Source organism: Priestia sp. TSO9, assembly GCF_021029645.1.
Classification (GTDB): Bacteria; Bacillota; Bacilli; order Bacillales; family Bacillaceae_H; genus Priestia; species Priestia megaterium_E.
Genome location: NZ_JAJEKD010000013.1, coordinates 403,481 through 461,151, shown reverse-complemented (window position 1 = coordinate 461,151; position 57,671 = coordinate 403,481). Strand labels below are relative to the sequence as shown.

Below are 57,671 nucleotides of genomic sequence, written 5' to 3'. Positions count from 1 at the left end.
CGATTGCTTGCTGTACCGCAGGCAAAATCTTTTGCATATCAAGAGATTCGTCAATTTTATGATTTTGAGGTGTTTTAAAGGTACGTACACCTTCAGCTTGATATAAAAGAGTTGTTAAGTCTAAGTGCTGAGCCTTCCAGTGATTTTTTGCACGTTCGCTAACGCTTAATACGTCTGTACGTCCAACCATTTCATCCACTGTTTTAAATCCAAGTTCAGCCATAATTTCGCGCACTTCTTGTGCAACAAATTTCATATAGTTAACGATGTGGTCCGCTTCTCCCAGGAACTTTTTACGAAGCTCTGGATTTTGCGTCGCCACTCCAACTGGGCATGTATCTAAGTGACACGCACGCATCATGATACATCCTAAAACAATTAAAGGTGCCGTAGCAAAACCAAACTCTTCTGCTCCTAGAAGTGCTGCCATGACTACATCTTTACCCGTCATTAATTTCCCGTCTGTTTCAAGCACTACTTTTTCACGAAGACCGTTTAACATAAGCGTTTGATGAGCTTCTGCTAAGCCAAGTTCCCACGGTAGTCCAGTATGTTTAATACTTGTTTTTGGAGATGCTCCCGTACCTCCGTCGTAACCGCTAATGACAATAACATCCGCTACTCCTTTTGCTACTCCGGCAGCAATCGTTCCTACACCTGCTTTTGAAACGAGCTTGACGCTGATTCGTGCATCACGGTTTATATTTTTCAAGTCATGAATAAGCTGCGCTAAATCTTCAATCGAATAAATATCGTGGTGTGGAGGAGGTGAAATTAAGCCTACTCCTGGCGTTGATCCACGTACATCTGCCACCCATGGATATACTTTGTTTCCTGGAAGCTGACCGCCTTCTCCAGGTTTTGCACCTTGTGCCATTTTAATTTGAAGCTCATCGGCATTCACAAGGTAGTGACTTTTCACCCCAAAACGCCCAGAAGCGATTTGTTTAATCGCACTGCGGCGATTATCTCCATTCTCATCCAGAGTGTAGCGGCTAGGATGCTCGCCACCTTCTCCACTGTTGCTGCGTGCCCCTAAACGGTTCATCGCAACCGCTAATGTTTCATGAGCTTCTTGACTTAAAGATCCAAACGACATAGCACCTGATTTAAAACGTTTTACAATCGAATCAACTGATTCCACTTCATCAATGGAGATAGATGAACGCGATCCATTAAACGAGAACAGGTTGCGCAAGAAACCGATGCGTTCTTCATTAGCCGATTCAGAGAATTTTTTAAATAAGCTGTAATCTCCCTTACGGCAAGCCCACTGCAGCGTGTGAATTGTTTTTGGATTAAACGCATGATGCTCGCCCGTGTGTCTCCACTGGAAGTCACTTCCTGATTCTAACGTTTGCTCAATTGTTTCAACATAAGCATTGTCATGACGCGTTTTTGCTTCTTTTGCAATAACATCTAAACCGATACCGCCAAGCTGCGAGGCAGTGCCTGTAAAATAGTGCTCGATAACCTCTGCACTGATTCCAACTGCTTCAAAAATTTGTGCGCCCCGATAACTTTGCACCGTTGAAATACCCATTTTAGACATTACTTTTACGACACCTTCAGTAACGGCTTTTACATATTTCTCAACAGCATAATCATACGATACGTTCAACGTACCTGCGTTAATTTCATTTTGATATGTTGCAAAAGTAAGATATGGATTAATTGCGTCTGCGCCGTAACCAATCAGCGCTGCAAAATGGTGCACTTCACGCGCTTCTCCCGTTTCCACTACAATGCTCGCCTTTGTACGGTTTCCTTTTCGCACTAGGTGCTGGTGCAGCCCGCTGACCGCTAATAAAGCTGGAATAGCTACAGATTGAGCTCCCGCTTCACGGTCTGTCAGAACAAGAATGCTAGCACCCGCGTTAATTGCCGCTTCAGCTTCAGCAAATACGCGATCAAGATCTGCTTTTAAATCATTTGTAAATACAGCAGATATAACAGCACTTTTGAAATCCGGATGAATGGCAGACTTCAGCTGATCAGTTTGATCGTTTGTTAAAACCGGCGTCTCAAGCTGAATTCGATGAATGTTTTTTTTGGTTGGATGCAGTAAATTCCCTTCTGCACCAAGCAATGTCATTGTCGATGTAACCAACTGTTCACGAATAGCATCGATCGGTGGATTCGTTACTTGAGCAAATAGCTGCTTAAAGTAATTGAACAGCGATTGAGGACGATCAGACAACACGGCTAATGGAGTATCGTTACCCATTGAACCAAGCGGATCTTTTCCTTCTGTAATAACTGGAACTAAGTATTTATGAATATCTTCATACGTGTAGCCAAATGACTTCTGGCGAATGACCAAATCATCGAAGTATTCAGATTTTTCTCCCTGTACTTCTGGCAACGTTACCAGCTGTTCATCTAACCACTCTTGATAAGGCTCAGCCTGTGCCATTTCAGATTTAATTTCTTCGTCTGAAATAATTCGGCCCTCCTCTAAATCGATTAGAAGCATTTTACCTGGGCTTAAACGATCTTTATATAATACATTTTCATCTTCAACATCAATGACGCCTACTTCTGATGAAAGTATGATGTAATCATCTTTTGTAACATAATAGCGAGCTGGACGTAAACCGTTACGGTCTAAAATAGCACCGATTTGTTTTCCATCCGTAAACGAAATAGCAGTCGGACCATCCCATGGCTCCATTAATGCGCTATGATACTCATAGAAAGCACGTTTTTCTTTTGACATGTGCGGATTCTCAGACCAAGGTTCTGGAATAAGCATCATCGCTGCATGCGCTGGCTTACGGCCGGCCAATACAAAGAACTCTAGCGCATTATCTAACATGGATGAGTCGCTTCCTTCAGCATCTAAAATTGGAAGAACCTTCGGCAAATCCTTACCAAATGCGTCCGAAACAAACTGCTGTTCACGTGCTCTCATCCAGTTTTGATTGCCGCGAAGCGTATTGATTTCACCGTTATGAATTAAATAACGGTTTGGATGTGCTCTTTCCCAGCTTGGGAACGTGTTTGTGCTAAAGCGAGAATGCACTAAAGCAAACGCTGAAGTAAAGTCTTCATCTTGTAGGTCAAGATAAAAAGCATCAACTTGCTCAGGCGTTAATAACCCTTTGTACACAATTGTTCTACTTGAAAGACTCGTAAAATAAAAACGATTTTGACGCGCCTGCGCCCAATTTTCCGCTTGCTTACGAATAACATATAGCTTGCGTTCAAACGCTAAGTCATCTTGAATACCGTCATTTGCCCCAATAAATACTTGTCGTACGTACGGACAGCTTTCTTTTGCAACTTTTCCGATTTTTCCGACATTTACAGGTACAGTTCTCCAACCTAGTAACGTTTGTCCCTCTTCTTCAATTAATTTATTAATATAAACTTCGATTTCTCGACGCTCGTCTTCGTTATTTGAGAAAAAGATCATTCCAACTCCATAACGACCTTTTTCAGGCAAGTTCAATTCAACGCATGTCTTTTTAAAGAACGCGTGTGGAATTTGTACCATTAATCCAGCTCCATCTCCTGTTAGCGGATCGCTTCCCTGTCCGCCTCGATGGTCAAGCTGGCAAAGCATATTTAGTCCTTTTTTAACGATATCATGTGACGCTACGCCTTTCAATTGAGCGTATAGTCCGATTCCACATGCATCGTGCTCAAATTCAGGACGGTAGAGACCTTGAGCTTTTGGCATTTGATTGTATGTCATCTTCTTCTCCCCCGTTCGTTTTCTTTATCTTTTTAAGATCACCTGTTTACATTGTAAGTTTTCAAATCAATATAAACAATATATAATTTAGATAAAACTAATCTAAATTTGATATATATAGATGGAGGATGCCTATGGAACTGCGTCAATTACGCTATTTTATGGAAGTTGCAAAAAGAGAACACGTATCTGAGGCGGCAGAGTATCTGCATGTAGCTCAATCAGCGATCAGCCGTCAAATCGCGAACCTGGAGTCTGAGCTAGGTGTTAGTTTATTCAAACGCGAAGGAAGAAATGTCAAGTTAACAGCAATAGGAAAAGTCTTTCTTGAGCATACGGAGACGGCTATGAAAGCTATTGACTATGCGAAAGAACAAATTGATGAATACCTGGATCCCGAAAGAGGAACGATTAAAATCGGATTTCCCACAAGCCTTGCCAGTCACCTTCTTCCTACTATTATATCAGCCTTTAAAGAAGAACACCCAAATGTTGCTTTTCATCTTAGACAAGGTTCGTATAAATTTTTAATTGAATCGGTTAAAAAAAGAGATATTAATATCGCTTTTTTAGGCCCTGTACCTGTAGAGGACCAGAGTATAGAAGGGCATATTCTATTCACTGAAAATCTTTTAGCCCTTGTTCCTTCTCATCATCCGCTCGCTGAACGGGATAACATTCGGCTGCGGGATTTAAGAAATGAAGATTTTGTGCTATTTCCAAAAGGATTCATTTTACATAAAATGGCCTTTGACGCTTGCAAACAAGCAGGATTCATGCCTAATATTTCATCTGAAGGAGAAGATTTAGATGCGATTAAAGGTCTTGTATCCGCAGGAATTGGCGTCACGCTTCTTCCCGAAAGCACAGTGTCTGAAACGACTCCTCGTTTTACAACTAAACTTCCTATTCATACGCCGCAGCTTCAGCGTACAGTCGGGATGATTATTCCTCGAAATCGTGATTTAGCACCTTCTGATAAAATTTTTTATAAGTTTGTCAAAACCTTTTTTGAACGGTTGGAGCAGTATAAATAAGAGAGGCTCCTGCCTCTCTTATTCTTTACTTTATACACTATTCCTCAGCTGATCAATTGTATAAATAGATCTTCTTCCCCTAAAGCTAACAGGCATTGACGCTTACCGGACTCTTTCTTATACTGGAGTAACTGACTAAAAAGAAACAAGGTGACTGCTATGGATTTTAAAATTAATTTTTTATCATTTTACGTAATACAAGTAGAAGGAAAAGAAGAACAGGCTTCTAAACAATATAAGCATTTTCAAACGCTTGATACAGAAGAATATGAAGAAAGTCCCATTAAAGATTTTTTAGACGGTGAATTTAAAAAAATTGTAAAGCGCAAAGTAGAGCGACACCCCAAAGCAGAACAAGTGCCTACAAAGCTCGGATATTTTATAGTTGAACCAGGACACGCTCTCGACTCAAACCCTAATTATAATTTATTTCACCGCACTCGTTTTGCCACAACCAAAGAAGAATTTGAAGAAAATAGCGAACAGTTTATCAATGCATACCTTGATACTGCAGCCGTTCGAGGAGGAGCATTTTTAGTTGTATCTGCTGTTCCAAGAAAATATTTTGATCATGCTTTTGTGTTTATTTTAAAATGTGACTTCGAACCAAAAGTGGCTTCAATTTCAGACGAATCAACCCTTATTCGTCACGTAGAAATGGCGATTACTACTAAAAACATGAAATCCATTCAATACCCATACATGCCTGAAGAAGGCATGGTCGAAGAAAGTGAACTTGTCATCCACCAAGCGTCTCACGCTCGTTACTTTGAAGACTTCTTGAAATTTATTGACTACAACGAGCCGATGCCTGAGATTATGAAAACACAAGTAATGGATATGGTGCGTGAACACGTCAGCGAAACGTTTGAAGCAGAAAGCGTAGAACTCGAACAGTTTGAATCGGACATGGAACTGTGGGCAACAAGTGAAAAGCGTGAGCTTCAAGAACGTTTAGATACCCATCAAGTCATGGAAGCTGCTGCTCATATCGTCGAGCATACGCCTGATGCTGAGCTTAAAATGAAGCTTGGCGAAACAGAGATTAAAGGACTGTTAGCTGATTTCGGGGAAAATATTCACTTAGCGAAAGTGAACGGACGCTACGTGGCTATAATTGAAGCGGAATCGATTCTGTTTGAAAAAGGCGCGTCTCCCATTGAGTTTCATAAGCCTGGTGATTTGCACGGAATTATTGAGAAAATCAGCAGTAAGAAATGGGAAGAATAAATAAAAGCCAGAGAGCTATGTTGTACTCTCTGGCTTTTATTTAACTGAAAAACCAGCTCTATTTATCCACCTTAATTCTCTACTAATTGGCTCACGGAAACATTTTGTTCATTTTCTGGCTGACCTAGCGGATAAATTCTTACCGTATCATTTTCTTCGCTTACATGTTGAATATAAACGGCCGTATCGTTATACGTAACGTTAGCCATAACGGGTGAATCAGCAATTTGTTTTGCTCGCTGCTTGTCCACGTTTCTTCCCCCCTCTATGTTGATATACATATAAGGTTTGCTCAAAGAATAGATGCTATTCGCCCCCTAGAGCAGTTCTACCGTTTTTTAGCGGTGCGGTAACCAAGGTAAAAAACGAAAGAAGTATAGGTAATGAATGCAGCTCCAGCCAGCAAGAGCATTTTGTGATGATGCCAAAGGGCCGCATATGTTTTGATGAAGATTCCCTTTGTAAGTAAAATATATTGATACACAATAAAAGCAACCACTAAAGCAAGAAACAGCACTCGAAACAAACGAATGAAATCAATGTTAGATACAATGGAAGCAGCTTTTACCCAGGGCGATGTAGGAGGCTGCGCTTTTTTAGCGCTGCGGCTCTTCGACTTTTGTTTCTTTGCAGGCGAAGCTTTTGATTCTTCTATTTTAGGTGCTGGTTTTTGTTTTCCTTGAGCCATTAGTCACTTTCCCTCTTTCTTAAATAAAGTGTCTAAAAAAGAAGCTTTTCTATTTTGCATATTCAAGACAAGACCGGCTATCTCCTTTTGACTTTTAAAAATACTTTCTTTTTTAAATACAGAATGTCTTTAGGTATGTGCCTATAGCATTTTTCTTATCTTCGCATACGTTATATCGTGTTTGATTTGAAATTACTATGTAAAAGGAGCGGTGCCCTAATGAACCCTTATTATTTCAACCCTGGATACATTCCTCAACAAGTTGATTACTCAGTTCAACAATACTATCCCCCTTACGTACCACAGCATGAAGAATACGATGAAAGACAGCAGCTTCAAAACCTTGGAGGATTTGAACGAAGAATTCGTGCCCTTGAGAGACAAAATGAGGAGCAAGTCAGAGAAATTACTCGTTTAAATCGCGTTGTGGAGCGACATACTGATCGTATAAACAGATTAAATCAGCGCTTACGCAATGTAGAAAGAAGACTTAACATTCCATTTACAGCAAGCCAGGACGGATTTTAAACTCACCTTAAGCATTCCCGTTTCTTTTGAGCGAGAATGCTTTTTTACATGTCTTCCGTCGTTTTTGATAGCACAAAGGATATTTGATTAAACTTTACATAAAATAAAATTTGACTATGAAAAAGAAAAGGAGAAAATCACATGAAATCCCCTGTTGTTATTTGTCCTAACTGTCATTCTCAAAAAGAGCTTGCTACCGTTTTAACTGCTCAGTCCAATCAAAACGTTATCTATACATGCTCAGCTTGCGGCTATAAGCTGACAAACATTAAAACAAGCAAAGGATAATCAGTATCTCTCACCTCACTTAGTACCTATACTCAATACGTTCTTCTGTCCATATACAAAAATTAACGTTTACGTAAATGTTATTAATTTTGTATACTGATAGTATTATGGGAAAGGGAGTTGAAGAAGTTGAAGTTTAAAATGAAGGAACGCGGGCAGCTGCATTTGAGTCCCGAAGGAAAACAATTAATTTTAGACTTGTACGAATCAAATATGATGGAATCTGTAAATGAAGCTTTGGATGCTGAAACAAGAAGCTTTCACAGTGGAAAAGCCGATGGGATACAGGCTATTTTACTTCTTTTAGGGGTACAGCTAGAAGAAAACACTTCACAATCGTAAATCAATGCCCTATAAAAAACGTAAAAGCAGACGCACTCTTCTGGTGAATGCGCCTGCTTTTTATGATTCTTCCTGCTCAAATTTTACAATTGCAGTCTTAGCACGATCTCTCAATGACAGAAGGTCAGACTCTACTTTTAAGATGTTTTTCTTTTTCTGTTCAATCAGCTTGAGCTGCTCTTCTACCGTATGTAATACTTGCTCTAACTTTTCTTTTTGTTGACTTGTTCCTTTCACTTGCCTATAATCCATCTTTTGTATTTCAAGAGTATCACTTAAAGCAAGAAATTCCTGTAATTCTTGAAGTGAAAAACCCATGACTTCTTTGGCATTCGTAATTTTCTTTAAAAATTCTACATGTTCTTCGGTGTACAGACGAAATCCACCTTCACTTCTTGGTGGTGCTGGCATCAGTCCGATTTGTTCATAATAACGAATTGTACGTTTTGTTAAACCGCTTTGCTTCGCTACATCATCTATTTTTAGTTCACTCATTTTTAAATCCCCTTTAATCAATTCACAATGTCAACTTTTCATACTTGTTACTATTATACACTAACGCTAGATATCTCAAAACAAATCTGAACAGCTGTACACTTATTTAAAAATAAATAAGCAATTTCTTTACCCTTTTTTAGAGTAAAAAAATTGCTTATACAGTATATGCTGGGTTCTTTTCTCTAAAACCTTATCATAAATGCCGTTTTTGTTAATTTACGATTTAGCATACAAATTAATAAATTTGTGTTTGAGAGTTCTTATTTCTATCCATTAAATGTTTATTAACTTGTATGTAGCCTTCCCTTTCTGTACTAGCCCCGCCTGCGCTGAGTACACCGATAGCCACGCATGCTATCCAACCTAATTTCATTATAACAGAAAGCGCTTACATAATAAAGTGTTATGCTTTAATTTCTAAAAAGTTATAAATAAAATCAGCAGGTCTTTTTCCACCTCCTGCTGATTTGTTAAATAGAACCGGCACGATACAGCTTTATCAAACAGTGAATAGTTCGTCTTAATAAGCTACTTTATAAATCAAAAACCGTTCATATGGGTTTTTACGATCCAACTCTGGCAGCATTACCTCTTCTTTTAAAATGAAAGAAGGATGTTTTTCGAGGTGATGAAGATAATCCTCCGAACTATAATATAAAATCAAATCAATCTCCCGTTTATTCTTTTCCCACGAAAGCAAAATATTGTTCACTACTTGGATAAAAATTTGAACTGAAAAAGGATTAAAAAAATAAAAGCAGTTGTCTAGCGGATGAATCTTATATTCTTGGGCTAAACAACACTGAAATTGAATATGATGTTTGCGACCCTTGGCTTTTTTTAAATAGCGCCTCTGATTATCTATGGCCTGCTCATAAAAGTGCTCGTTCATTTCTACCCCTACAGCGGTGGCATTGCACAGGTAGTTCACATAAAAATTTAGCCTTCCTTTTCCACACCCAAAGTCGACAATTCTATCACTGCTTGTTAGCTCATACTGAGTGAAAAGTGTTTCTAATGCACTATAAGGCGTGGGTTCATAACGATGGTAATGAAATGAATCATTGAATCCCTTTTGTTCTCCCGTTGTTTTTATATTTAATAAAGCGTCATAATATTGCTCATTCATGGCCAATCTCCTGTTTATAGTTGTTGAAAAAGAGAAGGACAGATGTCCTTCTCTTTTTTTCTCACTCTACTTTCACACGCATTTCTGATATTTTAAGACCAATCTCTTCAATTAACTGCACAGCTTCCGCTCGTTTTTGATCATCTAATGTGCTGATTCCCTGTACATCTACGCTTTTTAAATATCGATAAGAGGCTTTAAGACGTTCTAGGGTATCTTCTTGGTCAAATGTTTTCATCATTATCTCCTCCAATATATGTAGTTACTATATGTATACCACAAACATGTCCGTAATAAATCTAACCTGTTTAATAAATACTAAACGTATCTGATTTATCTAAGAGGAAATGCACTTCTAATAGCTGATATATACTCAAAAAATTCCTGGGTTTTCGAATTTTTACGTTCATTTCTCGTGTTAGTGGCAAAAAAAGCTTCTCTTTGCGCTTTACTTATCTCAATTTGCACACCCATCCGTCTAGCTGTTTTATTGGTTATATTTCTAGGGCTTGTACCGGAAAACGGGTCTTGATCTGATAAAATTTCTGTACTAAAACCTTTGGAAATAAGCGCTTCATACACTTTGGATCTTAATGCCTTGTCAGCACCGCCGATTTTAGTGTGTTTTTCACTTTTATCATTGTATCCATGAAAAGATACGGCATAGTCTTCTTTCGATATAATAGTTAGCGCATGAGGTTCATCAAAATGAGTGGAGGTGATATGAAGATCGGCATTTCCTGATTTCTTTAACCCTTCAAATATATAGTACGAGTATTCGTTTCCTGCTAGCCCAACAGCAAGTTCGGATGTTCCAGTTTCGATACCTCCGCCGTGTATCGCGAGCATAATAATGTTAGAAGGTCTGATTTCAAATTGAATTTTGTAGTCTTGGTTGTATACTTCATGAGAGGCAAGTTCAGAGAAGCTAGCATATTTATCTGGCATCATATATCCTCCTTGTGAATAAGACATAGTAAATAAACTTATTAGTTCTTTCTTTAATGTACCACATCTTTTCTTTCATCACATACTATGTGATTGCAATTACCAATAAATATGGTACGATTAAGTTCGAGTTTCTTGCTCGTTAAAAGTTCACCAGATAGTCAAAATTTTTATTTTTAAGCATTCCATTTTTATCTTATAATAAAGGATGTACTTATTTTTAATTGGTAATTCGACATTATTCATTGTTTTTTTAAAAAGTTCAAGGAATGTTAACAAATTTTACGAGCAACCTTGATGTAATTACGATATTTTTTTGTTAAAATAGTTTAGTTGATTAATAAAGATTAGGTTTATTCATGTAGGAATAAGCTCAAAAAGGAGAATTGCTGTGAAAAATACCGAAGTTATCACAAAGGAATCACTTCCTATCAATCAGTATTTTTCCCGGGAAGTAATCAGTGCTATTATAAAAACTGGGATTATTAAATCGAACTCACTAGGAATGGTTGCTGGGCTTTGTCTCGCAATTGCTGTTAATGACTTAAGCTTTGTGACACAAATTCCTATCATTATTTTGGCTTTAATTGGGACATCCTTTGTCGTAGGAGGAGCTGGGGCAGTTAATAACTTCTATGACCGTGATATTGATGCGATCATGAAACGTACGAAAGACAGACCGACGGTAACAGGAGCGGTCAACCCTAAATTTGCTCTATGGTTAGGACTGGCTTTATTTGTTATCGGTGTAGGCATTTTATTTTTAGTTTCTAACATGGCCGCCATTATGGGTATTTTAGGATTTTTCTTTTATGTAGTGCCTTATACTATGCTTACAAAACGTACAACTATTTATAATACCGAAGTCGGAAGTATTTCTGGAGCTATGCCTCCAATCATTGGCTGGGCCGCTATTTCACCAGACTTATTTCATCCGGTAGCCGTTGGATTGTTTGTATTTATGTTTTTATGGCAGCCTCCTCACTTCTACGCTATTGCGATTAGAAGACTTGAGGAATATAAAGCCGCAGGTGTACCAATGCTTCCTGTAGTAAAAGGGATCCGTCGTTCCAAAGTCCAAACGCTTGTATATCTAGTTATTTTACTAGCGGCATCTTTCTTATTTTTATCGTTTAGTAAAATTATCGCATTTACAATGTTCGGTTTAACACTAGTGTGGATGCTTCTTGGGATTGTTGGATTTAAAAAATTAGAAGATACAAAATGGGCTACTTTAATGTTTGTGTTCTCATTGAACCATCTTACGATTATTTTTGCCCTTATGATTATACTGTCATTTTTCAAATAATAAACTTTCAAAAGCAGGTAGCTATCAGCTACCTGCTTTTATACTAGATACATCTTTTGCTTTAAGCGAAATCATTCCTCCGTACCTTGCCGAAACTGCTCCACCTAACGCGTTAGCAAACATTGTGTACTGCTTCTGTGACTCCTCACTTTCAGGTAATCCTTTTTCGTGAACACACCATAAAATTCCTGCCATAAATGCATCACCCGCTCCCGTCGTGTCTATCACCTGCACTTCATTTGCACTCACATGAAGCGTTTGATTTGCAGTAACGGCTACTGCGCCATTTTCTCCCTGAGTGACCCATACGTACGGAATATGATACGCTCTCAGTTTTTCTAGGCTTTCTGCCAGGTCTGCTGAATTCATCAAAAATAGGAGCTCATCTTGAGAGATTTTCAAAATGTCTGTCTCGTACAAAAACGGTGTCACGATATTTCTACATGCTGCTTCACTTTCCCATCTTTTCATTCGAATATTTGGATCAAACGCTACAAGCATACGATGTTTTTTTGCGAGCTTCACAGCTTCTTTTGTAGTTTCCTGGGAAATCGAATGAAACAACGTACCTGATCCAAAATAAAAAATCGCTGCCTGCTCAAATAAAGCTTCCTGCAGCTCATGTTTATACACTTGCTCATGAGGTGTAGAATCTATGTAGGAATGGAAGTAACGATCTCCTTCTTTACTTTTATGTACATACACTTCACAAACTTTTTTAATCTCCGATATTACACAGCCGCTTTGATTCACTCCTTCAATTAAAAGATTCTTTCTTACAAAGTCACTTGTTTCATCACTGCCTAACTTGCAGATATAATATGCTTTTGCTCCTAACTTCTGAACTCCGACTGCTACATTAACCGTTGTGCCTCCTAAAAAAGGGTCAAAGCTGGTGTTAAATTCGTTTTTAGCAATATAATCAATAAATGCCTCACCGTATGAAATAATTCCTTTTTTCAAGTTAATCCTCACCTTCTTTCTTCTGTCTCCCAACGCATTTGACGCATACACACGCTTTTCCTCTGCTTTCTAAAGGAATTTGTTTAAACAAATCAGGGGTAAAAACTTTCTGCATACACCAACATTTTTCTATTTCTCTATCTTGTACAGAAGCACAGTTATTTTTTTCTCCGCAGATAGGACATCTGCTATCATCGCCTGAAAATGTCATGAATTCCTCTCCTTTTTTCTATGCAGTTGTATAGATTATCTTTATTAGTATACAAGAGGTGGTTAAAATGCGCTTTCTGCTTTTTGATATTTTCGTTTTCAACTTCTTCTATTCTTGATACTATACATATAAAGGAAATAACATATTGCGAAAGGAGCCTTTATGACGACACATTTATTTCACCAAAAACCCCTTGCTACATGGATGCATGAATATCCTTTATTAACACCTTTAATCAATAAACAGGAAATACATTGGATAAATCCTTATATAAAACCTGCTCAAGAAGCACTTTCTTCTCTTTCTTTACATACCAAAGATATAAAAGATGCAAAAGAACGACTTTCTCGCTTTTCTTCTTTTCTTCAAATTGCTTTTTCTGAGCTGAAAGCATCAAAAGGAATCATTGAATCACCTCTTCAAGAAATTGCATACATGAAAGACTATTTAAATCAACAAATGAATAATAAGCTGCAAGGAAAATTATTGATGAAATGCGATCACGATCTTCCCATATCAGGTTCTATTAAAGCAAGAGGCGGCATTTATGAAGTATTAAAATTTGCTGAAAGTCTTGCTATCAAAGAAGGACTGCTTACCGAGGAAAACAGCTACGCTCTTCTAGCTGAAGACCGATGTAAAAAGTTATTTTCTTCTTATTCTATTGCAGTAGGATCTACCGGTAATTTAGGTTTAAGCATTGGTATTATGAGCGCTACTCTCGGCTTTAACGTCACCGTGCATATGTCAGCGGACGCTAAAAAATGGAAAAAAGATCTGCTTCGTTCTAAAGGTGTAACCGTTATTGAATATCAGTCTGACTACGGAAAAGCCGTGGAAGAAGGACGAAAGCAAGCCGAAGCAGACCCCGCCTGTCATTTTATTGACGATGAGCAGTCTAGAGATTTATTTCTTGGTTATTCCGTTGCGGCTTTACGTTTAAAAAAGCAGCTAGCAGAGCAGCAGATTCAAGTAGACGCCGAACACCCTTTATTTGTCTATTTACCTTGCGGAGTAGGCGGAGGTCCTGGCGGTATTACGTTTGGATTAAAAGCAATATACGGTGATCACGTTCACTGCTTTTTTGCTGAACCTACTCACTCCCCTTGCATGCTGCTTGGATTAATGACCGAGCTGCATGATGGCATTTCCGTTACGGATATTGGACTTGATAACATAACAGCTGCCGATGGACTAGCTGTAGGAAGGCCATCTAGCTTTGTAGGCGAAACGGTAAAATCGCTTATTAGCGGAATTTATACCGTAGAAGATGATCAGCTTTTCCGATTTATTTATGAGCTAGCCAATCGTGAAAATATGTATATAGAACCTTCAGCAGCGGCTGGTTTACAAGGGCCTCTTCACCTAATGAAAAACGGGCCTTCCTATATACAAGCGCAAGGATTAGAAAACGATATGTCAAAAGCTACTCATCTTGTATGGTCAACTGGAGGCAGTATGGTGCCAGTTGAGGTGATGAACAGCTATTACGAGCAAGGGAAAAATTTAATGAATAGATAACGTCAAAAGGCATGGAGAACAATGATGTTCTTCATGCTTTTTTAGCCGAAGTAGCTTGCAAAAAGATAGGATGCCAAATCTCAAATGGAAAATATCCGGACTTATAGCTGCCGCTTGTACCCATAGTTGCAATTTTTATTTTCCTGTATCCTTTTTTCCATAAAAAGGTGCCTGCAAACACCTCAATTTCTTCTATTTTCTTCCTTCTAATAATCGTTGTTTTTCGTGTTAAAAACTGCGATCGAATACTGACAAATACATCGTTCATCATCAAGCCGCCTTGGCGATAGCCCAACCAGTGAATGAGTACGTATACAAGGCATAGCACAGCAATAATCCACACAAACATTGATTTCCAAAAACTGATGCCAATCCCTGCTGCCGCAAATAACAAGACCGGTAATAGTAATGGATACCACGCATATTGAATCGCTGTATTTCTTGGACACTTTACATATTCATAGTGCGGGACATATACGTTCATTAACGCTGCAATCTTTTTTTGCTGAATAAACGGGTGCAAATAGACCTTTTCTTTTAAATCAGAGGTTACGACGTTTAACGAAACGGAAGACCATCCAAATAAGCGCCGAACCAACCCTTCCTCTATCGTAACAGCCTGTATTTTATGAAAAGGAATCGTAAGGGATTTCTTATTTAACAATCCGTATTCAATATGTAGATAATGATCGTAGCGTTCTACTGTAAAACCGCCAAATCGTATTACATATAAAACGATAGACAGCAAATAAGCAATCACCACAATTACAGCCACTAATACAAATAAACCAAGCATCGATTGATGAATGACTTCTTCGTAAGCTGTCTTCACCCAGCGGTTGATATAGGTATCAATATACTGATAGAGAAAACCAAGAGCAGCAAATATGTAGCCAAAATTCCCGGAAAACGCAGCAGCTAACGCAAGCTGTTTCACCGACACTTTCATCGTACATTCAGGACTTTTTTCCCTTATTTCCGGCTGACTCCCTGACAGCTTTAACGTATCTTTAAGATGGTGCGCTTCTTTTAGTGAAATACCAGATAAATCAATTTCAGCATCCGTACCGCTGCTGGCCGTGTCAATACGAAGCCGGGCTAAGCGAAGAATTCTAAAAACAAACGGCTGATCTAACTGAATTGATTGAATGCGATTTCGTTGAATAAATCGTTTTTCTTTTTTTAAAATCCCTTTATACAGACGCACTTCCGTTTCCGTTACTTCATAACGAAATTCCTTCCAAGTAAAAAAAGCAAATAAAGCGACTACGCCTCCCGCTAATAGCGTTGCCCACCAATATGTAAACAATAGGTGCCGATTGACGATAAATACAAACACAAAAGGCAGGATATTATTTTTTATATGTTCAATAAATGCTATTGCAATATATAGAGGATGCAGCCGCTTACTCATCTTCATCATCTACCTCTGCTAGTCTAGCAATATACTCTCGCAGTGCCTCAGCATCTCTTTGTACAAGTGCAGGAATTTCGACGCTTCCAGCTGCTGTAATGATTTTAACAGATGCCAAGTCAAATTTTCTAAAAATCGGCCCTGTCAACGTTTCAACGTGCTGTACTTTCACAAGCGGAATTTTCGTATGATACCAGATGAATAGCCCTCTTTGTACATCAATTTGAGTATCTGTGACTTCATATGAATATACATTCATATATACATTTGGAGCTATAATTGTATATATGATAAAGCTCACGACTAATAATCCAGCTGATATCCATCCAATAATTGACCACCAATCAAAAAAATGAACGAGTAGAAAATAACCCGCTGTTGCAAGAAGCCACAGGCTATGCGTATAAATTGATTGCCAGCGCATCGCTTTTTTAGCTTCGAGAGGCAATTTGCCCTTTAAATGTTCAAACTCCATAAAAACTCCTTTCTCTACCTTTTTTACTATTTCTATTACTATATTACGCTAAAAAAGGAAAAAAGTTTCATAGTTTGCTATTTTCTTATTATTTTTTGATAAAAAACAAACAAAGCTGCCTATTTCGAGGCAGCCTTGTTTGTTATCGATAAACGCCGTCTTTCTCTCCGTGTACAACAGCCGCTCTTTCAACTGCTTCAGATACTGCTTCATGTACAGCTAGATTAAGAGGATGAGGAACCAAATCGCCTGGACGCGTTGAATTTGCAATGGCTTCAGCTGCAGCTACCAGCATCGTATGCGTAATATCGCGCACCCCCGCATTTAACACTCCTCTGAAAATACCTGGGAAGCCAAGTACATTATTCACTGACCTTCCGTCAGTAGCGTAAATAGCTCCTGCTTCAAGAGCATCTTCAGGTTCAATTTCTGGCTTTGGATTAGAAAGTGCTAGAATGATTTGGCCTTTTCGGATCCATTCTTTTTGTATTAAGCCAGGTACACCTGTTGTCGCAATAACAATATCGCAGTTCTCCATAAGCTCTTCTAATGAATCCGCTACTTTTCCACCGTAGCTGACTAAGCGCTCATTCGCTTCAGGAGACTTATCAGCTCCTATCACCTGTTTGACACCGTAAGCCATGAACATTCTGCAAGTAGCGATGCCGGCAGCTCCTAAGCCAATCTGCCCTACTTTAGCTTCTTTCAAATTCACACCTGTGCTGCGGCAAGCTGAAATAGCTGCTGCTAGTGTCACCACCGCTGTTCCGTGCTGATCATCATGCATAACTGGAATATCGAGCTCTTCTTTTAAACGTTCTTCAATTTCAAAGCAGTGAGGCGACCCTATATCTTCTAGTAAAATACCGCCAAATCCCGGTGAAATATTTTTAACCGTTTGAATGATTTCTTCCGGCTCATTTACATTCAATAAAATAGGGATAGCGTTCACATTGGCAAGTTGATCAAATAACGCAGCTTTTCCTTCCATAACGGGCATCCCTGCAACAGGACCAATATTTCCTAATCCTAGTATAGCGGTACCATCTGTTACAATCGCAACCGTGTTTCCAATGCTCGTGTAAATTTTAGCTTTATCAGGCTGTTCTTGAATAGCACGGCAAACGTTTGCTACACCTGGTGTATATACTCTTCTTAAGTCAGCGATCGACTCAATTTTCATTTTGCTTTTCATTTGAATTTTACCGCCTTCATGCGCATGAAGAACTTCATCTGATACTGTATGTAAAGTAATGCCTTCTAAACTACGAACCGCTTCAAGCAATTCCTCAAGCTGGTCTTCACTTTCTACTTGAACCGTAATGCTTCTCATGGTGTAGTTATGTCCTACTTTAACGGTTTCAACCTCGCCAATATCTCCTCCAACATTTCCAATAGCTGTTGCTACTCTTCCTAAGTTTCCCGGTACGGTCGGTGTTTGTACCATTAATGTGCGTATTAGATTGTTCATCATATCCCCATATCCCCCTTGTCCTAATCCTGCAAGTACGTATGCTTACTAAATGAAACGTTTAAAACAGTCAAATTCCCTATAAGTTCATGTTATCTACTTATCTTACAAGTAGATCTATACGTACTGTCTTCACCATTAAAAGAAAAAGCAAAAGCAAAAGATAACGCTTTCAAACAGACGTTTCGCTTTGATTATAAGCAAAGTTTTTAGAATAATCAAGCGATGACATTGTGAAAATTCATAAATTATTAAGAAGGAATTTGTTCTTCACAAACAGAAAAGACTTATATAGAGAAGAAACAAAGGAGTGAATCAATTGAAATCAATTTGTGTGTTTGCAGGATCAAGCGCTGGAATGAAAACAGAATATAAAGAGGCCGCCGTCTCGCTAGGACGCTGTATGGCCCAAAAAAACTACCGGCTGATTTACGGAGGCTCACGAATGGGCCTGATGGGAGAAGTCGCAAATGAAATGCTTCAGCATGGAGGCGAAGTCATCGGCATTATGCCCCGCGGTTTGTTTAGCGGTGAAATTGTTCATACTGCGCTGACAGAACTCATCGAAGTAGAGAGCATGCATGAGCGAAAGGCAACTATGCACGAGTTAGCTGATGGTTATATTGCGCTTCCTGGAGGTTTCGGGACATTTGAAGAGTTGTTTGAGGCTCTTTGCTGGGCTCAAATTGGTATACATAAAAAACCAGTAGGGTTATTAAATGTGAACGGCTACTACAACCCGCTTATGCAAATGGTTCAGCATGCCGTAGATGAAGGGTTTTCTACGGATTCTGCTATTCGTCTCATCAACATTTCTGATACTCCTGAACAGCTTATCTCTTCAATGGACACGTACACGTCCCCTTCAGAAGACCAAAAATGGAACACTGAACGCTAAAAAGCAAGCGCATAATTTGCGCTCGCTTTTTAAGCTTTATTAAAAGTAATCTCATATTTTTTTACACCAAAAACAAAAGGACTGCCTATTGGCTTTAAAGACTGATTTTGAACTTTCGAAAATTCTCCTTTTTCTAGTAACTTAGTAAAAGCAATTTTCCCTTCCATTCTTGCTAGCGGTGCTCCTAAGCAAAAATGGATGCCGAATCCAAAGCTCACGTGAGGATTTGTTTTACGATGCACGACAAAAGTTTCAGGCCGTTCAAACTTAGCCGAATCTCTATTTGCACTTGCTGCCCAGCTAATTACCTGCTGCCCTTTTTTAATCTTACACTCTCCAAGTTCTACATCTTCAGCAGCTATGCGTCCAATCGCTTGAATAGGAGGATAATAGCGAAGCGTTTCTTCCACCAGGTTCGGCACTAGCGATATGTCTTGACGAACTTCATTCTGTACGTCTACGTCTTCTGTCATATACCGGACTCCGTTCGTAATTAAGTTTGTGGTTGTTTCATTGCCTGCTACTAGCAATAAAATACAAAACCCCAGCACTTCCTCTTCTGTTAAATGCTCGCCGTCAATTTCTGCTTCTAAAAGCAGCGAAATGAGATCTTCTTGTTTATTTTGCTGACGCTCAGCGATAATTTCTTGAAAATACCCTTGTAAAAAAATCACGCCTTTATTACGATTTTGCATCATTTTTGCAAAAGCTTCGTCTGAATTATTTTCGGCACCGCTCACTAAATCATCAGAGTACTTTTTAAACAGTGCTCGATCTTGTATAGGTACTCCTAGCAGCTCTGCTATTACAATAATTGGGAGTGGTCCAGCAAAGTCTTCTACTATATCAAACTTTTTTTTGTTGCTTACTTGATCTAATAAATAATCGGCAATCTCTTCAATATGACCCTCCAAGTGCTGAATAGCTCTTGGCGTAAAAGCTTTGTTTACTAAGTTTCGTAACTTTGTATGTTTTGGAGGGTCCATCATTAAAATACTTTCTTGGCGCTCTTCCATTGCTCGTTTGGATGAAAAAAGCGACGGGTTTTTTAAAATATACTTTACTGTTTCATAATCAAATACATCCCAGCAGTTTCGGCTTTCATCGTACCGAATAGGTGCCTCTTGACGCAGGCTGTTATAAATATCAAATGGGTAAAGCTGCTGTTCAACTGATTTGATTTCTTGCATAGGAATCAAGTTAGCATAGCGATTTTCTCTTTTTACTGCTTTTGAATTCATCTCGTATTCCTTCTTTCGTTTAGAAGTGACCTCGTTAAGTTTTTAAATTTTCTACAGATCAAAGAATTTTTTTCCATCTTTGTATCTTTTGATCAGACTATCACAAGGTTTTTTCACTTTCAACGGACATATTCAGAAAATTTTGTCAATTATACAGAAGACTTATTTTATTTAAGGTCTAAATCAGTGATTCTTTTCCATTTTTTTAGTTCATTTATCTTGTTTCATAATAATCATAGAGATGGTTACACTACAAGTAAGTACGTAAGAAAGTAGGGATCTCATGTGATAGATGCCCTTATGTGGGGTGGTGTCTCAGGCTCAGCTGTATTAATTGGAGCTATTATAGCTATTTTTGTACCTTTAAAAAAACAGTTGACTGCTTATATTATGGCTTTTGGCACGGGCGTTTTGTTAGGAGCTGCTGCTTACGAGCTCATTCAAGATTCGGTAAAAGAAGCGGGAATCATTTCTTCTTCTTTAGGCTTTTTAACAGGCGCAGCACTTTTTACTCTTCTTGACATCTCCTTAGCTAAAAAAGGCGCTCACAAAAGAAAACGTTCGGACCACCTTGTCCCCGCTAGCTCGGGACTGGCCATTTTTATTGGTACCATTATGGATGCTATACCTGAGTCACTGATGATTGGCGCAAGTTTGATTGAACAGCACCACGTTAGCTGGCTGCTTGTTGTTTCTATTTTTATCAGCAATATACCCGAAGGAATCTCCGGGACAAGCGGACTACTAAAAAGCCAATATAAGCAAAAGAAAATTTTTTCATTATGGCTTTCTGTCTTCTTTATATCGGCTCTTAGTTCTTGGATTGGTTATCTATTTCTTCAAAATGCTACCCCAAACATGATGGGTTTTATTGCCTCATTCGCCGGTGGTGGAATTGTGGCAATGGTTGCTTCGACGATGTTGCCGGAAGCTTTTGAAGAAGGTGGTCCTGTTATTGGTTTTATTGCCTCATTAGGGTTATTAACTTCTATTATTTTGGATTATCTGTCTTTTTAATGAATAAACTTATATTTTGTATGAAACAAAATATATAGGTCTTTCGTCTTTACAAGTAGATATAAACAAAAGGAGTTACCATTATGAAAAAAATATATGCTTCTCTTACACTTTGCACAGTGCTCACTTGCCTATCAGGGTGTGCTTATGCACCTCATAATAACCTGTCTGCCGAAAGAGTCTCTGCTTCTTCTATTCAATATACTTCTTCAAAACATGAGGCTTCAGTAGAGGAAATTACAAATAAGCTTCCGGGACACGTTTATTTAAAAGGTATAGCCTTTCAAGATACGCAAAAACCTTATTACTTAGCAATTAATTACGCTGCAATAGATAATCAGCATACGTTTGAAAAAAGCTGGACGTCTGTTAAAACCAAACGCATACTTTTACATAACGCAACCATCTTACTTTCTGCCGTACAAAATATTGACAGCGTTCACTTTACTATTAATACGACTGTTCCTCAGACAATCACGATTACTCGAAAAGAGTTAACCGACTTCTATGGAATAGATCTTCGGAATTATAATGACGTGAAACAAGTATGGAAAGAAAAATTCGAAGGGCAGCAAGAAAAAATCGAGGAATTTTATGATGCACATCCAATTACGGAAATGCAGTAAAAGCGGCCCATGGCCGCTTTTTAAAGTTGTTTTTTCATAAACACCTGCTCAAGTTTGATTCCTTCATCTGTATATAAATCTTGAAAACCAAATGATTTTAACATTTTCACGAGTAAGCTATTTCCTTTTTCAGGTACATTATATGTATTATAAGCAATTGGTCCATACATATTAAAAATGGTTGCTAATAAAAAGCCCAGAACGTCCTCTGAATTTGAGATATGTTCCTTAACGCTTCCTTGATAAAAAGTAACGGAATTCACGATGCCTATGGAAGAAAAATTCTTTTGAAATAATAGATAGCCAACTTCTTCGTTTCTTTCATTCAACGCAATAAACGATTCTCCATTACGAATACAGTCAAATTGATTTTTCCACGGAACGTCGTATGTATAAAAAGATAGGTTCTGAATATCTTTTGCAAGCCTTAGCTTTAACGAATACGTGAGCTGATTCTTCTTTTTAAGTAAAGCATCGGGAAAACTGCCTCTATGCTTTAGAAAGAAAAGCGTATCTACAATCTCATATCCGTATTTCTGATAAAGGTGAATGGCTTTTTCATTCACTTTAAATGCTTCCAGGCTGGCTTCCACTACTCCTTGCTGCTCGTATCTCTCAAGTGTAGCTTTTAGTAAGGCTTCTCCAATTCCCATTTTTCGGTAAGGTAAGGCTACGCTTGTACCTCCATTCCAAGCATATTTTTTTCCCTTGACCTTTTTTATTCCATGTAACATAATTCCAGCTGGTGTATTATTATAAAAAGCCATAAATGAATGGTCGACAGATAGCTGATCGAAACCAAATCTACAAGTGAATTGATCTAGTGACAGCTCAATCGGAATGTAATAATCTTCAAAACCCTTATTGAATGCTTGTAGTGCATCAGAAAAAGAACACTGGCTTAGAGGCTTAATTATAATCATGGGACATTCCTTCCTTTTGTAAAAAGATAATAAGCTAGAAAATCATTATAAGAAAACATCATCAATAACCTTCTGAATTTTTGTGGTTTTTAAAAGAAAAGAAAGAGACGTATCCTTTAAGCATCCTGTCTCTTCCTTTTCTTTTAACACTCTATTCTATTGTCTTTTAACCTCTACATCCGACCCTTTCACAAACGCATAGCGGTGATTAAAATAAATTTGATAATATTCGTCTTTTCCAACAATCATTTTGTGATCGTTTGGGTTTGTTGTAAAAGTTGGGGCATAGTAATAGTCACTCCTTACTTTTTCTACCCCCACGTACACCTGCTCTGGAGAAATTTTATACTGAAGTGGCACCATAGCTTTAACTGGTATATCAGAAGGATAGGCTGAAGCTTCCGGGAAAGCTCCTCCGTACACTTGAATGCTTTCTTTTCCTGGTTTTGGCGTCAATAAGATGCCTGTACCTTTACTTGTATTTTTATTATGAGGATTATAAAACCACGCTTTTTGTCCTCCGTACCAAATCGCTGTCCATTCTCCTTTTGTCTCAGCTACTGCATACGTTTGGCCAGTTACAGCTTTGCTTCCCCAGTCTAACGTTTGTTTCGTTCCAGGCCCTGAAGCTGCAGGCTCATTCAGTAGCGGTGAATCATTGCTGGGAGCTTGATGCAAATACACAAAGTTGGCCGGCTGCTTTGGTGCATCTGATACCTCCGGCTGATTGTTTTGAAAGACTGGATTAACCGTAACGGCTAGTTTGTTTGTGTGCTGGCGCTCGACCGGGCTTCCTACCAAATCCATGTAGTGCCCCCAATCCCAAAACGGCCCGGGATCTGAATGCATACCTGATTGAGCCTTAGGAGACAAACCTGGCACCTCGTCATGACCAATAATGTGAGCTCGGTCTAACGGAATATTATATTCTTTGGCAAGGTGGCGTACGAGTCTTGCCGAAGAACGGTACATTTCTTCTGTAAACCACGTAGATCCTTCAAGGGCGAAGCCTTCATGTTCAATTCCAATACTGTGCGTATTAAAATACCAGTTTCCTGCATGCCATGCTACGTCTTTGTTATTGATCATCTGTGCGATGTGACCATCACTTGAACGGATTACATAGTTTGCAGCGGCTCTATTAGGGTTAGCAAACAAATCAATCGTTCCATCATAACTTACTTCTGTATCATGAATAACAATATAGCGAACATCTGATTTTTGGCGATTTGCAATATCATAGTTTCCGTAATCTGAAGGACTTTCGCTGAATTTCCCGTAAAAAGCAGGGATGTATTCACATTTTAAAGATGCCGGACAGTCCGCTTTATTCGTATTAGAATTTTCAGCACGAGGAATCGACATATCTATATTTTGAGGGGAAATTTTAAGATGCTGTCCGTCTGACGTTGTATGCTCTGCTCCTTTTTCCAACGTTTCATATACATCATCGGCAAATACTTGAGCGTTTTGTTTATCCTGAGAAGAACTGTAAGCTGCGACTGCATCGTACCATTTTTGATCAGTGGACGGTACATTTCCGTTTTTGTCTTTTGCGATAAAAGCCAGCACAGCAGCGCCACCGCGAATATTTTGCACGGGGTCTTTTTTTAATCTTTCTTTATCGGACTTAAGCAGCTTAGCAGCTAAGGAGAGAGTTTGGTGTTTGTCATATGCTGGTTTTGAAGGCGAAGCTCCGTTTCCTTTTCCATCTTCTAAAGAAGGGATGTCTGTTAAATGCATAAGACCGTATCCCCCGGCTGCACTAGGTTTTCCGTTATGACTTTCCCAGCGCGACTTGTTGTAGGAAATTGCTTTTAAAAGCGAAGCTGGCACACCAAATTCTTTAGATGCTTGTGCAAATGCTCGCTCCAAAGAATCTGACTGATTCTCTGCAGCCAAAGCGACTACAGGCTTTTGCAGCGTATGAAGGGGCATATAAGCTGTACATATGACACCAGCCGTAAGCATGGCTACCCCTATCTTATTTAGTTTTAATCTTTTTTTTAGTTTCAAACGTATTCCTCCCCCGTAAAGTATGTAAATGAGGTCAATAAAGACATAATATGACTTTATCTCGTTCTCAACCATTTCGTCTTCTTTCTTTCTATTCCCTTGAGACAATAGTCTAGAAGATTCGACAGAGTTACTAGGAGGAAAGATGTGGTACGAGGAAAAAATCATAAAAATCATCCCTCTTCTTTAAAGCTGCGCTCTCAAAAATGGTTAAGTACAACAGCGGTCCATTCATCCCTTTTGCTGCCTTTTTAATAAAGCAGCAATATTGTAGATAATGACATTCCTTCTATAATTCAACTATTACTAAACCAAATTTCTTAATTTACCAGTTTTTTAACAGACTGTTCGTTCGACATTTTAGTAACTTTTCACCATAGTTAACCATGGAAAAGGTTGCTATTATTAAAGACAAGAGAATGTTTACATATGATTGAACGCAGCAAGAACTGCTCTTGAAAGGAGATACCTTATGAGAGGACACAGCATTCCAGCAATTAAGTTGAATGAAGAAGAAAAAGAAAAATTAGAGGAACTTATTGAACACTATAATTTAAAACGAACGTCTCTCATTCGAAAATTTATTATGGATGGAAAAGTTAAGCCTCCTTTAATCGGCAAAGAAGCAGGTGTGGAACTATTGGTTAACCTGCGAAAAATTGAGTCTGAACTAAGCCGGCTAAGCAATAATATGCATCAAATTGCAAAGTACTTACATAAACCAAAAGATAAGCAAAACCATTCACAGAACCTTGAAGACATCCTATTAGAAATGATGAAAAAACAAAAACATGTACAAGAAGATGTAGAGACTATTTCAGAGCAGCTTAGCGATCATTTATACGTTAAATAGAGAAAAAACGCTCTTTTCATTTCAGAAAAGAGCGTTTTTTATAAAGAAGTAGGGATTTAAATGCTTTTTTTCATGCCGCACTTTGCGCATGTACGGATAAAAATAAAGTCTTTTACTAAGCTTTTAAATTTCACATGTCCACAGTTATCGCATCTGCCTGCAACTTTATCCGGAAACTCCTCATATACATATACTTTTGTTAAATCAATCGCTTCTTGTTGCTCTTCCATTTCCATCACACCTTTATGCATCTTTACGATTCAGCTCTTTATATTCTATCAAAAATAAGTAAAATTACTAGGGTGAAAGCTTCAAAAAACAAGAAGGTTTTTTCACTATTTTGTTATCCGTTCAGCTTTGTACCACCAATTTTCTCTATCTAAAAATGCTTTTACATTCAGTATTTTTTTATCGCGAAGGGTAATGATGGCTACCGCAGCTCCTTCTTTGGAAAAGGTTACGGCTGTTTCTAATTTCTCTTTTGTCACAAACACTTTTAATGTTTCCATATTCTCTTTTGTTAATTCCGCAGTTGTGATGGTTTCTCCTTCAATGATTGTATCTTTTTTTCCAATAAAATGTTGTCCATCCATCATCCAGGCTGCACGCGTTTCACCATAAACTTGAAAGAAGGTATTCTTTTTTAAATAACCTGTTCTCTCCGACATATTTGCATCCTTATACGTCTCCGTATCCTCGGTTGTTTTTATCCATAAAGGTTTATATAAAAAAGTAGGCTTTGGAAAACCTTCCTCGTCAGAATCTCCCACAGGATTTGTAGATTTAGACTCCAAGTTTAAAAACTGCGCAACCCCTTTTGCATATGCCACCCCCATATCTTTTAGAAATTGAGGATTTTTTAAGAGCTTTGCATCATGTTCTGTATCAATAAACCCTATTTCAGTTAGTACAGACGGCATATAGGAACGTCTTAACACACTATGATTAGCCAATTTCCTGCCTCGGTTAAAGTGATTGTATTTAGTAAGAACAAATTTCACATGATCGTGAATATCGTTTCGTAACACAATGGTTTGGTTATTTATATTTTTGCTATAAATAAAATCTTCATATCCCGTTTCGCCACCCGAATTTATATGAATAGATAAGTATACATCAGCACCCCACGCATTGGCTTTGTTGACCCGTTCATTTAATGACAAAAACACATCGGTTGTACGTGTTGTACAAAGAGAAAATCCTTGATAGTGAGTAGAAAGAAAAGAGATGATGTACTGTTGAACAGCTAACACTAAGTCTTTTTCATATAACCCGCTGGCGACAGCCCCTAGATCTGCCCCTCCGTGACCTGCATCTAAATAAATTTTTTTCATATAACCTGTCTCCTCCTTATCCGTAGCATATGCATGAATAAGCGAAGACGTTTGTTATACAAAACTACTTTTATGTATAAAGCTTTTTGCTATAGCTCATTTAGAAGTCTTTACAACTGATTTACCATAGCTAGTAACATCAAAATATGTATTTGATCCATCGTCTTCATTGATCACAACATCTAAGTCATGAAAATAACGATGAAGTTCTTTTAACAGTGCTTGATCTTTCGTCTGCTCTAGCTGTACAGCGAGCTTCTCCATATGCTGAAAGTCTTTCTTTAAAACAGAATCTTTTACTTCAATCGTGCCAATCGTATTGTTAATGGCTGGGGCTTCTTCTTGTACGGCAGACCAGTCTGGATGCTCAATGGCACTCCACCCCGTCAAATCATTTAGTACGTCATGATGTTCAGCAATAAAGTCTTTTGCCTGCTGATCGCTGCTTTCCAGTTTATCAACTTTTTGTTGATCCACTTTAATGGCGCTTGCCTGTATACTTTGCTGTGATAAAAAAGGAATTTTTCCGTTTTGGTACAATATCCACCCTGTCGCTCCTCCCCCGACTAAAAAAACGGATAAAGATATCGAAATGATCATACGCTTCTTCTTACTTTTATGTCTTTTTTCCATTTGACTCCTTTCCGGGTATTCAAAACCCTTTAGGCCTTATGAACTGAAACGAATAACCTACAAAAAGAATTTTATCATATTTTTAATATTAAAAATATTAAAAAAGAGACTCCTTCGAGTCTCTTTGAATCCACTTCAATTAACTTTCACCTGTGTGTAGCGATTTTTAGGAACATTCAACTGCAAGTTACTTCTTAACGTATTCCCTTCGTATTCTGTACGATACAAGCCTCTTTCTTGCAGTATCGGTACAACGTGTTCAACAAAGTCATCTAAGCCATGCGGAACGCTTGAATGAATAATAAAGCCGTCAGCTCCTTTTTCTTCAAACCACTGTTCCATCAAATTAGCGATATGCTCTGGCGTCCCAATAAATTGTGTTTTAGGTGTAGCAATTCGCAGCGCTGCTTCTCGCAGTGTCCACTTATATTTTTTGGCGTTTTCTTTAATTTTGTCAGTTGTACTGCGGAAACTATTACTTCCTATATCTCCTAAGTCAGGAAATGCATCATCTAATGGAAACTGTGAAAAATCAAAATGATCGAAAAAGCGTCCTAAGTAGTTTAGCGCATGTTCAATTGTCACCAATTGAGAAAGTTCTTCATATTTTCTTTCGGCTTCTTCGTTTGTAATACCAATTATAGGACCAATTCCCGGAAAAATTAGAAGTTCGTTTTCATTGCGTCCTTGCGCTGCGGCTCTCGATTTTACATCTTGGTAAAAAGCTTTTGCTTCTTCTAAATTGTCTTGTCCCGTAAACACTGCGTCAGCCGTTTTTGCTGCTAAATCTTTTCCGCTTTCAGAAGAGCCTGCTTGAAACACTACGGGCTGCCCCTGAGCTGAGCGCCCAATGTTTAACGGACCTTCTACAGAGAAAAATTCGCCTTTGTGATGCAACCGGTGCAGCTTTTTCTCCTCAAAAAATTGTCCGGTTTCTTTATTTCGAATAAATGCATCATCTTCCCAAGAATCCCATAATCCCTTTGTTACTTCTAGAAACTCTTCAGCTATTCTATAGCGTTTGTCATGAGTGGGGTGCTCTTTTCCATAGTTAAGCGCAGATCCTTCTAATGGAGACGTGACAACATTCCATCCCGCTCGGCCGCTGCTAATATGATCAAGTGAAGCGAATTGTCTAGCCACCGTAAACGGCTCGCTATACGAAGTCGATAGAGTGCCGACTAAACCAATATGAGAAGTGACAGAAGCAAGTGCTGATAGAATAGTAAGAGGTTCAAAACGATTCAAAAAATGCGGAAGCGATTTTTCATTGATATATAACCCATCGGCAATGAATAATAAATCAAATTTTCCTTCTTCCGCTTTTTGAGCCTGCTGCTTGTAAAAACCGAAATTAACGCTGGCATCTGACAAAATTTCAGGGTGTCTCCACGCCCCCATATTTCCTCCAACTCCATGAATAATAGCCCCTAGCTTTAATTGTCTTTTTACTGTCATATTACCATTCTCCTTTTTCATACCCATTCATAAATTCTCGTAATTGATTGGTTAAACCACCTGCTCCAAAGCGAAGGACTCCTTCTTTTTCTGTCTTTCTTCCATTTCCTTCTTGTGCAAATTGCAAAAAAGCGATAACGTGAACTCTTCTAGGGTGAATATTTTCAATTCCTTCGTCATAAAACCATTGATCAATTGTATTGTAAATCCCTTTATTGACTCTGAATTGACTGTGGCACCAATTAAAAAACTGGAGATCAGGCAGATTTAAATACCGCGCTTGCCCTAGCTTGGAAGCTGTATGTTCACTAGATACATAGCCCATATGTTGAAATCTTTGCTTTGCTTGTAGCGTATCAGCTTTAATTTGATGCTTTAAAAATTCAATAGAAGGAAATTTTTTCTCTCCTCGCACCCGAAAGATCACGTCGCATTGAACTGTCTCTCCATAAATAACGTCGTTAAAATCCAGAATATGAACCTCAAATGTTTTAGATAGTTCCGATCCAAATGTCGGCTTAACCCCTACATTCATAACTCCTATATGTTCAAGTCCCCGCAGATGAACGAGGACACCATACACGCCATTTTTTAATTCCTCATGCTGAGTATCTATATTAGCTGTTGGAAACCCTAAGTGTCTTCCTTGCTGCCTTCCAGGTACAACCTGGCCTTTTATAATAAGTTTTTTGCTTGTTTTAGCTTTTAATGCTCCTCTATTCACTACGTTCACCCTTCTTCCCTTAAGTCTAGTAAAAAATAAAAGGTTCTTTGCACAATGTCACATATTGTGCAAAGAACCTCTAGTGATCTAGTCGGTTTGTTTAATTTGATGATCTTATCATATACTTATTATTCCTATGAGTCAAGTTGGTTTTTAGTTAAAATATTAGATTGTTTTTTCATAAATATAAGAGTAAGGCGAATGCGTTGGGTTAATACGCTTGAAAAATTGCTTTGTTCGTTCTTCTTTTGGATTTGAAAATATGTCTTCAGGATAACCTTGTTCCACAATCTTTCCTCCGTCCATAAATACCACATGATTAGAAACTTCACGGGCAAAACTCATTTCGTGCGTAACAATGATCATTGTAATTCCTTCTTCAGCAATTTTACGAATAACAGACAGTACTTCACCCACCAGTTCAGGGTCCAAAGCAGACGTCGGCTCATCAAATAAAATGACTTCAGGATTTAAAGCAAGCGCTCTAGCAATGCCCACTCGCTGCTGTTGACCTCCTGATAACTGACTTGGATAAGCATTTGCTTTTTCAGCAAGCCCAACTTTTTCAAGGACGTCTAAACTGCGTTGTTTCGCTTCTTCCTTTGGCAGCTTTTGAACAATAACTAGCCCTTCCATAATATTTTCAATAACGGTTTTGTGTTTGAACAAATTGTATTGCTGAAAAACCATCGTTGTTTTTTGTCGAAGAGTTAAAATGTCTTTGCGGTTTGGCTTTTGGCACTGAACCGTAAATTGATCAATCGAAACTTCTCCTTCATCTGCTTTTTCTAAGAAATTAATGCAGCGTAAAAACGTAGTCTTTCCAGAACCACTCGGTCCTAAAATGGTCACAACGTCGCCTTTTTTAACAAGTAAATCAATACCGTCCAATACTGTATTATGACCAAATGTTTTTTTGATATTTGTTAATGCAATCATACAACTCCTCCTCGATTATAAACCGTTAATTTTCGTTCAAGCAGCGCTGTTATCCCTTCTATTAACATCGTCAGCATCCAATAAATAAGAGCAGCAGCAATATAGGCTTCTAAAAACTTGAGATTGTTCGAAGCTACGATATTAGCAGCACCGTTTAGCTCTTTTTGCGATACGATGAATGCGATAGAAGACGTATGCAAAAAGCCGATGAAGATATTACATAAATTCGGTAAAGACAAAGCAAACGCCTGCGGAAAAACAATTCGTTTCATTGATTGAAAGCGATTCATCCCAATGGCATACGCAGCCTCAATTTGTCCTTTTTCTACAGCTAACAAACCAGAGCGAATAATCTCTGACATATAAGCTCCCGCTGTAAAAGACAAAGCGATTAATACAAATACGACAATAGGAATGCTGTTTGCATTGAAGCTCCATCCATAGTAACTCGATAGTTTATTAATAAATAGCGGGAACCCTAGGTAAATAACCATAATATGAAGAATAGCAGGCGTTCCTCGGAAAAATGATACGTATACGTTGGCAATTGGCGTTATTATTTTTACTGAGTTGATTCTCACAGCCGCAACAGCAATACCAATAAGCAACCCGCCTAGTAACGGACCGATGGTAATAAGGAGCGTTAAAGGTAATGCCTTTAAAATTTCTACAAATGCTGTCCATATAAACGGTACGTCAATAATCATGTTTACACCTCTTTTAGTAAGCTCGTTTTATACATGAACAGGCTGATCATGTTTTTGCAGCTTCTGTTCTGATTTCACAAAAAATTTCTCTAATATAATCGCCACCAAATAATAAATAATGGCAAGTGCGATATATACCTCCACTGCATGAGCCGTTGCAGCGATAATGGTATCTCCTCTTCCCATCATATCCATCACACCAATGGTAAAGGCTAAAGACGTATCTTTTAAGGACCCAATCACAAGATTTCCAAAGTTAGGAAAGGCTACAACGAGAGCTTGCGGCAGCACAATTCGAGTGAACGTTTGTTTTCCCGTCATTCCTATACTATAAGCTGCTTCAGTTTGCCCTTTATCCACACTATTAATGGCACCTCGCATCATTTCAGAAAAAGACGCCGCCGTGCTCAGTGAATACGTGATAATAACAAATACAAGCGGAGCCATTCTTGAAACGTCAATATGAATCAATTGTAAAAGGGCAGGTATCCCGTAAAAAACTAAAAATAATTGAATTAAAATAGGCGTTCCCCTCATAAAAGAAATATAAACTGCTGCTATTTGGCTTAACACCGGTACTTTATAAATACGAGGCAGGGCAATAAACAATCCCAAGGTACTGCCAATCACAAGTGAAGCAATTAAAATCCAAATTGTAATATGCAAATAAGATAATAATTGAGGAATAGAGGTGAAAATCAGCTCTATATCAAATGCTTTTCCCATCTTTTTCTCTCCTTTGTTTCCCTCTGCAGGTAGCGAAAGGACCCAAGTTCAAGGCTTGGGTCACAGTAAGTGCTAGTAAGTGCTTTAGTTATTTCCAGCTGCTTTTGTATAATCTTCTCCCAGCCATTTTTTACTTAATTTTGTCAATGTTCCGTCTTCTTTTATTTCTTTTAACGCTTTATCAACGTCTTTTTGTAAACCTGTTTCATTTTTGCGAAGCATAAAATATACTTTTGAATTTGAAATAGCAGGCCCTACAACTTTTTGCTCTGCGTCCGCTTGTTTATTGACAAAGTCAACTGCAAACGGCGTACTAATCGTGGCATCCGCACGCCCTGTTTTCAGCTGCGTTTTTGTATCATCAGATCCTTGGCCTGAATAGACGATATTAATTTTATTTCCATGTTCTTTGTTATACTTATCGATTAAGTTAGCAGAATTACTCGTTGCTCCTACAATTACCTTTTTACCGCTCAAATCTTTAATTGATTTAATAGACGTATTTTTTTCGTTTACAACTACATGCAGCGGAAAGATATTATAAGGTTCTTTATTAAAAAGGAACTTTTGTTTTCTCTCTTCATTCACTTCCATCTGATGGGCTACTAAATCAATTTTGTTCGATTCTAAGCTCAAAAGTAAATTAGAAAAATCCATTGTCTTAAATTCGAACTTATAGTTTGGAAGGCGTTTGTCTATTTCTTTAACAAGCTCTACGTCATACCCTGTTAGATTTCCTTTATTGTCAAGAAAGCAAATGTTCGGAAATTGCGTACCCGTTCCTACAATAATTTTTTGTACTTTGTCTTTGCTTGCGTTAGCCGCTGTTTCTTTATTTGGTGTTCCGCAAGCGGCTAGTAATAAAAGAAGTGATAAAAAGATAGCTGTCAGCTGTAGTTTTTTCATGTGTTTTGTCCCTCACTATGTCTCAAAATAATTTGTTGTTTTAATGAATGAATAAAATAGATGTTCCAGCTATTTAACGATTGGTGAATAGTCTTCAATCAATTTTTCTATTTGTTCATAATCTTTTTCAATTACTCCTTTAAACTGCCCCTCGTCTCCAATTTCAACGACCGGTACATGGCGAATACCGTATTTAATTTCAAGTAAATCCCGCAAATAATCTTTTCCTTCTACATCGATACTTTCATATTGATATCCTTTCTCATGAAAATATGCTTTTAGTTCCTCGCAATGATGACAACCTTTTCGATTCCATAATAAAATTTTTACTGACATGGTTTTTCCTCTTTTCTTTTAAATGATTAATTAGCTTTTTGTAACTCCTTGTGTTTTTCTAACTCATATCTTTCGGGGTGTAAGATCTTCCTTAAGAATACGCCTTTTCCTTCTTCTCCTTGATCGACTTCAAAAAAACGTTCATACCCTTTCCTTTCATACATAGGAATCAACCACGGATGTCGATCAGAAGTAGCCAATGTAACGGCAGGTTCCCCCAATTGATCCCGAATAATTGTTTCTTCAACCCATGTTAAGAGTTTAGAACCTACTCCTTTCTTTTTAACCAAAGGATCTACCGCAAACCACCATAAAAAAGGCCAGTTCGTTATTTCTTTATACGTTCTTGCTGTAATCGTAGCTACGATTTTTTTATCACTTTCCAGCACGTAGCAACGGCTGTTTTGAATGTTTTCTTTTACAAGTTCAATCGTTGCCGTTGCGGCTGGAAACTTAATTCCTAGCTCTCGAATCGGCTCGTATGCTCGAAGTGTTAAACTCAACAGTTCTTCAGCATCTTCTACGGTTGCTAACCGAAATAATTCACTCATTTTCTTCACCTCATTTTATAAATGTTTGAAGAGATAGATCAGCTTTATAAATCAGCTCATCCACAGCTTCCTTTAAACGACTTTTGGCATTCGCATTGTTGATGCCTGTAAAAGAGACGTATTCATGCAGCAGAAAAAGACTGCTGAGCCAATAAGGCATACCTAAAAAAGACGCTAAAAGTTTTAAATCATACTTAGCTTTTAGTAAAGAGTTCACATTTTCACCAATAAAAATTGGCAGAAGTATTTTTTTATGCAATAAATCTTCTGGCAATATTTTTGTTAGCTTTTCAAAAGACTGTACGTATGTTTCGTTTACTCTAGATAACAGAACGACAATACTTTTAGCTTGGTTCACTTTTGAAATAAATCCCTTTACTTCTTTCTGTGCTTCCTGCTTCAAAGCGTGTACATCATGATACAAAATAGTTTCTGCATGCACTCCTTTTGAGGTTAAGCAAGCTTCTAGCTCATCTTTCACTAAGGCTATTTGTTGATAATTATGAGAGCTTCCGTTATATAAAATACATACATCGCTCACTTTCTTCCCCTCCTTTTTATAGCAAAAAGGCTCCTGGAGTTTCCTCAGGAGCCTTTGGTAGACCAATCAGCTTTAACTGTTTTTTTGATAAAACCGGAGAATGAAGTGAAGTGTCTTTGAAACATACTCACTTAATTCTTATTTATCCAAGTTGTTTTATCGGCTTTTCTGTTTGATGATTCAACTATATAGCCTCAAAATAGCAAAGTCAACTTATTTTTCAAAAAATTTTTTTCTTTAAAAAAACTCTTTTCATCTGGAAAATCCTTTGCTAAAATTAACCCCAATTATTCTTACCTTTTTTATCAACTTTAAGGAGTGTTTTCAGTGAAATTAAGTATTTTAGATCAAAGCCCACGTTATGAAGGTGAGCGTGCTGAAGATGCATTTCAGCATACTATACAATTAGCTCAGCTAGCAGAAGAACTTGGCTACCACCGCTTTTGGGTAGCGGAGCATCATGACTCTGAACATGTTGTAGGAACATCACCTGAAGTGTTAATTTCTCACCTGCTCGCTAAAACGCATCATATCCGTATCGGCTCAGGCGGTGTTATGCTTCAGCACTACAGCCCTTATAAAGTAGCAGAAAATTTTAATGTTTTAGCCTCATTATCTCCAAATCGCATCGATCTTGGAATCGGTAGAGCACCAGGAGGACTACCTCATTCTACTCAAGCCTTGCAACAAAACTCTCAGCCCACTAAGTCCTTAACAGACAAACTGATAGAACTTAAACAATACCTAAACGATACGCTGCCGGAAGATCACCCTCTTTACGGTTTAAAAGCCTATCCAAGGCCGGAAAAATCAGCAGATATGTTTCTACTGGGAGCAAGTGCTTCAAGCGCAGAGCTTGCGGGTTCATTAAACCTTCCTTATGTATTTGCTCAATTCATTAATGGTGATCAAAAAGTGCTAGAAGAAGCGATTTCTGTCTATAATCAGCACGTTGCATCTCGCGCACGCTCGCTTGTCATTGCCCTTTCCGTCATCGTAGCGGATACCGTAGAAGAAGCAAAAACATTAGCATCCAGCACAAAAATATTTAAAGTATACTTACAAAATGGGAAGTCCGCTACATTAGGCTCCAAAGAAAAAGCTGAAGAATTTGGTCAGCAGTCCAAAGAAAGCTATCGAATTGAAGAAAAAGAAGCAAACATTATATACGGTACAAAAGAAACCGTTCGTCAAAAGCTTCAAGCTTTGAAACAGAAATTTTCTATTGATGAATTCATTATTCTTACTGCCATTCAAGATTTTGAACTAAAAAAGCGATCTTACACGCTCTTAAAAGAAGCATTCAATGAAGGAGATGTGCAGAGAACTAATCACACTCTAGCTGCTTACTAATCCAGAAGCTGAGACAAAAGTATTTTAGCAGAAATAAAACACGAACTAATAATCAGAATTATCGATTATCAGTTCGTGTTTTTCATTATTTTATCTACTTCCGAGGAGTTCAAACAAAGTATACGCATGCCTCTCATTTTTTCAAAAAATCATTAAATTGAATCAAACGTTTTTTTATAGTACCATATGAAGATATGAGTCTAGTAGAAGAAGGGAATTTAAAAATATGCCTTACAAAATGATTGTTTTAGATTTGGATGATACACTATTATGCGATGATCACACTATTTCTCCCCGCACAAAAGAAGCATTAATGAAGGCGCAAGAATCGGGAGTGAAAGTTGTACTTGCTTCTGGACGACCAACTTACGGAATGGTTCACATCGCCAAGGAACTGGAGTTAGAAAAGTACGGAAGCTTTATTTTATCGTTTAATGGGGCAAAAATCATTAATTGCCTAACAAATGAAGAGCTATTTAGCAGCACATTATCTCCGAGAACCGTTGCACGTCTCGACGATATTAGCCGCGAAGAAGGCGTTTTAATTCATACGTACGTTGGAGATGAAATTATAACTGAAGTAGAAAATAAATTTACGGATATTGAAAGTGACATTACAGGTCTGCCGATCCTTGTTGTTTCATCTTTTACTGATGCCGTTACAGAGCCTGTTGTAAAAGTACTCATGCTTGCAGAACCGGAAATGCTGGTTCATGTTGAAAAGAAACTTCAAAAGCAGCTTCAAGGAGAGCTAAGCGTAATGCGATCTAAACCATACTTCCTTGAATTTACAGAAGAAGGCGTCACAAAAGGGACAAGTCTTCACTTATTAATTCAACAGCTTGGCATTACACGCGATGAAGTGATTGCCATTGGCGACAGTTATAATGATCTTGCCATGATTGAATTTGCAGGACTTGGCGTAGCAATGGGAAATGCTCCTGAAGATATTAAAGAAAAAGCCAACCATGTAACAGATACAAACATGAACGACGGTGTGGCAAAAGTTGTGGAAGAATTTATCTTAAAACCTGTTAGCGTTTCATAAGACAAAAAAGCAGCTCGTACGAACTGAGCTGCTTTTTTCGTTTTGATTTTATACTCCTAAAAGTTTCATAAGAAGCGTAGCTAAAATAACAGTAGAAGCGCCTCCAAGTCTTGTTGCTACTTGAGCAAATGGCATAAGTGACATACGGTTGGAAGCTGATAAAATCGCTACGTCTCCCGTACCTCCTAAACCGCTGTGACAACCTGTTACAATAGCAGCATCTACAGGGTGCATTTTCATCATTTTACCTACAAAATAACCTGTTGCTACCATAGCAATAACAACTGCAGCACATACGACTACATAACCTGGTGTAACAATTTTCACTACATCTTCAAGAGGAATATACAAAATCCCTAGCCCCACCATTAACGGCCATGTTAAGCTCGTAGAAATGAATTTGTACATATGGTAAGCACCTTGCTCCATCTTAGCAGGCATTACTTGTAAACATTTGACTAGCGTTGCCGCTACGATCATTAAAACTGGACCTGGAATTCCTAAAAACTTATGTGCTAAGCCTCCGAAAATAAAGAAACTACATGCAATTAAAAGACCCGCGCCCATTAACGAAAAATCTACTGGTTTCTTGATATTTGTATCTTCTGAGATGCCATCTCCGCCTTTTGTCTTCACAAGAACTCCATTACCTGTTAATTCTGGCTTTTTCTCTCCTAGACGTTTCATTAAGCCAGCACATACGATAGCAACGATGTTTCCGATAACAGCAGCTGGAATCATTTGCGACACAAAAGATTCTGCTGAACTACCTAAAATTTGAGAATAAGCAAGTGAAAGCGGTAAAATACCTTCACCAATCCCTCCTCCAATAATTGGTACAACAATATAGAAAAATGTATGTTTTGCTCCGTAACCAAATAACATCCCAACAGCTACGCCTGCAGCTACAGCGGCTAACGTACCTAATACAAGCGGTACGAACATACGTGTAAAGCCTTGAATTAAAACTTTGCGGTTCATACCAAGAATACTTCCGGCTACTAAACAAGAAATATAAAGATATAAAAAGTTTGATGTTTTCATCAAAGTTGTTACCGCTTCCATAGATGCAGGATTTAAAACATTATAAAAAACTAATACGGAAGGTACAAGCAGTGATAAGATAGCTGGTCCGCCAATATCTTTTAAAATCGGAATTTTTAACCCTAAATCACCAAGCAGCATTCCCATTACCATAATGATTGCAAATCCGCCAATCATATCTGGAGGAAGCTCGTTGTAAACGGCCGCACCGTATACAATTAAGGCAAGTAACACATATAGCGGTAGAGGAATAACTCCTACTTTAATATTGTTGATGCGCTTCCAAAATCCTTTATTTTCAGGCTGTGAATCTTGAGTAAACGTTTCCAATTTACGTGCTGTATTCATGTCATAACCCCCTGTGCTTCTAATATAGAGAATCATACACAAGTTTTTAAAAACTATATACGTTATGTAACTTAAGAATTCTTTTTGTAACTAAAAAAAGCACATCTTCTTTTTTCAGAAGCTGTGCTTTTTCTATCTAAAAATTAAGCATTTACTGTTTCTAAAGCTTTAATTTCTTTGTATGTTGGTTCCCACATTGCTGCTTTTACTGCCGCTTTAACATCTGTTGGAACTTCTTTTGCAACGCCATCTTTAATTGCTGCGTTAGCAACCGCTAAAGCAACGTTATATGATACTTCACGTAATTCTTCTACGCGTGGTAGTAATGAAGCACCCGTCTTGCTGCTGTCTACCATTTGAGCTACAGCGTGTGCACATGCTGCAAACATGCTGTCTGTAATAACTTCTGCTTTTACCACGATTGATCCAAGACCAAGACCAGGGAAAACAAAAGCATTATTAGATTGACCAATTTCATATTCCACACCATCGTAGTTAACTGGTTCAAACGGACTTCCAGTCGCTACAAGCGCTTTTCCTTCTGTCCAATTTAATAGGTTTTCAGGAGTAGCTTCCGCAAGCGGAGTTGGATTTGACATTGGTAAAATAGCTGGGCGTTCTACATGCTTCGCCATTTCTTTTACGATTTCTTCTGAGAATGCGCCTGCTACACCAGACGTACCAATTAAGATTGTTGGCTTAACTTGTCTGACAACTTCTAAAAGAGAAATTTTGTCTTCTTCACGGTTCCAGTCCTTCACTTCTTCTGCTTTTCGTGCATAAGGCGTTTGGAAACCTAATAAGTCATCCATGTCATCTGTTAAAAGGCCTCGGAAATCAACTGCCCAGAAGTTTTTATATGCTTCTTCTTCTGTAATACCATCTAATACCATTGCGTCACGAACTTGATCGGCAATACCGATACCTGCTGTACCCGGTCCAAAGATTAAAACTCGGTGGTCACGAAGTGGCATTTTAGACACTTGAACTGCTGAGAAAATAGCGGCAAGCGTTACAGCACCTGTTCCTTGGATATCATCATTAAACGTTAAAATTTCTTTTCCGTACTTGTTAATAATGTTACGAGCATTTACATTACCGAAATCTTCCCAGTGTAACAGTGCATTAGGGAATATTTCAAGAGATTTTGAAATGAATTGATCTACGAAATGATCATAGCGTTCACCGCGGATACGTTCATGACGGTTTCCGATATATAAAGGATCATTTAATAATTTTTCGTTGTTTGTTCCTACATCAAGAACAACTGGAAGCACTCTGCTTGGATCGATTCCTGCTGCAGCTGTATATACCGCTAATTTACCGATAGCAATATTAATACCGCCAACGCCCCAGTCGCCAATTCCTAAAATACTTTCTGAATCTGTAATAACCATTAAATCAATGTCTTCACTATTTGCATCGATATTTTTAAGAGCTTCTTCAATGCCCTCTACATTATCGATTGATAAGTATACGCCACCCGGACGGCGATATTCGTGGCTGTACTCTTGGATTGCTTGTCCAACTGTTGGTGTATAAACAACAGGAAGCATTTCTTTTAAGTGATCTTGCAATAAACGATAAAATAATACAGCATTACGGTTTTGTAAATCGTTTAAATATACATTCTTACCAAGGTTATCTGGCTGAGCTAAAAATTGCTCATATGCACGTTTTGCTTGCTCATCTAAAGTTAAAGTCATTGGAGGAAGTAAACCTTCTAATCCTAACGTTTTGCGCTCTTCTTTTGTAAAAGCTACCCCTTTGTTTAACATTGGAGCTCCTAAAATTTCTTTCCCGCGTAAAGTCGTTTCGATTGTTTCATTATCTGCAAAAAATACGTTGCGCATACGACTATCTTCCTTTCTGTAGACTTGTATGACAAGCATACAAGTTGGTTAGATTTAAGTAATTAACATCTTATATGGATATTACATATTATTCAAATGTCCGTTAACTTTTTATGAATAGCATGCTAATTCATTTGACAATAGTATATTTTATGCCTATCTATTTCTGCTGTCAACTATTTTAGTAGAGCAATTTTTTAGTTATAAAGAGGTGGAAATTTCCGAATTTAATATCTTTTGTTAATTTTCTTTTTATATAGGTATTAAGAACCTTATTTACAATGGGTATTTCTTTTTGAGAGTTAAAACAGTTCTTTAATATGGAAAAAATGTTTAATTATAAAAAATTTTTTTAAAAATAATTTCAGTTTACCTTTAAAAGAATAATTTTTATTTTTTTGTCTATGCTGATTAGTAAATTACTATGAATATTCTTTCTCTTCTCTCTATACATATAAACTACATAGTTCTTTTTTATAATAATGGAGGTTATTGCATGCTAAAACCAGATACAGCTATTATTTTTGGATTTCTTATCGAAGAGGCGTCCAGTCGATTAGACGATCAAGAAATTAAAGAAATTGCGGCTAAAGAGCTAGAAAATGGAGAATTGGTGTTTGAAGAAGCGAGTTATTTTTATAAACGCTTTTTTATTCCGGCTTCCTCTGAATTAAGACAAGCTCTTCGCCGAGAGGTCTTATCACTTCATTTAACATTAAATCAAATCAAAAATGCGCATGGCAACGGATCCATGTCTAAGATTGCTCATATGCATCAAATTATTGCAGAAACTGAAAAATCAACAAACGAACTAAACAGACTTTTAAATCTTGCATTTTACGAAGGTGAAGACGATCAGACATACGCCTCCTTCATGAATATTTTTTCAAATAAATCATAAAAAAACCGCCCTTGAGGACGGTTTTTTTTATTGAACACCTTTCATTAAACGCTGAATTTTTGGCGAAATCATTAGTACAATTACACCTAAAATGACCGACACTCCGCCCAATGCAGCAAAATAAACAACTTGCGAAATGTTTTCATAATATTGAACAAGCTGAGCATTGATTGCCTGCGCCGCTGCGCTTGTTAGGAACCATAAACTCATTGTCTGAGCAGAAAACGCTGCAGGTGCTAGTTTTGTTGTCGTTGATAGCCCTACTGGTGATAAACAAAGCTCTCCAACTACAACTAAGAAGAAGCTTAGCACTAGCCATAGCGGGCTCGCTAACGTTTCATTTCCATGAATGCTAGCCGGGATAACCATGACAAGGAAAGAAAGCCCTGCAAATAAAAGTCCTAATGAAAACTTCTTTGGTGTAGAAGGCTGTCTGTTTCCTAATTTTACCCAAATCGCTGCAAAAACTGGCGCAAATATAATAATGAATAGCGGATTTAAAGATTGGAACCAACCAACTGGAATTTTAAAACCACCATACGTTAGCTGCGTATGATCTTTTGCATACGTTGCTAAAATTGTTGACCCCTGCTCTTGAATCGCCCAGAACATTACTCCAGAGATAAAAAGAGGAATGTACGCTAATACGCGTGAACGCTCATCAGCTGTTGTCTTAGGGCTCTTATACATAACAACAAAGTAAATAATAGGAATAACTATCGCTAAAATACTTACAAATAAAATAACACCTTCAACAGTTAAAATACCCGCTAAAGAAGTCAGTACAATAAAGATTGCCAGTACAACTACAACGAGTGCAATGGTACCAAAAACTTTTTTGCGTTCTTCTGGTTTTAAAGGGTTTGGAACTTGTCTGCCTGCACGACCTAGGTTTTTGCCTCGTGTAGCCATAAATACAATTAGACCTAAAAGCATTCCTACTGCTGCGATTCCAAAACCTAAGTGGTAATTGTATTTTTCCCCTACTGTTGAAACAACTAGAGGTGCGATAAATGCACCTGCATTTACACCCATATAGAAGATACTAAATCCAGCATCTCGACGGTTATCAGTCGGGCTATACATATCGCCCACAACGCTCGAAACGTTTGGTTTTAATAAACCTGTTCCGATGATAATCAAGAACATTGAAATAAACAGCGCTGTTACACCTGCTGGCAACGCAAGCACTAGATGTCCCAGCATAATAAATATACCGCCGTAAAACACCGTATTAGACGTACCTAAAATGCGGTCTGCAATCCAACCGCCAATAATTCCAGACATATAAACAAGAGAACCATAAATAGAAAAGATCGCTAAAGCGGTTCCTTGTTCCATTCCTAATCCACCGTTTGCAATTGTATCGTACATGTACAATACAAGTAGCGCACGCATTCCATAGTATGAAAAACGCTCCCAGAATTCTGTAAAGAACAAGGTAAATAAACCTTTAGGATGTCCGAAGAATCCTTTTTGAGGAACTGTTTCATACACTTTTTCTCTCTCTACCGACATATTCCTTAACCTCTCTTTCAACCGTAAACCACCATAGACAAAACTGTCAAAAAATTATGATGATATAAAAAAATAGAAACAAGAAAATTTTATTCTTATAAAATGATTCTGTCAATATCAGAATTTTACAATGAGTGCATAATATACGGTTTTCTATTATAAAATTGCACCTATAAAAAGCTTTAAATCAAGATTTCTTTTCTTAAAATATCTTTTTGAAAATTTTTTTATACAAAACCCTTGATTATAAAGCATCTGATTATCTACTTTTCATACAACCAGATAATATTTTTCTTTTTAGGAATTTTTTCTTTATATTAAAAAAGAGGCTTTATTATTTTTTCATTATACTTTCCTCAACCAAAAATATACTTTTTCAAAATAATAAAACCCTCTTTAAAAATATCTCTTTTGTTATAGTAGATACTCATTTTTCTTCTATGTATTACCTTTAATATAAGTCATCCTCATTTTTTTATGTAAAAAAAGAGATAAAAGGTTTATTTTTTACCTCTTTTTTCACTGTACCTACAATTTTACGTATTCACCGTTTACCATTTGTCCTTTGTGAAGAGGAAACACACCTTCTTCTTTATTGTATACAATCGTTCCTCTATTAATGGTAGTTAAAATGACGCTATTAAATACCGTTCCTTCATATATACTGTGCTTATGTTTGAAAACCATTCCTTCTTTTGTCACTTTTTCAGTTTGATCCAGATCAACGATAACCAAATCCGCATCAGATCCGAGCAAGATGCTTCCTTTTTTAGGGTATAAACCGAATCGTTTAGCTGGATTGGTTGATACAAGCTTTGAAATGCAAGAAAGAGAAATCCCTCTAGCGATGGCTCCCTCGCTAATCATTGCTTGCAAAGAGTACTGACCGCCTGATATTCCACCCCACACTTTAAATAAATCATTCTGATGAGCGGTTTTTAACTCAATCGGGCAAGGAGAATGATCAGAAGAAATCATATCTATTTCCTCCGATTGAATACAAGCCCATAATTTTTCTTTTTGACTTCTGCTGCGAAGAGGAGGTGCACACTTAGCGGTTACGCCAATTTCTTCAAAGTCTTCCTCTGTAAAAAGTAAATAATGCGGACATGTTTCCAGCGTAACGTTCATTCCATTCTTCTTTGCTTCCGTAATAAGCTGCACTGCTTCAGAGCTGCTAATGTGTACAAAGTGAAGCGGACATCCCGTTTCTTCACCGTACTCAAGCGCTTGCTTTACTGCGTTTACTTCTGCTACAACCGGTCGTGTTTCTAAATAATCTTTAATAGCAGTTTGCTTTTGCTTCTGTTTCGCCTGTTCAAGCTTTTGTATTAAGTCATTTCTTTCAGCATGCAGGGCAAGCACTTTATTTAGTTTTGCAATCTCTTTCATTCCTTCGTATAATGTGAGGTCATCTGAGAAATCAAATTCAGAACCGGCTTCTGACATAAATGCTTTAAAACCTATTACACCCGAATGAGCCATTTTGCCTAATTCTTCTTTATTACCAGGAACCAACCCTCCCCATAGACCATAATCTACTACTGACTTTTGATCAGCCAGTTTTTTCTTTTCCCACAGCGCTGCTTCTGTTACGGTAGGAGGAACGCCGTTTAAAGGCATATCAAAATATGTAGTGCAGCCTCCCGCAGCCATAGATGCTGAACCGTAGTCAAACCCTTCCCAATGGTCTCGGCTCGGTTCATCAAAATGCACGTGAATATCAATCATTCCAGGCAGAACATATTTGCCTTTAGCATCTACGCATTTTTTTGCTGGTGTGCTAACACCTTGCGCTATTTCTGCAATCTTTCCTTTTTTAATCCCTATATCCGCTTTTACTATTTCGTCTTCTAATACGACCGAACCATCCCTAATAATTAAATCGTACATGTTATCAAACTCCCCTTTATTTAACTACTCCGTCTTCTTATTAAACGAAGCAGTCTGCTATTGTTCTATCATGCATTGTTTCCTTCAAAAAGTCTTTATCCTTGTAAAGAAACCTGACACATAGACTGGTTATTACGCTAGTAAATATAACTGAATTATCTGATTTTTACACTCGCCTTTTTGTCTAACCTTTTCTTTTTTATTTGGTCACTTTCACTAACTAAAAAGAGATTGAGACATAAATAAATGAATGGACGAACAAATTGGATAAAGGGACAAGTATAGATCGCTTGTGACACTGCTGTTGATTCCCGTGCAAGCCTTTCGTTTCTGCCCGCTCTCCCCTCCTATTTCGCTTTTCCCGCAGGAGTCTTCGCCTTGCCTACCAATCAACAGCTAGAAGCAACTACATACCTAAAACCTACGTTCACCCTAACCATAAAAAAATCCGAACGAGTTTGATTCCCCATGAAGAATCAAACTTGTTCGGATCTTCCTTCAAATAATTTTGTCACAGCCTCTTTTAACTCTTTTTCACTTTTTGTGACATTGGCAAGCTTACTGTAAATGTACTTCCTTTTTCTTGTTCACTTTCTACGTCAATTTTCCCTTTATGTGTTTCTACGATCCATTTAGCAATTGCTAGGCCAAGCCCATGACCTCCCATTTGACGAGATCGCGATTTGTCAGCACGATAAAAGCGGTCAAAGATTCGATCCTTTTCGTCGGGATGAATCCCAACCCCTGTATCACGTACTTTTAATATACATTCACTCCCATGCTGAACTACTTGAATGTTTACATTTCCATGAGGAGTCGTATATTTAATCGCATTATCTAACAAAATGTAAATCAGCTGAGTTAGACGCTCTTGATCTCCTGTTACTACTAATTTTTCCGGCGTATCCAGCTGCAAATCAATATGTTTAGAAATCGCTAGGGTTTCCACGGATTCCATTACCTTTTGCACCGCATCTGTAATATCAAAGGGCATCATTGCTTTTTCTACTTTATTAGAGTCTGAGCGTGCAAGCGTAAGCAAATCACTGACGAGACTCGTCATGCGCTTCACTTCAGCTTTCATATTATTGATTAATTTTTTAGAAAAAGGATCTTCTGTTACTTCCTCCTGCATTTCTAAAGCATTGATAGAAGAAAGCATAACGCTAAGCGGCGTTCTTAACTCATGAGATGCATCCGCCACAAACTCTTTTTGCTTTTGGAAAGCTGTTTCAATTGGAACCATAGCCCGTTTTGACATTAAGCGGCTGATATAAATGGCTACTCCTACAAACAGTACGGTAAGGCTTAACATAATAATAAGGAGCCACTTTAACAGCTGATAAAGAAATGAAACGTCTTTTCCAATATAAAGCATCCCTAAAAATTGACCTTTATAAAAAATAGGTTCACCCGCCATCATCAAATCAATATCTATTTTGCCTTCCCCGTTTTGCCCTTTTACTCCTTCAATGTGTTCGAAACTAGGACGCGGGGCTTTTATTCGTTCTTTCCTCACTTCATTTTCGATAGGGATCCACCCATCAATTAAATCTAATAAGTTAGAGCGAAGCCGCTCGCTCGCTTCGTTTCCCATAATAAGGTCCCCTTCAGGACTGATGACATAATAAAAAAACTGATCTTCACCGGCTACGACAATGTTTTTGTACTCTTCTTTTGACTGTTGATTCGAGCTGTTTATCGCTTGTTTAATTAAGATGCTTTGGACAATTCGGGACTCTTGCTTTAGCATGCTATTTAAGTTTTGCTGCTGACTGTTGGATACAACCACATATACCAATGCATAAACAATAAACACGAATAATAGCAGAAACAGCATTAGTAATGCGCTATATCGGAATGTTAAACGATTTTGCGTCTGGCTGAATAAATCTTGCTTTACTTTTTGTTTTACTTTCTGTTTAGCTCTTGTAAGGAGTTTAGCTTTCAATTTTGTAGCCTACTCCGCGAATGCTTTGAATAAGATCCTGTTTGTTAAATTTCTCTAGTTTTTTCCGCAAAAGTTTAACCGTCGCATCAATCGTTTTAATGGAAACATCTGATTCATATCCCCATACCCGGTCTAAAATAATATCTCGAGAAAGAACTTGTCCTTTGTTTTTCACTAAAAAATCTAGGAGTTGAAATTCACGTGGACTTAATTGAATAAACTCTTCGTCAAACTGTACAGTTTGACTTGCTCTTTTTAATATCATGCTGGCAATCTCTACTTCTTCTTCTAAAATCGGTGCATAATTACGACGAGACAAAGCACGAAGCCTTGCAAGCAGCTCGTCAATTTCAAATGGCTTAATAACGTAATCATCCGCTCCCGCATCTAAGCCTTGTATACGATCTTGAACCGCATCTTTTGCTGTTAACATAAGAATAGCGCCGGCGTATCCTTCTTTTCTTAAACGTTTACATACATCGATTCCGTCTCCATTGGGCATCATCCAGTCAAGAATTAGCACGTCATAATGCGCTTCAGATGCATAATCATATGCATCATTCCCTTCCGTCACCCATTCGACGTTATAACCTCCTTTTTTCTTTAGCATATAACTAACTAATTCACCTAGCTGCAAATCATCTTCTGCTAGCAGTACATTCATTCCGTGTAACTCCTTCCTTTGATACATGTCGCTGCATCCTTTTGTTTACTTTATTATACAAAAAGAATCAGCAGAAACAAGCTGCCTCTACTGATCTCTTTTCATTTTAAATTCTCTTAGCTATACTCAGCACGGGCGCAAACTGCTGTCCAGCAGTTTAGTTTTTTGTACTCTTTATGAATGCCTAACGATTTGATTTGAATATGAAGGATTTGATCCATTAACAGTTTCTGTGACCTTTACAACACGCCGGCATATTTCAGCTCGTACACCTCTGTGCTTCAATTGCTCGACGATTTTTTCTAACTTACTATAAGACGCTGTTTGTTTCATATCCATCCCCTCATTTCGTTAAGGTATTATTTATGAATCAAGTTTGTTTGTAATATCATACTTTTTCTTTAGCTTTTGTAACCACGTTGGATACTCTGTTTGGTATTTTTGATCAAGCAGCGTTTGCTTGATTTTTGCTTTGCTATTTTCATATGTTGCTTTTTGCGCTTCTTTTTTGCCTGTTACTTTAATAATGTGATAACCGTATTCTGTTTTAACAGGATCACTTACTTCATTTACCTTCATTGAAAATGCTTTGTTGGCAAAAGCTTCGACCATATCACCTTTTTTGAAGTATCCAAGGTTTCCGCCATCTGATTTAGAAGCTGTATCTGTTGAATATTCTTTTGCTAGCTTCGCAAAATCTTCTCCTTTATCAAGCTTAGCCTTTACTTCTTTCGCTGTCTTTTCGTCTGCTACTAAGATGTGGCTAGCTTTCACCTGTGCTTCTGTAGCTAGTGAATCTTTATTTTGATCAAAGTACGATTTCATTTCACTATCTTTAATATTAATAGTCGACTCGACCATTTTTTTCGCCTCAATATTCGTCTTTAAATCTTTTTTCAGCTCTGACAATTTTACACCGCTAGATGCTAATGCTTGATTTAATGCATCTTCTCCCCCGTACTGACTTTTAAGGTTTTCTAATTCAGCATTAATTTCTTTATCGGTTACTTTAACATTTTGTTTAGCTGCTTCTTTTGAAATGACTTTTTGTTCAATCAGTGAATCAAGGACACTTGATCCTCCTTGAGCAAGAAGAGCATTGTACAGCTGATCTTTTGTGATTTTTTCATCACCAACGGTAGCAACCACCTTTGATTTATTCATTGCTACGGCACCGATAGCTACTGCAGCAATAACCACAACGGCTGCAATAATCATAATTATTTTGTTTTTAGACATCGTTAAACTCCTTTTCCATTTCTCATTACTTACCTAAACTTAAACTTTTGCGCCTTGGTAACGGTTTAAGCTCAATTAAAGGTCTTGCAATAGTAGATACGTATTTACTCGACAACAACCACGCCACTCCACAAGCTCCAATTAGAAGAATACTGTATCCTTGTACACTTTCTATCCAGTCTCCAAAAGAAGATAGGCGGATATATTTAATCAGAAACCCATGTAGCACATATACATAAAAGGTTTGAGCACCTCGAGATGTAAAGGACATCGTTTGTGTAGGGACCAAAGCTAGAAAGGAAATCGTCATTGCTAAGCTGATGCTATAAAATAGCGTACGAATGGTCATTCCCTCTAATTGATTTACACCTAAAGAGGCATAAGATTTTGAACCAAATAACCACTCTTTCTCAAAGTCCGGTGCTATATACTGGATCCATAGAGCAATAATCAGCAAAGTGCCTCCAGCTACTTTTTTACAAGAAACAGACGTCAACTTTTTAAAATGTTCTTTTTTCATATAAAATCCTGCTAAGAAGAAGGGAAAGAACACAAAGGTTCTAGAAAGGCTCAACGTTGTTTCCAGCGGTTCACATAAGCCAATCATAATTCCTAAAACTGCCGCAACGGCTAAAGGATATTTGATTTTTGTAAAAATGAACAACATGGCGTTCCAACAAAATAAACTCAACAAAAACCATAACGACCAAGCTGGCTGAAACACTGAAACTTCGAATGTGGATTCATCATACAGTTTATAGTCGTATACCGCATAGATAAGTTGAAAAATAATATAAGGAAGTAATACTTTCTTCGTCATCTTCCACATGTATCCCTTTTTTCGGTATCCCTTTGCAAAATAGCCGCTTATTAAAATAAACGCTGGCATATGAAAGGTGTAAATAAATATGTAGAGCGTTCGTAGCCACTGTCCATCATTGATGAAGGGAGTTAACAAATGGCCAAACACTACTAATACAATTAAGATAAACTTTACGTTATCAAAATACGCATCCCGCTTAGCCATTTGACCTCCTCCTTTCTTTCGCGTTCTACGGATCTGTACGACGTGCTGCTGCGAATATCTTTTCTTTACATTCCTTACTATACATAGTGAAAATGAAAAAACAGTGAAAACCTTGCTTACTTCTATTTTTAAATAAGTCGCGGCTAAATAAGTTTGACAAATGGCTCCTCTTTCTCTACTATATAGATACGCACCCTATCCAATTCAATTTCGCTTGTTGCGGGACACTTAACCAGTACGGATGGATAGGGTGTTTTTGTATGCAAAAAAAGGCAGAAGACCTAGGTCTTCTGCCTTTTATTTTGCTATAGGCTGACTTTCGTTTTTTCTATTTCCTTTTTTATTTTTCAAATAATAAAACAGATAACAAAAAAGGACAAATGGGATACCGCAGTATAATGCGATACGCTGACTCTCATCAAAAGCCAGTCCGACACAAGCAGCAAAGCATAAAACAAACGCTAAAATAGGTACAATAGGATATAAAGGAGCTTTGTAAACAAGCTTCGATACATCATTCCCTTCTTTAATATAACGTCTTCTGAACATAAAGTGAGAAGCCGCAATAGCCATCCATACAGCTACAACCGCAAATCCAGAAATAGAAACTAATACTAAGTAAACAGTTGTTGGTGCAACTACGCTTGACAGCAAGGACAGACATGCCACTCCCATGCTGATAAGCAACGAATTAAATGGAACTCCTTTAGACGTTACTTTCCCTAACCAAGTGCTGACCATTTTTTGATCAGATAATGACCATAGCATTCTTGAACATGCGTATAATCCTGCATTAGCGTTCGATAATAAAGCTGTTAAAATAACCAAGTTCATGATATCTGCTGCGTAAGGAATACCTATTTGATCGAATACCGTCACAAAAGGACTTTCTAACACTCCTGCTTGTTTCCATGAAATCAACCCAGATAGTACAAACATGGCGCCAATAAAAAAGAAGAACGTACGCCAAATGATATTTTTAATTGCGCGAGGTATGTTCTTTTCCGGATCCTCTGTTTCCCCCGCCGTAATACCAATTAATTCTGTTCCCGAAAAAGCAAAGCTAACAGAAACCATCGTAATTAATACAGGCATAAGTCCATTTGGAAATAAACCGCCCTCTCCTGTAAAATGAGAAAGCATCGGCGCTTTTTCATGACCGCTAAGAGGAATGAATCCAAACATCGCTGCTGCGCCTAAAATAATAAATACAATAATCGTTAATACTTTAATACTTGAAAACCAAAATTCTGTTTCGCCGAAAAAACGTACAGATGTTGCATTTAAACCAAATAATAAAAGAGCAAACAGCGCGCTCCATATCCAAACCGAAACGTCAGGAAACCATCTTTGCATAAGCAATCCAGACGCTGTAAACTCCGAACCGACAGATACCACCCACGTCAGCCAGTAGAGCCAGCCAACCGCAAAACCAGTTCCCGGCCCGATAAACTTCGTAGCGTATACTTGAAATGATCCCGACACAGGCATTGCTACGCTTAGTTCCCCTAGACATATCATGACTAAATACATAATTAATCCACCGATTAAATAAGCAAGGAGTGTTCCCCCAGGACCTGCTGCATTAATTGTGTAGCCTGAATTAAGAAACAGCCCCGTACCGATAACACCGCCAAGGGAAATCATAAATAAATGACGGCTTTTCATTTTTCTTTGTAACTGATTCATAGATGTTGTATTCTCACCCATTATGTACCTCCTTTTATAGTAAACCCATCCAAAAACTTGGTTTTTTTACATATTCTCTACAGTCTTTTCTCTGCAGGAGTAGGCTCTGTTTCTTCGATATGTACGAATTTTGTATATTGTATACAATATACACTTCTTAAATCTTTTTACGATTATATCATTTTTCAGATTTTTTACAACAATGAATAGTAAAAAATATTTCAACAATTCTATTTTTTATATTCTAACTAAGATTAAATGAAGTGATATGATATGATTATTTTTACACCTGTACGTTCTTTCTTGCTATTTTTATACTCTTTCATCACCATGACATGAAGAGAAAGAACGGCTGATGCGATATTTATTTTAGGGGGAAACAATGAACAAGGGGCCTATGATTTATCATTCATTAAAAGATCATGTATATAACTACATAGCAAGTCAAATTCAAGACGGTACACTGCTGCCTAACGACAAAATAAATGAAGCCAGTATTTGTTCTCAGCTGAATGTCAGCCGAACGCCTGTAAGAGAAGCGCTTATTAAATTGGCTTCAGACAACCTATTGGAATACAGACCGCGCAGAGGGTTTACCGTAAAGAAAATTGGCACACCAAAAAAACTAGAAGTATTTGAAATCGTCGGTGCTTTAGATGGTCTAGCAGCTGCCCTGTCGATTGATCACTTAACTGAAGAAGATTTTACGAAAATGGATGAGCTTATTAAAAAAATCGATGCTTCGATTGCATTAGAAAATTATCAGGATTATCAAAAATATCAAACGTATTTTCATCGAGTCTATTTGAACCGATGCAATAATGTGACCTTAAAAGAACAGCTTATGTCTCTACAAGACGGATTCATCAGACAAACGTACTTTAGCGATGACAATAAAGAGCTATACGCCATTTTACATGTAATGAATGAACATCACCGACATATTCTGAAACTTCTGCAGCAGAAAAAAAAGGCGGAGGTTCAGCTTTACCTTCAAAATGTTCACTGGAAAATCGAATATCCAGAAATGATTTGATCAAAAAGAACTCGAGACATAACTAAATCAATTCAATCAACAGATAGAAGCAACGAAATACATGAAACCTACGTTTATCATACCAATAAAAAAATCCGAACGAAGTTGATTCTTCATTAGGAATCTCAACTCATCGTTCGGATTTTTCTTTAACTAAAACACTTTTGTCCCAGCCTCTTTTATTTTGCTATAGCAGAACGCTGTTTTTCTTCTTTTACGTACCAAATGAATTTCCCTGTATATCCGTAAATAATCGCCAAAATAATAGAGACAAAACTGAGCCACATAAACGGCAGATAAGCGAATGTAGAAATCCCAAGCGTTGTAGCTAGAAATACACCGTTGTCCGTCCACGGAACCATTCCAGAAGTTAAGGTTCCTCCTACTTCTGAGTTACGGGCAAGCACCAGACGCTGTATTCTTAACTTATCATAACTTTTCTCCATAATTTTCGGTGTTAAAATTAATGACACATACATCGCACACCCAAATATATTCCCTAATAACCCAACGAAAATAGTAGAAGCCGTAACGTTTCCTGAATTGACAAGAATTTTTTCAAATTTAGATAGCAGAACTTCTAAGACGCCGAGCTCATCTAATAACCCGCCAAATCCTAGTCCAAAAATAATGACAATAATAGAACCGACCATGCTTAAAATTCCGCCACGATTTAACAGCTCACTTAAAAATGTGTTGTCAGTATTAATTTTAAATCCTTCATAAGCCGTATTAAATGCGCTCGCCACATCCATATGTTGAAAGACAACTGCCCATATAATTCCTAATAATGAGCCAACCGCAATTGCTGGAAGAGAAGGTTTCTTTAATGCTAAAAGGACAATGACAGCCAAAGCCGGAATCAGCATCCACCCGCTGATATGGAATGTATCCAACAGCGAAGATTTTAACCCTTCTACCCGTCCAGCATCAAAATCTTTTCCGCCATACATAAACCCTGTTACCGTAAATAATACTGCCGTAATGAGGTAAGCAGGAATATCTAACACTAACATTGCTTTTACGTGATCAATAACGTTCACTCGGGCCATTGACGCAGATAAAATGGTACTGTCAGAAAGAGGAGAAAGCTTGTCTCCAAAATAAGCTCCTGAAATCACAGCTCCAGCTACCAAAGGAAGCGGCATACCTAGGCCTTGTCCGATTCCCATCATCGCGATTCCGGCTGTACCAACCGTTCCCCAAGATGTTCCTGTTGAAATCGAGGTAATAGAGCAAATGATAAGTGTAGCAAGTAAAAAGAATGTTGGATTAATAAACTCTAATCCAAAGTAAATAAGAGAAGGAACAACTCCTCCGGCAATCCATGTTCCAATTAACGTACCGACGGCTAATAAAATTAAAATAGCTTCTAAGCCGTTTGATATTCCTCTTGTAATGGCCCCTTGCAGGTGATTATACGTATACCCAAGTCGTACTCCTAGCGCCATAACAATAAACCATGAAATAAATAAAGCGAGCTGAATAGGTAAATCAAAAACAGTTGCAAATGAAATAACAACAGCTAAAAATAAAGCAAGCACAATCATTATTTCCCACATAGATGGTAAACGGGTTGTGTTCAAACTAGCTCCTCCTAAACTGGTATGTAGATTCTGGAATGTGGTATCGTTTAAGAGCAAAACGTCCTTATTTTTTAATTGTTCCTCTTACTGCTCCAACGTATGTATTTCTATGAGTGCTTAAACAATAAACTGCATCTTTTTAAGAACATAAAATAAGGATACTCGCATAAACAATAAGCCATTTTTCTTTTATCCAGTGGTCATAATACCATAAGAGCGTGCTTTCTTACAAGACTCGTTATAAAGCGCTTTCTGTTTGTTTATACATTTTAATATATAAATATATTTTCATTTATTTTATTCAACGAAAAGAGGAAAGTAACATGAAAGAATATGCAACGTTTGCGGGAGGGTGCTTTTGGTGCATGGTCGCTCCTTTTGATCAGCTTACAGGAATCCTCAGTATCCGCTCGGGCTACGCTAGAGATGAACAAATCAGTTCTGAAGCTTCTGCTCTTGTAAAAAAGGAAAACGAGTACGTAGAGGCCGTACAAATTGTATGGGATCCTTCTCACATTACGTTTGAAGAGCTGCTTAACCTGTATTGGCAGCAAATTGACCCTACGGATTCCGCCGGACAGTTTTCAGACCGCGGACCGTCATACCGTGCCATTATTTTTTATCATAACGAAAAGCAAAAAGAAGCGGCTCTCGATTCTAAAAGAAAGCTCTCCCAAAGCGGACGTTTTAAGAACCCTATCGTCACACCTATTTTACCTTTTTCTTCTTTTTACGAAGCAGAAGAGCAGCAGCAGGATTATTATCGAAAAAACGCATTTCACTATAAATTATACAAAGAAGGCTCGGGTCGAACTGATTTTTTGACACAGCATTGGCCAAAGGACCGCTCCTATCTAAAAAAGGTCCTAACGCCCATGCAATATTTTGTTACGCAGGAAAACGGAACCGAACCTCCTTTTACAAATTTATATTGGAATAACAAAAAACAAGGAATTTACGTTGATCTTCTAACGGGAGAAGCACTGTTTAAAACGTCAGATCAACTCCTTTCCCATACAGGGTGGCCGGTTTTTAAACGCCCTCTTTTATACGGAAATATAAAAAAAGTTCCGATGCAGCATGAAACAGCACTAAAAAGCAAAGAAGGAAATAACTATTTGGGTTTACTATTAACCGAAGAAAACAGCGAATACTATCAAGTAAATTCCGCGGCTTTGCGCTTCATTCCAAAAGAGAAGCTTAAAGAAGAAGGGTATGAAGACTTTTTAATTTTGTTTTGATACTTATACTTTTTTAAAAGGATAAAAATAAGCCGTGACTTGATTCGCATAGTGCATAATTAAATCGCGATTGTCCGCCGGACGCAAAAAAGGCTGAGTAATAGAATCATCTCTTATTTCACACTCTCCTTTTTGCAGCTCCCAAGGATCATGATAAAGGTCTCCTCTGTAGACGTTTCCTTGATGAGTGGTAAATAAGCAGTAGCGCTCTGTAAGCCAATGAGCTAATTCTCCTTTTCTACTGCGATAGGACGGAGAAGTACCTCTATATGTAAGCTTTACTCGCTCTTTTTTTGAGTCTCTGTGCGTGCGAACTGACTGAAAAGAAATATGGTTCTGAGTTTTGTTGAATGTCATAGCAGCATGGTAATAAGGCAAATGAAAAAACTGACGAGCAATCCATACCCCTAGCGGATTGCTTGCGTCTAAACTAAAAAAATAAACGCCTTTTTCCCCTTTATATGTAACATATGTACGCACATTCAGCTCATATAGTCGTGAAAAGATGGGAACTGCGGGCGTTCCTTTAAATCGAATGTCTGTCATCGTAAAAGGCACAAGTGCAATCCATCCTTGACCATCATAGGTGTCAGGCTCTAACTGACTAGGCAATAAAGAAGCCAAAAATGCCGGATCTACAGGCCAATGAATAAACAGTAAATCTTTCCACGTTTGTTTCATTATCCAATTATTTTTCACTTCTTGGTCCCTCCTTTTTCTAGATGTTCTTTCCCATTAATTCAGCGGCTGCCGATTTCCCTGACAAATATGCGCTCTCTAACCGTGAGTGATTCGTCTCGTCTTCCCTTCTTAAAAAAGCATCTCCTGCCACCAGTAGCGACGGCATAATTTTAGCAAAGGGCTGATGAAGCACTTGTCCAACCTCTGCATAGCGCCATTTCTTTAACTGAATGCTTTTAATATGATTTGCATCTATCCATTCTTTTATTTCATTTTTTATCGCCTGCAGCAACTCATGTTCATGCTCATCAAAATGTTTTTCTGACCAGTCTTTATTCATATATATGCTAAGAACGGGCGTCTTTGATATTCCTTTTTGCTCATGATTAACGATTCTTTGGATTGTGCTAGATGGATTCGTGATTTGACCATGATCACCATACAGCATCTCTGTGTAAAGCTCCACGATAGCAACCAAGCAGGGACTAAATTTCAGTGTTTTAAGAATAGATTGGTCCGCTTGCAGCTTACTATTATTAAGTACCTCAATAACCTGAGGAGACGGAGGTGTAAGAATGATATCATTCGCTTCAAACATCTCATTTTCTTCCGTATACAGCTGATACCTTCCGTTTTGAAAATCAATGGTTTGAACTTTTCGATTCACGTATACGCGTAGATCTTCAGCTAAATATTTAGCTAGCGCATTCATGCCATTCGGACTTTGATACCGAGGGTTAGGGTCCCCAAACCACTTCTTAACCTTTCTATCAGCTATCCATTTATTTACGTCTTGTTGAAATTCATCGGATCTCACTGTAAAAAATTGAGCTCCGTGATCTGCTTTTCCATCCCCTACTCTTCGGGTAGCCATTCGTCCCCCTACACTTTTACCCTTATCAAGAAGAAAGACCTCTATTCCCTCTTTTTGTAATTCAGCCGCTGCTATAAGGCCCGTCATTCCAGCACCTACTATTCCTACTCGTCTCATTTTTTCCTCCTTATTTAACGCATTTACTTACAGTATAAAAAAAGCGGAATGATTGAGCTAATTTAAACTGTCTTTTTCGTTTAACTGCGTTTCTGCTTGTCTCAAAAAAATAGTCTACGATTCCTTTCAGCTGAGTATACTTGTTGTATACAAATATACCTTTACCTGCTAGCACGTCTATAGATAGGAGGACTGTCATATGATGCTCTATGATATTAAGCATAAAGTATATTACGAAGTATTTAATACAGCTCGCCCTAAAATGAAGGACGCTCACCAAGGTCGAAGCTGGGGATATGTTTATAAAAATCTCAATGGACAACCTACAAAGTTTTGGATTGACTTTACGCACGGACGTTTTATGTACTTTCAAGTTGAAGACAAGTGGTATCGGGTGCAATATTTGCAGTCCAATGATAAGAAAAAAACAGCGGATGTCTTTAAAGGCGCTCTCATTGACTTGATTTTAGATGGAATGGATCTCAAGTTAGTACGAGGAAACTTTGAAAAGAGAAGACTTTTAGCTTTATAACACATAGAAAAACAGCCGTAAAAGCAGGACTGCTTTTACGGCTGTTTAATTGTACGAGGAGTAATCAATATTTCAACCCTTCTATTTTTCGCTTGCCCCTCTGCTGTATTGTTAGATGTCACGGGTTTGAACTCTCCAAATCCTTTTGCACTGAACATGCTTGGATTAAGCTTATCGTTTTTTAAGATAACTTTCATAAAGTTAACTGCTCTCATCACGCTTAACTCCCAGTTGGATTCAAAACCAGCGTTGCGAATGGGTACGTTATCAGTATGACCGCTAATAATGATATTACGAGGAGGATCAATCACCAAAAGTTCTGAAATATCATTGGCGATTTTTGTATCTTCACTTCGAACCTGCGCTCTTCCCGAATCAAACAATACATTATCTCGAATGGAAATTAAGAGACCTTCATCAGTTAGCGAAGTCTGTAATTGATTTGTTAGGTTTTTCTTTTGAATATACGCATTAATTTTAGATTGAATTTGCTGAAGCTCTTCTTGATCAGCTTCTCGAATGGTTTGCTCCTTTTGTTCGCTCGTTAACGATTGTGAAGAAGCAGGAGACTGATTAGGAGCTGTCTCCACTTCATTTGTTTTTTCCGTACTTTTAGCTGCAGGAGTATTTGAAGGCTGAACCGCTTCTTCAGATTCCTCCAGAGATTGAAATTCCATCACGCCCGTTCCTCCAACGAACGCTTCATTAAATGCGCGAGAAAGATTCTTGAATTTTTGTGCATCCACTGAGCTCATTGCAAACAATACAATGAATAAAGCAAGTAAAAGTGTAAGCAAATCTGAGTAAGGAAGCAGCCAGCTTTCGTCAACATGGTCCTCTTCATGCTTTCGTTTTCTGCGTCTACTCATTTATGCCCACTTCACTTTCTTGAAGA

General features: G+C 37.9%; 58 protein-coding genes (2 of these 58 running past the window's edge). 17 read left to right on the top strand and 41 right to left on the bottom strand.

Annotated elements, in window-relative coordinates:
* Positions 1-3,700, bottom strand: the 5' portion of a protein-coding gene (gene gltB, locus LJC66_RS10560; protein WP_230932507.1) for a glutamate synthase large subunit. 854 nt of this gene lie to the left of the window's left edge; 3,700 of the gene's 4,554 nt are visible here — the first part of the coding sequence; its start codon is at positions 3,698-3,700; its stop codon lies beyond the left edge, outside the window.
* 134 nt (positions 3,701-3,834) lie between these two features.
* Between gltB and gltC the strand changes: the two genes are divergently transcribed.
* Positions 3,835-4,737 carry a glutamate biosynthesis transcriptional regulator GltC gene (gltC, locus tag LJC66_RS10555; RefSeq protein WP_013056801.1) on the top strand — a complete coding sequence of 301 codons (903 nt, stop codon included), beginning with the start codon at positions 3,835-3,837 and terminating at the stop codon, positions 4,735-4,737.
* A 159-nt stretch (positions 4,738-4,896) separates the two neighbouring features.
* On the top strand, positions 4,897-5,967 hold the full coding sequence (locus tag LJC66_RS10550; RefSeq protein WP_230932506.1) for a DUF3900 domain-containing protein: 1,071 nt from the start codon (positions 4,897-4,899) through the stop codon (positions 5,965-5,967).
* A gap of 71 nt (positions 5,968-6,038) precedes the next feature.
* Here the strand turns inward: LJC66_RS10550 and LJC66_RS10545 are convergent, their stop codons facing one another.
* Together LJC66_RS10545 and LJC66_RS10540 are read right to left on the bottom strand one after the other, a co-directional pair.
* Positions 6,039-6,218, bottom strand: coding sequence for an H-type small acid-soluble spore protein (locus tag LJC66_RS10545; protein WP_013056799.1), 180 nt, complete (start codon positions 6,216-6,218; stop codon positions 6,039-6,041).
* A 77-nt stretch (positions 6,219-6,295) separates the two neighbouring features.
* Positions 6,296-6,655 carry a hypothetical protein gene (locus LJC66_RS10540; RefSeq protein ID WP_195694262.1) on the bottom strand — a complete coding sequence of 120 codons (360 nt, stop codon included), beginning with the start codon at positions 6,653-6,655 and terminating at the stop codon, positions 6,296-6,298.
* A gap of 219 nt (positions 6,656-6,874) precedes the next feature.
* Between LJC66_RS10540 and LJC66_RS10535 the strand changes: the two genes are divergently transcribed.
* The 3 genes from LJC66_RS10535 to LJC66_RS10525 all read left to right on the top strand — a co-directional run bounded on the left by LJC66_RS10535 (position 6,875) and on the right by LJC66_RS10525 (position 7,813).
* Complete coding sequence (locus LJC66_RS10535) at positions 6,875-7,183, top strand: flagellar hook-associated protein FlgK (protein ID WP_013056797.1); 309 nt, start codon at positions 6,875-6,877, stop codon at positions 7,181-7,183.
* A 141-nt stretch (positions 7,184-7,324) separates the two neighbouring features.
* The gene (locus LJC66_RS10530; protein WP_013056796.1) at positions 7,325-7,471 is read left to right on the top strand and encodes a hypothetical protein; all 147 of its coding nucleotides are present in this window, start codon (positions 7,325-7,327) and stop codon (positions 7,469-7,471) included.
* 129 nt (positions 7,472-7,600) lie between these two features.
* Positions 7,601-7,813, top strand: coding sequence for a hypothetical protein (locus LJC66_RS10525; RefSeq protein ID WP_013056795.1), 213 nt, complete (start codon positions 7,601-7,603; stop codon positions 7,811-7,813).
* Between the two features lie 60 nt (positions 7,814-7,873).
* Here the strand turns inward: LJC66_RS10525 and LJC66_RS10520 are convergent, their stop codons facing one another.
* The 4 genes from LJC66_RS10520 to LJC66_RS10505 all read right to left on the bottom strand — a co-directional run bounded on the left by LJC66_RS10520 (position 7,874) and on the right by LJC66_RS10505 (position 10,388).
* The gene (locus LJC66_RS10520; protein ID WP_013056794.1) at positions 7,874-8,308 is read right to left on the bottom strand and encodes a MerR family transcriptional regulator; all 435 of its coding nucleotides are present in this window, start codon (positions 8,306-8,308) and stop codon (positions 7,874-7,876) included.
* Between the two features lie 523 nt (positions 8,309-8,831).
* A complete protein-coding gene (locus tag LJC66_RS10515; protein WP_195694264.1) occupies positions 8,832-9,440 on the bottom strand; it encodes a methyltransferase in 609 nt (202 codons plus the stop codon).
* Positions 9,441-9,501: 61 nt separating this feature from the next.
* Positions 9,502-9,681: a hypothetical protein gene (locus tag LJC66_RS10510; protein WP_195697136.1), complete on the bottom strand. Its 180-nt coding sequence runs from the start codon at positions 9,679-9,681 to the stop codon at positions 9,502-9,504.
* Between the two features lie 92 nt (positions 9,682-9,773).
* Positions 9,774-10,388 carry a poly-gamma-glutamate hydrolase family protein gene (locus LJC66_RS10505; RefSeq protein WP_230932505.1) on the bottom strand — a complete coding sequence of 205 codons (615 nt, stop codon included), beginning with the start codon at positions 10,386-10,388 and terminating at the stop codon, positions 9,774-9,776.
* A 391-nt stretch (positions 10,389-10,779) separates the two neighbouring features.
* Here LJC66_RS10505 and cyoE point away from each other — a divergent pair, with 391 nt between their 5' ends.
* Entirely contained in the window at positions 10,780-11,697 is a 918-nt protein-coding gene (cyoE, locus tag LJC66_RS10500; protein ID WP_050689964.1) for a heme o synthase, read from the top strand.
* Between the two features lie 24 nt (positions 11,698-11,721).
* Here cyoE and LJC66_RS10495 read toward each other — a convergent pair whose 3' ends face one another.
* Together LJC66_RS10495 and LJC66_RS10490 are read right to left on the bottom strand one after the other, a co-directional pair.
* Positions 11,722-12,660, bottom strand: a complete 939-nt coding sequence (locus LJC66_RS10495) for a carbohydrate kinase family protein (protein ID WP_195694266.1) — start codon at positions 12,658-12,660, stop codon at positions 11,722-11,724.
* 1 nt (position 12,661) lies between these two features.
* A complete protein-coding gene (locus LJC66_RS10490; protein ID WP_153253880.1) occupies positions 12,662-12,871 on the bottom strand; it encodes a cysteine-rich CWC family protein in 210 nt (69 codons plus the stop codon).
* A 162-nt stretch (positions 12,872-13,033) separates the two neighbouring features.
* Between LJC66_RS10490 and LJC66_RS10485 the strand changes: the two genes are divergently transcribed.
* Positions 13,034-14,392, top strand: a complete 1,359-nt coding sequence (locus LJC66_RS10485) for a D-serine ammonia-lyase (protein WP_230932504.1) — start codon at positions 13,034-13,036, stop codon at positions 14,390-14,392.
* 31 nt (positions 14,393-14,423) lie between these two features.
* On the opposite strand, the gene LJC66_RS10480 is transcribed toward LJC66_RS10485, so the two are convergent.
* The 3 genes from LJC66_RS10480 to LJC66_RS10470 form a co-directional block, all read right to left on the bottom strand.
* A complete protein-coding gene (locus LJC66_RS10480; protein ID WP_230932503.1) occupies positions 14,424-15,806 on the bottom strand; it encodes a PH domain-containing protein in 1,383 nt (460 codons plus the stop codon).
* Complete coding sequence (locus tag LJC66_RS10475) at positions 15,799-16,281, bottom strand: PH domain-containing protein (RefSeq protein WP_195694272.1); 483 nt, start codon at positions 16,279-16,281, stop codon at positions 15,799-15,801. The genes LJC66_RS10480 and LJC66_RS10475 overlap by 8 nt, the downstream gene beginning before the upstream one ends.
* Before the next feature lie 142 nt (positions 16,282-16,423).
* Positions 16,424-17,755, bottom strand: coding sequence for an NAD-dependent malic enzyme (locus tag LJC66_RS10470; protein WP_014460373.1), 1,332 nt, complete (start codon positions 17,753-17,755; stop codon positions 16,424-16,426).
* A 316-nt stretch (positions 17,756-18,071) separates the two neighbouring features.
* Here LJC66_RS10470 and LJC66_RS10465 point away from each other — a divergent pair, with 316 nt between their 5' ends.
* The gene (locus tag LJC66_RS10465) at positions 18,072-18,650 is read left to right on the top strand and encodes an LOG family protein (RefSeq protein WP_195694274.1); all 579 of its coding nucleotides are present in this window, start codon (positions 18,072-18,074) and stop codon (positions 18,648-18,650) included.
* A gap of 29 nt (positions 18,651-18,679) precedes the next feature.
* On the opposite strand, the gene LJC66_RS10460 is transcribed toward LJC66_RS10465, so the two are convergent.
* Entirely contained in the window at positions 18,680-19,891 is a 1,212-nt protein-coding gene (locus tag LJC66_RS10460) for a cytochrome P450 (protein WP_195694276.1), read from the bottom strand.
* A 285-nt stretch (positions 19,892-20,176) separates the two neighbouring features.
* Between LJC66_RS10460 and LJC66_RS10455 the strand changes: the two genes are divergently transcribed.
* Both LJC66_RS10455 and LJC66_RS10450 read left to right on the top strand, forming a co-directional pair.
* Positions 20,177-20,908, top strand: coding sequence for a ZIP family metal transporter (locus tag LJC66_RS10455; protein WP_195694278.1), 732 nt, complete (start codon positions 20,177-20,179; stop codon positions 20,906-20,908).
* Positions 20,909-20,991: 83 nt separating this feature from the next.
* Entirely contained in the window at positions 20,992-21,534 is a 543-nt protein-coding gene (locus LJC66_RS10450) for a DUF4825 domain-containing protein (protein ID WP_195694281.1), read from the top strand.
* A gap of 20 nt (positions 21,535-21,554) precedes the next feature.
* On the opposite strand, the gene LJC66_RS10445 is transcribed toward LJC66_RS10450, so the two are convergent.
* Positions 21,555-22,457, bottom strand: a complete 903-nt coding sequence (locus LJC66_RS10445) for a GNAT family N-acetyltransferase (protein WP_230932502.1) — start codon at positions 22,455-22,457, stop codon at positions 21,555-21,557.
* 156 nt (positions 22,458-22,613) lie between these two features.
* Entirely contained in the window at positions 22,614-24,473 is a 1,860-nt protein-coding gene (locus LJC66_RS10440; protein ID WP_230932501.1) for an N-acetylmuramoyl-L-alanine amidase, read from the bottom strand.
* 472 nt (positions 24,474-24,945) lie between these two features.
* Here LJC66_RS10440 and LJC66_RS10435 point away from each other — a divergent pair, with 472 nt between their 5' ends.
* Entirely contained in the window at positions 24,946-25,326 is a 381-nt protein-coding gene (locus LJC66_RS10435) for a plasmid mobilization protein (protein ID WP_028408740.1), read from the top strand.
* A 56-nt stretch (positions 25,327-25,382) separates the two neighbouring features.
* On the opposite strand, the gene LJC66_RS10430 is transcribed toward LJC66_RS10435, so the two are convergent.
* From LJC66_RS10430 to LJC66_RS10375, 12 genes are all read right to left on the bottom strand, one after another.
* Positions 25,383-25,562 carry a DUF8096 family protein gene (locus tag LJC66_RS10430; RefSeq protein WP_025752091.1) on the bottom strand — a complete coding sequence of 60 codons (180 nt, stop codon included), beginning with the start codon at positions 25,560-25,562 and terminating at the stop codon, positions 25,383-25,385.
* Between the two features lie 99 nt (positions 25,563-25,661).
* Entirely contained in the window at positions 25,662-26,660 is a 999-nt protein-coding gene (locus LJC66_RS10425) for an N-acetylmuramoyl-L-alanine amidase family protein (protein WP_098249862.1), read from the bottom strand.
* A gap of 96 nt (positions 26,661-26,756) precedes the next feature.
* The gene (locus tag LJC66_RS10420) at positions 26,757-27,293 is read right to left on the bottom strand and encodes a hypothetical protein (protein WP_230932500.1); all 537 of its coding nucleotides are present in this window, start codon (positions 27,291-27,293) and stop codon (positions 26,757-26,759) included.
* Positions 27,294-27,428: 135 nt separating this feature from the next.
* Positions 27,429-28,751 carry an LLM class flavin-dependent oxidoreductase gene (locus LJC66_RS10415; protein WP_230932499.1) on the bottom strand — a complete coding sequence of 441 codons (1,323 nt, stop codon included), beginning with the start codon at positions 28,749-28,751 and terminating at the stop codon, positions 27,429-27,431.
* 1 nt (position 28,752) lies between these two features.
* Entirely contained in the window at positions 28,753-29,475 is a 723-nt protein-coding gene (locus LJC66_RS10410; protein WP_034275907.1) for a riboflavin kinase, read from the bottom strand.
* Positions 29,476-29,640: 165 nt separating this feature from the next.
* Positions 29,641-30,414, bottom strand: a complete 774-nt coding sequence (locus tag LJC66_RS10405; protein ID WP_230932498.1) for an amino acid ABC transporter ATP-binding protein — start codon at positions 30,412-30,414, stop codon at positions 29,641-29,643.
* Entirely contained in the window at positions 30,411-31,121 is a 711-nt protein-coding gene (locus LJC66_RS10400) for an amino acid ABC transporter permease (protein ID WP_028408745.1), read from the bottom strand. Before LJC66_RS10400 ends, LJC66_RS10405 begins: the two co-directional genes overlap by 4 nt.
* A 27-nt stretch (positions 31,122-31,148) precedes the next feature.
* Positions 31,149-31,847, bottom strand: a complete 699-nt coding sequence (locus LJC66_RS10395) for an amino acid ABC transporter permease (protein ID WP_028408746.1) — start codon at positions 31,845-31,847, stop codon at positions 31,149-31,151.
* An 84-nt stretch (positions 31,848-31,931) separates the two neighbouring features.
* Positions 31,932-32,753, bottom strand: coding sequence for an amino acid ABC transporter substrate-binding protein (locus LJC66_RS10390; RefSeq protein WP_028408747.1), 822 nt, complete (start codon positions 32,751-32,753; stop codon positions 31,932-31,934).
* 69 nt (positions 32,754-32,822) lie between these two features.
* Positions 32,823-33,089 carry a glutaredoxin family protein gene (locus LJC66_RS10385; RefSeq protein ID WP_230932497.1) on the bottom strand — a complete coding sequence of 89 codons (267 nt, stop codon included), beginning with the start codon at positions 33,087-33,089 and terminating at the stop codon, positions 32,823-32,825.
* Positions 33,090-33,115: 26 nt separating this feature from the next.
* Positions 33,116-33,640 carry a GNAT family N-acetyltransferase gene (locus tag LJC66_RS10380; RefSeq protein WP_230932496.1) on the bottom strand — a complete coding sequence of 175 codons (525 nt, stop codon included), beginning with the start codon at positions 33,638-33,640 and terminating at the stop codon, positions 33,116-33,118.
* Positions 33,641-33,650: 10 nt separating this feature from the next.
* A complete protein-coding gene (locus LJC66_RS10375; RefSeq protein ID WP_230932495.1) occupies positions 33,651-34,181 on the bottom strand; it encodes a hypothetical protein in 531 nt (176 codons plus the stop codon).
* Positions 34,182-34,508: 327 nt separating this feature from the next.
* Here LJC66_RS10375 and LJC66_RS10370 point away from each other — a divergent pair, with 327 nt between their 5' ends.
* Together LJC66_RS10370 and LJC66_RS10365 are read left to right on the top strand one after the other, a co-directional pair.
* Positions 34,509-35,534, top strand: coding sequence for an LLM class flavin-dependent oxidoreductase (locus LJC66_RS10370; RefSeq protein ID WP_230932494.1), 1,026 nt, complete (start codon positions 34,509-34,511; stop codon positions 35,532-35,534).
* 226 nt (positions 35,535-35,760) lie between these two features.
* On the top strand, positions 35,761-36,582 hold the full coding sequence (locus LJC66_RS10365) for a Cof-type HAD-IIB family hydrolase (RefSeq protein ID WP_230932493.1): 822 nt from the start codon (positions 35,761-35,763) through the stop codon (positions 36,580-36,582).
* 48 nt (positions 36,583-36,630) lie between these two features.
* Here the strand turns inward: LJC66_RS10365 and LJC66_RS10360 are convergent, their stop codons facing one another.
* The gene (locus LJC66_RS10360) at positions 36,631-37,974 is read right to left on the bottom strand and encodes a 2-hydroxycarboxylate transporter family protein (protein ID WP_230932492.1); all 1,344 of its coding nucleotides are present in this window, start codon (positions 37,972-37,974) and stop codon (positions 36,631-36,633) included.
* 143 nt (positions 37,975-38,117) lie between these two features.
* On the bottom strand, positions 38,118-39,827 hold the full coding sequence (locus LJC66_RS10355; RefSeq protein WP_230932491.1) for an NAD-dependent malic enzyme: 1,710 nt from the start codon (positions 39,825-39,827) through the stop codon (positions 38,118-38,120).
* A 496-nt stretch (positions 39,828-40,323) separates the two neighbouring features.
* Here LJC66_RS10355 and LJC66_RS10350 point away from each other — a divergent pair, with 496 nt between their 5' ends.
* Positions 40,324-40,728, top strand: a complete 405-nt coding sequence (locus LJC66_RS10350; protein WP_028408753.1) for a hypothetical protein — start codon at positions 40,324-40,326, stop codon at positions 40,726-40,728.
* Positions 40,729-40,755: 27 nt separating this feature from the next.
* Here LJC66_RS10350 and LJC66_RS10345 read toward each other — a convergent pair whose 3' ends face one another.
* The 7 genes from LJC66_RS10345 to LJC66_RS10315 all read right to left on the bottom strand — a co-directional run bounded on the left by LJC66_RS10345 (position 40,756) and on the right by LJC66_RS10315 (position 50,730).
* Entirely contained in the window at positions 40,756-42,246 is a 1,491-nt protein-coding gene (locus LJC66_RS10345) for a peptide MFS transporter (RefSeq protein WP_028408754.1), read from the bottom strand.
* A gap of 528 nt (positions 42,247-42,774) precedes the next feature.
* Positions 42,775-44,139 (bottom strand): allantoinase, encoded by a 1,365-nt coding sequence (locus LJC66_RS10340; RefSeq protein ID WP_230932490.1) that lies wholly within the window; start codon positions 44,137-44,139, stop codon positions 42,775-42,777.
* A 523-nt stretch (positions 44,140-44,662) separates the two neighbouring features.
* Entirely contained in the window at positions 44,663-46,090 is a 1,428-nt protein-coding gene (locus LJC66_RS10335; protein ID WP_195694299.1) for a sensor histidine kinase, read from the bottom strand.
* The gene (locus tag LJC66_RS10330; protein WP_013056756.1) at positions 46,080-46,754 is read right to left on the bottom strand and encodes a response regulator transcription factor; all 675 of its coding nucleotides are present in this window, start codon (positions 46,752-46,754) and stop codon (positions 46,080-46,082) included. The genes LJC66_RS10335 and LJC66_RS10330 overlap by 11 nt, the downstream gene beginning before the upstream one ends.
* A 363-nt stretch (positions 46,755-47,117) precedes the next feature.
* Positions 47,118-47,993 carry a peptidylprolyl isomerase gene (locus LJC66_RS10325; RefSeq protein WP_230932489.1) on the bottom strand — a complete coding sequence of 292 codons (876 nt, stop codon included), beginning with the start codon at positions 47,991-47,993 and terminating at the stop codon, positions 47,118-47,120.
* Positions 47,994-48,018: 25 nt separating this feature from the next.
* Positions 48,019-49,020, bottom strand: coding sequence for an acyltransferase family protein (locus tag LJC66_RS10320; protein ID WP_230932488.1), 1,002 nt, complete (start codon positions 49,018-49,020; stop codon positions 48,019-48,021).
* Between the two features lie 297 nt (positions 49,021-49,317).
* Complete coding sequence (locus LJC66_RS10315) at positions 49,318-50,730, bottom strand: amino acid permease (RefSeq protein WP_025752074.1); 1,413 nt, start codon at positions 50,728-50,730, stop codon at positions 49,318-49,320.
* Positions 50,731-51,091: 361 nt separating this feature from the next.
* Here LJC66_RS10315 and LJC66_RS10310 point away from each other — a divergent pair, with 361 nt between their 5' ends.
* Positions 51,092-51,745: a GntR family transcriptional regulator gene (locus LJC66_RS10310; RefSeq protein WP_230932487.1), complete on the top strand. Its 654-nt coding sequence runs from the start codon at positions 51,092-51,094 to the stop codon at positions 51,743-51,745.
* A gap of 179 nt (positions 51,746-51,924) precedes the next feature.
* Here LJC66_RS10310 and nhaC read toward each other — a convergent pair whose 3' ends face one another.
* Positions 51,925-53,331: a Na+/H+ antiporter NhaC gene (gene nhaC, locus LJC66_RS10305; protein WP_230932486.1), complete on the bottom strand. Its 1,407-nt coding sequence runs from the start codon at positions 53,329-53,331 to the stop codon at positions 51,925-51,927.
* 323 nt (positions 53,332-53,654) lie between these two features.
* On the opposite strand from nhaC, the gene msrA reads away from it, so the two are divergent.
* Positions 53,655-54,572 (top strand): peptide-methionine (S)-S-oxide reductase MsrA, encoded by a 918-nt coding sequence (gene msrA, locus LJC66_RS10300; RefSeq protein WP_230932485.1) that lies wholly within the window; start codon positions 53,655-53,657, stop codon positions 54,570-54,572.
* Between the two features lie 3 nt (positions 54,573-54,575).
* Here msrA and LJC66_RS10295 read toward each other — a convergent pair whose 3' ends face one another.
* Both LJC66_RS10295 and LJC66_RS10290 read right to left on the bottom strand, forming a co-directional pair.
* Entirely contained in the window at positions 54,576-55,271 is a 696-nt protein-coding gene (locus tag LJC66_RS10295) for a YqjF family protein (RefSeq protein WP_230932484.1), read from the bottom strand.
* Between the two features lie 19 nt (positions 55,272-55,290).
* On the bottom strand, positions 55,291-56,244 hold the full coding sequence (locus LJC66_RS10290; RefSeq protein WP_230932483.1) for an NAD(P)/FAD-dependent oxidoreductase: 954 nt from the start codon (positions 56,242-56,244) through the stop codon (positions 55,291-55,293).
* Between the two features lie 199 nt (positions 56,245-56,443).
* Here LJC66_RS10290 and LJC66_RS10285 point away from each other — a divergent pair, with 199 nt between their 5' ends.
* Complete coding sequence (locus tag LJC66_RS10285) at positions 56,444-56,776, top strand: hypothetical protein (RefSeq protein WP_013056747.1); 333 nt, start codon at positions 56,444-56,446, stop codon at positions 56,774-56,776.
* A gap of 35 nt (positions 56,777-56,811) precedes the next feature.
* Here the strand turns inward: LJC66_RS10285 and LJC66_RS10280 are convergent, their stop codons facing one another.
* Together LJC66_RS10280 and motA are read right to left on the bottom strand one after the other, a co-directional pair.
* Complete coding sequence (locus LJC66_RS10280; RefSeq protein ID WP_028408764.1) at positions 56,812-57,645, bottom strand: flagellar motor protein MotB; 834 nt, start codon at positions 57,643-57,645, stop codon at positions 56,812-56,814.
* On the bottom strand, positions 57,638-57,671 hold the 3' portion of the coding sequence (gene motA / locus LJC66_RS10275) for a flagellar motor stator protein MotA (protein WP_013056745.1). Its footprint extends 761 nt past the window's final position; the window shows 34 of its 795 coding nt (coding positions 762-795); its start codon lies off the right edge, out of view; it ends in the stop codon at positions 57,638-57,640. The genes LJC66_RS10280 and motA overlap by 8 nt, the downstream gene beginning before the upstream one ends.

Coding starts and splice junctions, on each gene's coding strand:
- gltC (WP_013056801.1), top strand. CDS start 3,835: ATGGAACTGCGTCAATTACGCTATTTTATGGAAGTTGCAAAAAGAGAA.
- LJC66_RS10320 (WP_230932488.1), bottom strand. CDS start 49,020: ATGGCTAAGCGGGATGCGTATTTTGATAACGTAAAGTTTATCTTAATT.
- LJC66_RS10425 (WP_098249862.1), bottom strand. CDS start 26,660: ATGAAAAAAATTTATTTAGATGCAGGTCACGGAGGGGCAGATCTAGGG.
- LJC66_RS10505 (WP_230932505.1), bottom strand. CDS start 10,388: ATGCCAGATAAATATGCTAGCTTCTCTGAACTTGCCTCTCATGAAGTA.
- LJC66_RS10365 (WP_230932493.1), top strand. CDS start 35,761: ATGCCTTACAAAATGATTGTTTTAGATTTGGATGATACACTATTATGC.
- LJC66_RS10340 (WP_230932490.1), bottom strand. CDS start 44,139: ATGTACGATTTAATTATTAGGGATGGTTCGGTCGTATTAGAAGACGAA.
- LJC66_RS10290 (WP_230932483.1), bottom strand. CDS start 56,244: ATGAGACGAGTAGGAATAGTAGGTGCTGGAATGACGGGCCTTATAGCA.
- LJC66_RS10435 (WP_028408740.1), top strand. CDS start 24,946: ATGAGAGGACACAGCATTCCAGCAATTAAGTTGAATGAAGAAGAAAAA.
- LJC66_RS10330 (WP_013056756.1), bottom strand. CDS start 46,754: ATGAATGTACTGCTAGCAGAAGATGATTTGCAGCTAGGTGAATTAGTT.
- LJC66_RS10535 (WP_013056797.1), top strand. CDS start 6,875: ATGAACCCTTATTATTTCAACCCTGGATACATTCCTCAACAAGTTGAT.
- LJC66_RS10485 (WP_230932504.1), top strand. CDS start 13,034: ATGACGACACATTTATTTCACCAAAAACCCCTTGCTACATGGATGCAT.
- LJC66_RS10345 (WP_028408754.1), bottom strand. CDS start 42,246: ATGTCGGTAGAGAGAGAAAAAGTGTATGAAACAGTTCCTCAAAAAGGA.
- LJC66_RS10460 (WP_195694276.1), bottom strand. CDS start 19,891: ATGAATTCAAAAGCAGTAAAAAGAGAAAATCGCTATGCTAACTTGATT.
- LJC66_RS10380 (WP_230932496.1), bottom strand. CDS start 33,640: ATGAGTGAATTATTTCGGTTAGCAACCGTAGAAGATGCTGAAGAACTG.
- LJC66_RS10400 (WP_028408745.1), bottom strand. CDS start 31,121: ATGATTATTGACGTACCGTTTATATGGACAGCATTTGTAGAAATTTTA.
- LJC66_RS10285 (WP_013056747.1), top strand. CDS start 56,444: ATGATGCTCTATGATATTAAGCATAAAGTATATTACGAAGTATTTAAT.
- LJC66_RS10520 (WP_013056794.1), bottom strand. CDS start 8,308: ATGAGTGAACTAAAAATAGATGATGTAGCGAAGCAAAGCGGTTTAACA.
- LJC66_RS10445 (WP_230932502.1), bottom strand. CDS start 22,457: ATGATTATAATTAAGCCTCTAAGCCAGTGTTCTTTTTCTGATGCACTA.
- LJC66_RS10310 (WP_230932487.1), top strand. CDS start 51,092: ATGAACAAGGGGCCTATGATTTATCATTCATTAAAAGATCATGTATAT.
- LJC66_RS10450 (WP_195694281.1), top strand. CDS start 20,992: ATGAAAAAAATATATGCTTCTCTTACACTTTGCACAGTGCTCACTTGC.
- LJC66_RS10510 (WP_195697136.1), bottom strand. CDS start 9,681: ATGATGAAAACATTTGACCAAGAAGATACCCTAGAACGTCTTAAAGCC.
- LJC66_RS10415 (WP_230932499.1), bottom strand. CDS start 28,751: ATGACAGTAAAAAGACAATTAAAGCTAGGGGCTATTATTCATGGAGTT.
- LJC66_RS10470 (WP_014460373.1), bottom strand. CDS start 17,755: ATGATGAACAATCTAATACGCACATTAATGGTACAAACACCGACCGTA.
- LJC66_RS10360 (WP_230932492.1), bottom strand. CDS start 37,974: ATGAATACAGCACGTAAATTGGAAACGTTTACTCAAGATTCACAGCCT.
- LJC66_RS10480 (WP_230932503.1), bottom strand. CDS start 15,806: ATGAGTAAGCGGCTGCATCCTCTATATATTGCAATAGCATTTATTGAA.
- LJC66_RS10420 (WP_230932500.1), bottom strand. CDS start 27,293: ATGGAAAAAAGACATAAAAGTAAGAAGAAGCGTATGATCATTTCGATA.
- LJC66_RS10430 (WP_025752091.1), bottom strand. CDS start 25,562: ATGGAAATGGAAGAGCAACAAGAAGCGATTGATTTAACAAAAGTATAT.
- LJC66_RS10325 (WP_230932489.1), bottom strand. CDS start 47,993: ATGTCTAAAAACAAAATAATTATGATTATTGCAGCCGTTGTGGTTATT.
- LJC66_RS10530 (WP_013056796.1), top strand. CDS start 7,325: ATGAAATCCCCTGTTGTTATTTGTCCTAACTGTCATTCTCAAAAAGAG.
- LJC66_RS10405 (WP_230932498.1), bottom strand. CDS start 30,414: ATGATTGCATTAACAAATATCAAAAAAACATTTGGTCATAATACAGTA.
- LJC66_RS10315 (WP_025752074.1), bottom strand. CDS start 50,730: ATGGGTGAGAATACAACATCTATGAATCAGTTACAAAGAAAAATGAAA.
- LJC66_RS10475 (WP_195694272.1), bottom strand. CDS start 16,281: ATGGAGTTTGAACATTTAAAGGGCAAATTGCCTCTCGAAGCTAAAAAA.
- LJC66_RS10395 (WP_028408746.1), bottom strand. CDS start 31,847: ATGGGAAAAGCATTTGATATAGAGCTGATTTTCACCTCTATTCCTCAA.
- LJC66_RS10280 (WP_028408764.1), bottom strand. CDS start 57,645: ATGAGTAGACGCAGAAAACGAAAGCATGAAGAGGACCATGTTGACGAA.
- LJC66_RS10540 (WP_195694262.1), bottom strand. CDS start 6,655: ATGGCTCAAGGAAAACAAAAACCAGCACCTAAAATAGAAGAATCAAAA.
- LJC66_RS10515 (WP_195694264.1), bottom strand. CDS start 9,440: ATGAATGAGCAATATTATGACGCTTTATTAAATATAAAAACAACGGGA.
- LJC66_RS10350 (WP_028408753.1), top strand. CDS start 40,324: ATGCTAAAACCAGATACAGCTATTATTTTTGGATTTCTTATCGAAGAG.
- LJC66_RS10390 (WP_028408747.1), bottom strand. CDS start 32,753: ATGAAAAAACTACAGCTGACAGCTATCTTTTTATCACTTCTTTTATTA.
- LJC66_RS10355 (WP_230932491.1), bottom strand. CDS start 39,827: ATGCGCAACGTATTTTTTGCAGATAATGAAACAATCGAAACGACTTTA.
- LJC66_RS10490 (WP_153253880.1), bottom strand. CDS start 12,871: ATGACATTTTCAGGCGATGATAGCAGATGTCCTATCTGCGGAGAAAAA.
- LJC66_RS10550 (WP_230932506.1), top strand. CDS start 4,897: ATGGATTTTAAAATTAATTTTTTATCATTTTACGTAATACAAGTAGAA.
- LJC66_RS10385 (WP_230932497.1), bottom strand. CDS start 33,089: ATGTCAGTAAAAATTTTATTATGGAATCGAAAAGGTTGTCATCATTGC.
- msrA (WP_230932485.1), top strand. CDS start 53,655: ATGAAAGAATATGCAACGTTTGCGGGAGGGTGCTTTTGGTGCATGGTC.